Annotated in this window: 56 protein-coding genes (2 of these 56 cut by a window edge); 29 read left to right on the plus strand and 27 right to left on the minus strand. The window is 54.0% G+C overall.

Features of this window, described 5'->3' with window-relative positions:
- On the minus strand, window positions 1-143 hold the 5' portion of the coding sequence (locus M0D42_RS15135) for a TSUP family transporter (RefSeq protein WP_265019435.1). 616 nt of this gene lie to the left of the window's left edge; 143 of the gene's 759 nt are visible here — the first part of the coding sequence; its start codon is at window positions 141-143; the stop codon falls past the left edge of the window.
- Complete coding sequence (gene serB, locus M0D42_RS15140; RefSeq protein WP_265019436.1) at window positions 144-1022, minus strand: phosphoserine phosphatase SerB; 879 nt, start codon at window positions 1020-1022, stop codon at window positions 144-146. It lies immediately after the preceding gene.
- 225 nt (window positions 1023-1247) lie between these two features.
- On the opposite strand from serB, the gene M0D42_RS15145 reads away from it, so the two are divergent.
- Together M0D42_RS15145 and serA are read left to right on the plus strand one after the other, a co-directional pair.
- Window positions 1248-2393, plus strand: a complete 1146-nt coding sequence (locus M0D42_RS15145) for a phosphoserine transaminase (RefSeq protein ID WP_265019437.1) — start codon at window positions 1248-1250, stop codon at window positions 2391-2393.
- A gap of 85 nt (window positions 2394-2478) precedes the next feature.
- A complete protein-coding gene (gene serA, locus M0D42_RS15150) occupies window positions 2479-4074 on the plus strand; it encodes a phosphoglycerate dehydrogenase (protein ID WP_265019438.1) in 1596 nt (531 codons plus the stop codon).
- A 378-nt stretch (window positions 4075-4452) separates the two neighbouring features.
- On the opposite strand, the gene tdh is transcribed toward serA, so the two are convergent.
- The 6 genes from tdh to M0D42_RS15180 form a co-directional block, all read right to left on the minus strand.
- The gene (tdh, locus tag M0D42_RS15155) at window positions 4453-5481 is read right to left on the minus strand and encodes an L-threonine 3-dehydrogenase (RefSeq protein WP_265021178.1); all 1029 of its coding nucleotides are present in this window, start codon (window positions 5479-5481) and stop codon (window positions 4453-4455) included.
- A gap of 14 nt (window positions 5482-5495) precedes the next feature.
- On the minus strand, window positions 5496-6683 hold the full coding sequence (locus M0D42_RS15160; protein WP_265019439.1) for a glycine C-acetyltransferase: 1188 nt from the start codon (window positions 6681-6683) through the stop codon (window positions 5496-5498).
- Between the two features lie 166 nt (window positions 6684-6849).
- Window positions 6850-7413 (minus strand): helix-turn-helix domain-containing protein, encoded by a 564-nt coding sequence (locus M0D42_RS15165; protein WP_265019440.1) that lies wholly within the window; start codon window positions 7411-7413, stop codon window positions 6850-6852.
- 31 nt (window positions 7414-7444) lie between these two features.
- Window positions 7445-8224 carry a peroxide stress protein YaaA gene (gene yaaA / locus M0D42_RS15170; protein ID WP_265019441.1) on the minus strand — a complete coding sequence of 260 codons (780 nt, stop codon included), beginning with the start codon at window positions 8222-8224 and terminating at the stop codon, window positions 7445-7447.
- Between the two features lie 31 nt (window positions 8225-8255).
- On the minus strand, window positions 8256-10292 hold the full coding sequence (recQ, locus tag M0D42_RS15175) for a DNA helicase RecQ (RefSeq protein WP_265019442.1): 2037 nt from the start codon (window positions 10290-10292) through the stop codon (window positions 8256-8258).
- 76 nt (window positions 10293-10368) lie between these two features.
- Complete coding sequence (locus M0D42_RS15180) at window positions 10369-10650, minus strand: YggT family protein (protein WP_265019443.1); 282 nt, start codon at window positions 10648-10650, stop codon at window positions 10369-10371.
- A 138-nt stretch (window positions 10651-10788) separates the two neighbouring features.
- Between M0D42_RS15180 and M0D42_RS15185 the strand changes: the two genes are divergently transcribed.
- From M0D42_RS15185 to arfB, 5 genes are all read left to right on the plus strand, one after another.
- Entirely contained in the window at window positions 10789-11352 is a 564-nt protein-coding gene (locus M0D42_RS15185; RefSeq protein WP_265019444.1) for an acyl-CoA thioesterase, read from the plus strand.
- A gap of 66 nt (window positions 11353-11418) precedes the next feature.
- Window positions 11419-12807: an MFS transporter gene (locus tag M0D42_RS15190; protein ID WP_265019445.1), complete on the plus strand. Its 1389-nt coding sequence runs from the start codon at window positions 11419-11421 to the stop codon at window positions 12805-12807.
- Window positions 12783-13694 carry a penicillin-insensitive murein endopeptidase gene (gene mepA, locus M0D42_RS15195; protein WP_265019446.1) on the plus strand — a complete coding sequence of 304 codons (912 nt, stop codon included), beginning with the start codon at window positions 12783-12785 and terminating at the stop codon, window positions 13692-13694. Before M0D42_RS15190 ends, mepA begins: the two co-directional genes overlap by 25 nt.
- Entirely contained in the window at window positions 13667-14554 is an 888-nt protein-coding gene (locus M0D42_RS15200) for an esterase-like activity of phytase family protein (RefSeq protein WP_265019447.1), read from the plus strand. The genes mepA and M0D42_RS15200 overlap by 28 nt, the downstream gene beginning before the upstream one ends.
- A 383-nt stretch (window positions 14555-14937) precedes the next feature.
- Window positions 14938-15357 (plus strand): alternative ribosome rescue aminoacyl-tRNA hydrolase ArfB, encoded by a 420-nt coding sequence (gene arfB, locus M0D42_RS15205; protein WP_265021179.1) that lies wholly within the window; start codon window positions 14938-14940, stop codon window positions 15355-15357.
- Window positions 15358-15362: 5 nt separating this feature from the next.
- Here arfB and M0D42_RS15210 read toward each other — a convergent pair whose 3' ends face one another.
- The 3 genes from M0D42_RS15210 to M0D42_RS15220 form a co-directional block, all read right to left on the minus strand.
- Window positions 15363-16103, minus strand: coding sequence for a sulfite exporter TauE/SafE family protein (locus tag M0D42_RS15210; protein WP_265019448.1), 741 nt, complete (start codon window positions 16101-16103; stop codon window positions 15363-15365).
- A gap of 79 nt (window positions 16104-16182) precedes the next feature.
- Window positions 16183-16887, minus strand: a complete 705-nt coding sequence (locus M0D42_RS15215) for a winged helix-turn-helix domain-containing protein (RefSeq protein ID WP_265019449.1) — start codon at window positions 16885-16887, stop codon at window positions 16183-16185.
- On the minus strand, window positions 16859-17161 hold the full coding sequence (locus M0D42_RS15220; RefSeq protein WP_265021180.1) for a hypothetical protein: 303 nt from the start codon (window positions 17159-17161) through the stop codon (window positions 16859-16861). The genes M0D42_RS15215 and M0D42_RS15220 overlap by 29 nt, the downstream gene beginning before the upstream one ends.
- A gap of 194 nt (window positions 17162-17355) precedes the next feature.
- On the opposite strand from M0D42_RS15220, the gene M0D42_RS15225 reads away from it, so the two are divergent.
- The 4 genes from M0D42_RS15225 to M0D42_RS15240 all read left to right on the plus strand — a co-directional run bounded on the left by M0D42_RS15225 (window position 17356) and on the right by M0D42_RS15240 (window position 21013).
- Window positions 17356-17784, plus strand: coding sequence for a hypothetical protein (locus M0D42_RS15225; protein WP_265019450.1), 429 nt, complete (start codon window positions 17356-17358; stop codon window positions 17782-17784).
- A 129-nt stretch (window positions 17785-17913) separates the two neighbouring features.
- Window positions 17914-18546: a ribonuclease HII gene (locus M0D42_RS15230; protein WP_265019451.1), complete on the plus strand. Its 633-nt coding sequence runs from the start codon at window positions 17914-17916 to the stop codon at window positions 18544-18546.
- Window positions 18547-18666: 120 nt separating this feature from the next.
- Window positions 18667-19776: a site-specific DNA-methyltransferase gene (locus M0D42_RS15235; RefSeq protein WP_265019452.1), complete on the plus strand. Its 1110-nt coding sequence runs from the start codon at window positions 18667-18669 to the stop codon at window positions 19774-19776.
- 244 nt (window positions 19777-20020) lie between these two features.
- Window positions 20021-21013, plus strand: a complete 993-nt coding sequence (locus M0D42_RS15240) for an LLM class flavin-dependent oxidoreductase (RefSeq protein ID WP_265019453.1) — start codon at window positions 20021-20023, stop codon at window positions 21011-21013.
- On the opposite strand, the gene M0D42_RS15245 is transcribed toward M0D42_RS15240, so the two are convergent.
- On the minus strand, window positions 21010-22143 hold the full coding sequence (locus M0D42_RS15245; protein WP_265019454.1) for an alkane 1-monooxygenase: 1134 nt from the start codon (window positions 22141-22143) through the stop codon (window positions 21010-21012). The genes M0D42_RS15240 and M0D42_RS15245 overlap by 4 nt on opposite strands.
- A gap of 63 nt (window positions 22144-22206) precedes the next feature.
- The gene (mutY, locus tag M0D42_RS15250; protein WP_265019455.1) at window positions 22207-23268 is read right to left on the minus strand and encodes an A/G-specific adenine glycosylase; all 1062 of its coding nucleotides are present in this window, start codon (window positions 23266-23268) and stop codon (window positions 22207-22209) included.
- Window positions 23269-23354: 86 nt separating this feature from the next.
- Between mutY and M0D42_RS15255 the strand changes: the two genes are divergently transcribed.
- Window positions 23355-23855, plus strand: coding sequence for a DUF721 domain-containing protein (locus M0D42_RS15255; RefSeq protein ID WP_265019456.1), 501 nt, complete (start codon window positions 23355-23357; stop codon window positions 23853-23855).
- Between the two features lie 12 nt (window positions 23856-23867).
- Entirely contained in the window at window positions 23868-24524 is a 657-nt protein-coding gene (locus M0D42_RS15260; RefSeq protein ID WP_265019457.1) for a DsbA family protein, read from the plus strand.
- A gap of 37 nt (window positions 24525-24561) precedes the next feature.
- Here the strand turns inward: M0D42_RS15260 and lpxK are convergent, their stop codons facing one another.
- Both lpxK and M0D42_RS15270 read right to left on the minus strand, forming a co-directional pair.
- The gene (gene lpxK, locus M0D42_RS15265; RefSeq protein ID WP_265019458.1) at window positions 24562-25569 is read right to left on the minus strand and encodes a tetraacyldisaccharide 4'-kinase; all 1008 of its coding nucleotides are present in this window, start codon (window positions 25567-25569) and stop codon (window positions 24562-24564) included.
- Entirely contained in the window at window positions 25569-26810 is a 1242-nt protein-coding gene (locus M0D42_RS15270; RefSeq protein ID WP_265019459.1) for a 3-deoxy-D-manno-octulosonic acid transferase, read from the minus strand. Before M0D42_RS15270 ends, lpxK begins: the two co-directional genes overlap by 1 nt.
- 119 nt (window positions 26811-26929) lie before the next feature.
- On the opposite strand from M0D42_RS15270, the gene M0D42_RS15275 reads away from it, so the two are divergent.
- Entirely contained in the window at window positions 26930-27673 is a 744-nt protein-coding gene (locus tag M0D42_RS15275) for a glutamine amidotransferase (protein WP_265019460.1), read from the plus strand.
- On the opposite strand, the gene M0D42_RS15280 is transcribed toward M0D42_RS15275, so the two are convergent.
- From M0D42_RS15280 to M0D42_RS15290, 3 genes are all read right to left on the minus strand, one after another.
- Window positions 27670-28452 carry a 3'(2'),5'-bisphosphate nucleotidase CysQ gene (locus tag M0D42_RS15280; RefSeq protein ID WP_265019461.1) on the minus strand — a complete coding sequence of 261 codons (783 nt, stop codon included), beginning with the start codon at window positions 28450-28452 and terminating at the stop codon, window positions 27670-27672. The two genes, M0D42_RS15275 and M0D42_RS15280, sit on opposite strands and share 4 nt — an antisense overlap.
- The gene (locus M0D42_RS15285; RefSeq protein WP_265019462.1) at window positions 28439-29785 is read right to left on the minus strand and encodes a TldD/PmbA family protein; all 1347 of its coding nucleotides are present in this window, start codon (window positions 29783-29785) and stop codon (window positions 28439-28441) included. Before M0D42_RS15285 ends, M0D42_RS15280 begins: the two co-directional genes overlap by 14 nt.
- 128 nt (window positions 29786-29913) lie before the next feature.
- Window positions 29914-31425, minus strand: coding sequence for a DUF2125 domain-containing protein (locus M0D42_RS15290; RefSeq protein WP_265019463.1), 1512 nt, complete (start codon window positions 31423-31425; stop codon window positions 29914-29916).
- A 117-nt stretch (window positions 31426-31542) separates the two neighbouring features.
- Between M0D42_RS15290 and M0D42_RS15295 the strand changes: the two genes are divergently transcribed.
- Together M0D42_RS15295 and M0D42_RS15300 are read left to right on the plus strand one after the other, a co-directional pair.
- Complete coding sequence (locus M0D42_RS15295; protein WP_419195973.1) at window positions 31543-32307, plus strand: SDR family oxidoreductase; 765 nt, start codon at window positions 31543-31545, stop codon at window positions 32305-32307.
- Window positions 32304-32915: an enoyl-CoA hydratase/isomerase family protein gene (locus tag M0D42_RS15300; RefSeq protein ID WP_265019464.1), complete on the plus strand. Its 612-nt coding sequence runs from the start codon at window positions 32304-32306 to the stop codon at window positions 32913-32915. The genes M0D42_RS15295 and M0D42_RS15300 overlap by 4 nt, the downstream gene beginning before the upstream one ends.
- Before the next feature lie 2 nt (window positions 32916-32917).
- Here M0D42_RS15300 and M0D42_RS15305 read toward each other — a convergent pair whose 3' ends face one another.
- Entirely contained in the window at window positions 32918-33211 is a 294-nt protein-coding gene (locus M0D42_RS15305) for an HNH endonuclease (protein ID WP_265019465.1), read from the minus strand.
- 75 nt (window positions 33212-33286) lie between these two features.
- Between M0D42_RS15305 and M0D42_RS15310 the strand changes: the two genes are divergently transcribed.
- Together M0D42_RS15310 and M0D42_RS15315 are read left to right on the plus strand one after the other, a co-directional pair.
- Window positions 33287-34624 carry a mechanosensitive ion channel family protein gene (locus M0D42_RS15310; protein ID WP_419195948.1) on the plus strand — a complete coding sequence of 446 codons (1338 nt, stop codon included), beginning with the start codon at window positions 33287-33289 and terminating at the stop codon, window positions 34622-34624.
- Window positions 34621-35778, plus strand: coding sequence for a TIGR03862 family flavoprotein (locus M0D42_RS15315; RefSeq protein WP_265019466.1), 1158 nt, complete (start codon window positions 34621-34623; stop codon window positions 35776-35778). Before M0D42_RS15310 ends, M0D42_RS15315 begins: the two co-directional genes overlap by 4 nt.
- A gap of 6 nt (window positions 35779-35784) precedes the next feature.
- On the opposite strand, the gene M0D42_RS15320 is transcribed toward M0D42_RS15315, so the two are convergent.
- From M0D42_RS15320 to leuS, 4 genes are all read right to left on the minus strand, one after another.
- The gene (locus M0D42_RS15320) at window positions 35785-36669 is read right to left on the minus strand and encodes an SRPBCC family protein (RefSeq protein ID WP_265019467.1); all 885 of its coding nucleotides are present in this window, start codon (window positions 36667-36669) and stop codon (window positions 35785-35787) included.
- 89 nt (window positions 36670-36758) lie between these two features.
- Window positions 36759-37784 (minus strand): DNA polymerase III subunit delta, encoded by a 1026-nt coding sequence (holA, locus tag M0D42_RS15325; RefSeq protein WP_265019468.1) that lies wholly within the window; start codon window positions 37782-37784, stop codon window positions 36759-36761.
- On the minus strand, window positions 37781-38278 hold the full coding sequence (lptE, locus tag M0D42_RS15330; RefSeq protein ID WP_265019469.1) for an LPS assembly lipoprotein LptE: 498 nt from the start codon (window positions 38276-38278) through the stop codon (window positions 37781-37783). Before lptE ends, holA begins: the two co-directional genes overlap by 4 nt.
- A complete protein-coding gene (gene leuS / locus M0D42_RS15335) occupies window positions 38265-40835 on the minus strand; it encodes a leucine--tRNA ligase (protein WP_265019470.1) in 2571 nt (856 codons plus the stop codon). The genes lptE and leuS overlap by 14 nt, the downstream gene beginning before the upstream one ends.
- Window positions 40836-41013: 178 nt before the next feature.
- Between leuS and M0D42_RS15340 the strand changes: the two genes are divergently transcribed.
- Entirely contained in the window at window positions 41014-42273 is a 1260-nt protein-coding gene (locus M0D42_RS15340) for a glycosyltransferase family 4 protein (RefSeq protein WP_265019471.1), read from the plus strand.
- A gap of 6 nt (window positions 42274-42279) precedes the next feature.
- On the opposite strand, the gene M0D42_RS15345 is transcribed toward M0D42_RS15340, so the two are convergent.
- Window positions 42280-42783 (minus strand): DUF3576 domain-containing protein, encoded by a 504-nt coding sequence (locus tag M0D42_RS15345; protein ID WP_265019472.1) that lies wholly within the window; start codon window positions 42781-42783, stop codon window positions 42280-42282.
- A gap of 301 nt (window positions 42784-43084) precedes the next feature.
- Between M0D42_RS15345 and M0D42_RS15350 the strand changes: the two genes are divergently transcribed.
- Together M0D42_RS15350 and M0D42_RS15355 are read left to right on the plus strand one after the other, a co-directional pair.
- Window positions 43085-43912, plus strand: coding sequence for a porin (locus tag M0D42_RS15350; RefSeq protein WP_265019473.1), 828 nt, complete (start codon window positions 43085-43087; stop codon window positions 43910-43912).
- Between the two features lie 108 nt (window positions 43913-44020).
- Window positions 44021-44674: a YggS family pyridoxal phosphate-dependent enzyme gene (locus M0D42_RS15355; RefSeq protein ID WP_265019474.1), complete on the plus strand. Its 654-nt coding sequence runs from the start codon at window positions 44021-44023 to the stop codon at window positions 44672-44674.
- On the opposite strand, the gene M0D42_RS15360 is transcribed toward M0D42_RS15355, so the two are convergent.
- Both M0D42_RS15360 and ribA read right to left on the minus strand, forming a co-directional pair.
- The gene (locus tag M0D42_RS15360) at window positions 44671-45165 is read right to left on the minus strand and encodes a L,D-transpeptidase family protein (protein ID WP_265021183.1); all 495 of its coding nucleotides are present in this window, start codon (window positions 45163-45165) and stop codon (window positions 44671-44673) included. The genes M0D42_RS15355 and M0D42_RS15360 overlap by 4 nt on opposite strands.
- Window positions 45166-45170: 5 nt before the next feature.
- Window positions 45171-46262: a GTP cyclohydrolase II gene (ribA, locus tag M0D42_RS15365; protein ID WP_265019475.1), complete on the minus strand. Its 1092-nt coding sequence runs from the start codon at window positions 46260-46262 to the stop codon at window positions 45171-45173.
- A 160-nt stretch (window positions 46263-46422) separates the two neighbouring features.
- On the opposite strand from ribA, the gene M0D42_RS15370 reads away from it, so the two are divergent.
- The 5 genes from M0D42_RS15370 (at window position 46423) to M0D42_RS15390 (ending at window position 50014) form a co-directional block, all read left to right on the plus strand.
- Window positions 46423-47109 (plus strand): response regulator transcription factor, encoded by a 687-nt coding sequence (locus tag M0D42_RS15370; protein WP_265019476.1) that lies wholly within the window; start codon window positions 46423-46425, stop codon window positions 47107-47109.
- Between the two features lie 255 nt (window positions 47110-47364).
- Window positions 47365-48153 (plus strand): exodeoxyribonuclease III, encoded by a 789-nt coding sequence (locus M0D42_RS15375; RefSeq protein WP_265019477.1) that lies wholly within the window; start codon window positions 47365-47367, stop codon window positions 48151-48153.
- A 104-nt stretch (window positions 48154-48257) separates the two neighbouring features.
- The gene (locus M0D42_RS15380; protein WP_265019478.1) at window positions 48258-49172 is read left to right on the plus strand and encodes a thioredoxin family protein; all 915 of its coding nucleotides are present in this window, start codon (window positions 48258-48260) and stop codon (window positions 49170-49172) included.
- 27 nt (window positions 49173-49199) lie between these two features.
- Entirely contained in the window at window positions 49200-49835 is a 636-nt protein-coding gene (locus M0D42_RS15385; RefSeq protein ID WP_265019479.1) for an LON peptidase substrate-binding domain-containing protein, read from the plus strand.
- The gene (locus M0D42_RS15390; RefSeq protein ID WP_265019480.1) at window positions 49832-50014 is read left to right on the plus strand and encodes a Trm112 family protein; all 183 of its coding nucleotides are present in this window, start codon (window positions 49832-49834) and stop codon (window positions 50012-50014) included. The genes M0D42_RS15385 and M0D42_RS15390 overlap by 4 nt, the downstream gene beginning before the upstream one ends.
- A 3-nt stretch (window positions 50015-50017) precedes the next feature.
- Here the strand turns inward: M0D42_RS15390 and M0D42_RS15395 are convergent, their stop codons facing one another.
- Window positions 50018-51232 (minus strand): UbiH/UbiF/VisC/COQ6 family ubiquinone biosynthesis hydroxylase, encoded by a 1215-nt coding sequence (locus M0D42_RS15395; protein ID WP_265021184.1) that lies wholly within the window; start codon window positions 51230-51232, stop codon window positions 50018-50020.
- A 79-nt stretch (window positions 51233-51311) separates the two neighbouring features.
- Between M0D42_RS15395 and M0D42_RS15400 the strand changes: the two genes are divergently transcribed.
- The 3 genes from M0D42_RS15400 to M0D42_RS15410 form a co-directional block, all read left to right on the plus strand.
- Window positions 51312-52640: an amidase gene (locus M0D42_RS15400; RefSeq protein ID WP_265019481.1), complete on the plus strand. Its 1329-nt coding sequence runs from the start codon at window positions 51312-51314 to the stop codon at window positions 52638-52640.
- Between the two features lie 121 nt (window positions 52641-52761).
- On the plus strand, window positions 52762-53940 hold the full coding sequence (locus M0D42_RS15405) for an aminotransferase class I/II-fold pyridoxal phosphate-dependent enzyme (protein WP_265019482.1): 1179 nt from the start codon (window positions 52762-52764) through the stop codon (window positions 53938-53940).
- A 15-nt stretch (window positions 53941-53955) separates the two neighbouring features.
- A protein-coding gene (locus M0D42_RS15410) for a DNA translocase FtsK (protein ID WP_265019483.1) crosses the window boundary here: on the plus strand, window positions 53956-56502 show its 5' portion. 300 nt of this gene lie beyond the right edge of the window; 2547 of the gene's 2847 nt are visible here — the first part of the coding sequence; it begins with the start codon at window positions 53956-53958; its stop codon lies beyond the right edge, outside the window.

Below are 56502 nucleotides of genomic sequence, written 5' to 3' on the forward strand. Positions count from 1 at the left end.
AGTGCGGTGAGTGGTGGGACACCTGACAGCAGCATTGCGGGCAGAGCGATCAAACCGCCACCGCCTGCAATGGAGTCGACAAAGCCTGCAACAAATCCCGCTGCAATCAAAATGAGCAAGACTTCTGTGCCGACCTCGAACATTTATCCCGCCGCAAATTCGGACTTAGCGTAGCCCTGAATATAGAGAAGCGCAGTTAGGTCGCCGTGATTGATTTTCACTTTACACTCAGCTTGCAGGGCAGGTTTACCGTGCAACGCAACACCGGTACCCGCATTCTGGAGCATTAAGAGATCGTTCATTCCATCGCCAACGGCCATCACGTCTTCAGGCGAAATTTCAAGACTACTGGTGATCTCATTTAGGGCTTCAAGCTTAGCCTCACGGCCAAGTATTGGGCGAACAACACGGCCTGTGAGGGCACCGCTTTCAACTTCCAATGTGTTGGCTCGGTTCTCATCAAAGCCGAGCTCGGCTGCAACTTTCGCAGTGAATGCCGTGAAACCTCCAGAGACCAAGGCAGCGTAACCGCCATTGGATTTCATGGTTTGGACAAGCGCCTTGCCTCCGGGCATCAAATCTATGCGTGTTTGCAGAACGTGATCGATAATGCTTTCTGGCAGATCTTTCAGGAGCCCCACACGTTCATCGATCGCGCCTTCAAAATCCAGTTCGCCATTCATAGCCTTCGCAGTGATCTCAGCAACACGCTCTCCAACACCAGCTTCTGCAGCCAGCTCGTCGATGCATTCCTGTTGGATCATGGTGCTGTCCATATCGGCCAAGAGCATCTTTTTGCGACGGCCCTCTGCGGGCTGAATGATCAGATCGATTTGTTCAGCCTGAAGTGCGGTCCACACGTCTTCTGCATTACCTGGTACCTGCGCAATGGAGAATTCTGCAGCCTCACCGGTTGCCAGCCATTGTGCCTCGCCACCGCCCCAGGCATTGCGAAGATTCTCCACCGTTGCGGCATCCAGCGTAGGCGCAGCGGGGTTCGTCAAAAGCGTCGCGATATACATCGATATGTCCTTTTTAGGCGGTCTCGATCGCCCCTTACCGCAGCGGGAATGCAATTACCACCCGGCTGGATCGTGTTTCCGATCATAGACATTTTCTATTCAAAAACGTCGGTGTAGCCACGTGAACCGACATTTTAGCGGTTGCCCGGATGAGATTCGCTCTCTATTTCCGGCTGCGGGACACCTCTCCCCAACGAGAGGCAGATATCTGTAAGGATAGCATCAATGGCTACTCAGCAACCGGCAGCGCGTCCGGCAAACCCGCGCTTTTCTTCTGGCCCATGTGCCAAACCTCCTGTTTTTGAACTGTCTAAACTTGCGGACGCCGCTTTGGGCCGCAGCCACCGTGCAGCTGTTGGTAAAGCAAAGCTGAAAGATGCCATCGAAGGCACCCGCGAAGTTCTGGGCATTCCTGCTGATTACAAGATCGGCATCGTTCCTGCGTCGGACACTGGCGCGGTTGAGATGGCTCTGTGGTCCCTGCTGGGTGAACGCAAGGTCGAGATGCTGGCTTGGGAATCTTTCGGCGCTGGCTGGGTGACGGATGTTGTCAAACAGCTGAAAATCGACGCGGAAGCCAAGGTGGCTGACTATGGTCAGATCGTTGATCTGGCGTCGGTTGATTTCGTGAATGACGTTGTTTTCACCTGGAACGGCACCACCTCTGGTGTGCGTGTTCCAAACGGTGACTGGATTGCAGATGATCGCGTTGGCCTGACCATCTGTGATGCGACCTCCGCGGCCTTCGCGATGGACCTGCCTTGGGACAAACTCGACGTGACCACCTTCTCCTGGCAGAAGGTTCTGGGCGGCGAAGCGGCGCACGGCATGATCGTTCTGTCCCCACGCGCTGTCGCGCGTCTGGAAAGCTACACACCCGCTTGGCCTCTTCCAAAGATCTTCCGCATGACCAAAGGCGGCAAGCTGATCGAAGGCATCTTTACTGGCGCAACGATCAACACACCGTCCATGCTGGCGGTTGAAGACTATCTGCTGGCGCTCGATTGGGCGCGCTCTGTCGGTGGTCTGGAAGGTCTGCAAGCGCGCGCGAATGCCAACGCTCAAGCAGTGTTTGATTTCTGCGACGCAAACGACTGGATCGCGAATCTCGCGGAAGATGATGCGACACGCTCCAACACTTCTGTTTGCCTGAAGTTCACTGATGACCGCATCCAAGACGGCGCAGTTTTTGCGAAAGCCGTTGCGAAGCGTCTGGAAGCAGAAAACATCGCGCTGGACATCGGAGCTTACCGTGACGCGCCAGCAGGTCTGCGCATCTGGTGTGGTGGTACAGTTGAGACTGCCGACATCGAAGCCATGCTGCCTTGGCTTGCATGGGCGTTTGAAGCTGAAATCGAAGCACAAGCTTAAACAAGTGCCGGGCTGAAGCCCGGCCTACTTTCCCAATTTTGTTTGCTGGTTAATTCCGGCACCCCGACAACAAAGGACCAAAACCATGGCCCCTAAAGTACTTGTATCTGACAAACTGTCTGAAACCGCCGTTCAAATCTTCCGCGACCGCGGCATTGATGTTGATTTCATGCCAGACCTTGGCAAAGACAAAGAGAAGCTGGCTGAACTCGTTGGCCAATACGACGGTCTCGCGATCCGCTCTGCGACCAAAGTCACACCGACCATCTTGGAAGCCGCTACCAACCTGAAAGTGGTTGGCCGTGCAGGTATCGGGACCGACAACGTCGACAAAGAAGCCGCGTCCAAAAAAGGTGTGATCGTCATGAACACACCATTTGGCAACATGATCACCACCGCGGAACATGCGATTGCGATGATGTTCGCTGTGGCGCGTCAAATCCCAGAGGCGTCTGAGTCAACTCACGCCGGCAAATGGGAAAAATCCAAGTTCATGGGTGTTGAGCTGACCAACAAGACCCTCGGCGTCATTGGCGCAGGCAACATCGGTGGCATCGTGTGTGACCGTGCGCGTGGCCTTAAGATGAAAGTCATCGCGTTTGACCCGTTCCTGTCTGAAGAAAAAGCGGACAAAATGGGCGTCGAAAAAGTTGAACTCGACGAACTGTTGGGTCGCGCTGACTTCATCACTCTGCACGTGCCATTCATTGCAGGCGTGACCGAAAACATTCTGTCTGCAGAAAACCTTGCGAAAACCAAAAAAGGTGTGCGCATCATCAACTGTGCGCGTGGCGGTCTGGTCGACGAGGCGGCTCTGGCGGAACTGCTGAAATCCGGCCATGTCGCAGGTGCTGCGTTTGACGTATTTGCCGAAGAGCCTGCGAAAGAGAACCCACTCTTCAACTTGCCAAACGTTGTCTGCACACCGCACCTCGGCGCGGCAACAACCGAAGCGCAGGAAAACGTGGCGCTGCAAGTGGCTGAACAGATGTCCAACTACCTGCTGACCGGCGCGGTAGAGAACGCATTGAACATGCCATCCGTTACCGCTGAAGAAGCGAAGGTCATGGGTCCATGGATCAAACTTGCTGATCACCTGGGTGCCTTCGCAGGTCAAATGACCGACGAGCCAATCAAAGCGATCAACATCCTATACGATGGTGTCGTTTCAGAAATGAACCTGGAAGCCCTGAACTGTTCCGTGATCGCTGGGATATTGAAGAAGGCCAACCCCGACGTGAACATGGTGTCTGCGCCTGTTGTCGCGAAAGAACGCGGCATGAAGATCTCCACAACCAATCAGGATAAGTCTGGCACTTTCGACGGCTACATCAAAGTGACCGTAGTTACCGAAAAGCGTGAGCGTTCTGTTGCTGGTACTGTCTTCTCTGATGGCAAACCACGTTTCATCCAGATCAAAGGCATCACTGTGGATGCTGAGATCGGTGCGCATATGCTTTACACCACCAACCGCGACGAACCTGGCATCATCGGTGCTCTGGGTCAGACCATGGGTGCGAACGGCGTAAACATCGCGAACTTCACATTGGGTCGTGCTGACGTCGGTGGCGAAGCGATTGCGTTGCTCTACGTGGATGAACCGGTACCAGCTGAGGCCCGCGCGGCGCTGGCGGAGACTGATCTCTTCACACAGATCAAACCGCTTCAGTTCGACGTTTGATCGCTGAAAAATCTAATTGAAAGAGTCGTCCCTTTGGGGCGGCTCTTTTGTTTAGAGCGCGAGTTTCTGAACAGAAGCCTTTAACTCCCCTTTAACCAAACATCCTGCTTTGCGCCGCAATTGGCGCATGGTTTTGCTCCACCCAAAGCTGCACGGTCAGGTTGTGGGGGCGTGTAAATGTATAGGTGACACATGCAGAAAGCACGTCAAATGCAGACAGCAACACAGGCTTCCGGCGCATTCGAGAAGTTTGTGAGCGCTCAGAAAGAGCAAACTCCAAGCGTGATCCGTTTGATTAATGGGATCGGAGATTCGACGTTGTTTAACAAGTTCAAATACTGAACGAAAATACGGCGGGCTTGGCCCGCCGCATTTCTTTTAGCGCCAATTCAGAACCACTTTGCCCGATCGGCCGGATTGCATAGCCGCGAACCCATCCCGGAAATCATCCACGTCAAAGTTGTGCGTAATCACACGGCTAACATCCAGTCCATTTTGAAGCATGGCAATCATCTTGTACCAGGTCTCAAACATCTCTCGGCCATAGACGCCCTTGATAGTGATGGCCTTGAAAACAATGCGCCCCCAGTTCACAGGGGATTCACCTGGTGGGATGCCAAGCAGCGCAATTTTGCCGCCCATCACCAGTGCCTCAACCATTTGATCCAGAGCTTTCTGGTTTCCCGACATTTCGAGACCAACGTCAAATCCCTGCGTCAAACCAAGTTCGGCGATCACATCATTGAGGTCTTCCTTGGTGACATTCACTGGACGCACAGTTGGCACGACATGTTCGGCAAGCTCCAAGCGATCCTGATTGATATCGGTGATTACCACATTGCGCGCGCCTGCATGGCGTGCGACGGCCGCTGCCATGATGCCAATTGGTCCGGCACCTGTGATCAATACATCTTCGCCAAGCAATTCAAAACTGAGCGCGGTGTGCACAGCATTACCCAGCGGATCAAGGATCGCTCCGATTTCATCCGGAATGTCATCGGGCAGCGGGACCACGTTGAATGCTGGCAACTTCAGATACTGGGCAAAGGCCCCTTGGACATTCACACCAATTCCACGTGTGCCAGGGTCGAGATGAAATTTGCCAGCGCGGCTTTGGCGGCTGTCGGTCTCGATCAGGTGGCCTTCTCCTGAACATCTCTGTCCTACTTTCAGGACATTTACATCGCGACCGACTTCGACGATTTCGCCTGCGAATTCGTGACCGGTAATCATGGGAACTGGCACAGTATGACTGGCCCAATCATCCCAGTTCCAGATGTGAATGTCGGTCCCGCAGATGCCGGTTTTGTTGATCCGGATTAAAACCTCGTCGTCGCCGATTTCCGGCACAGGCGCCTGCACCATCCACAAGCCTTCTTCCGGGCGGGACTTTTCAAGTGCTTTCATTGTGTTTGGCAGGGTCATGATATCACGCCAATGGCTCTGCCGACGTTGCCAAAGGCAGCGAGGGCACGGTCGAGCTCATCCTTGGTTAGGGATGCATTCATCTGAGTACGAATGCGGGCCTGTCCACGCGGAACCACCGGGAAAAAGAAGCCTGACACATAGACGCCTTCGTCAAACAATTGTCGCGCCATTTCCTGCGCGAGCTTCGCATCTCCGAGCATTACCGGAATGATCGCATGTTCACCTTCCAGCAGGTCGAACCCAAGTTTGGTCAGACCTTCGCGCCAGTAACGGGCATTTTCAAACAGTTGCGCCCGTAGATCTTCGCCTTCTTCGACAAGTCGAATGGCTTCGATTCCAGCAGCAACAATGCTTGGCGGCAGCGAGTTGGAGAACAGATAGGGCCGCGCGCGCTGCCGCAGAAGGTCAATCACTGGCTGCGGCCCAGCGATATAACCGCCGATGGCCCCCCCAAGTGCTTTGCCCAACGTCCCTGTCAGAATGTCGACGTCCACGCCGAAGTGATCCGGAGTGCCCGCGCCGCGTGGCCCCATAAAGCCGGTGGCGTGGCAGTCATCGACCATGACGATAGCGTCGTACTCTTTCGCCAATCGCGTGATCTCTGGCAGGTTTGCCAAATATCCGTCCATGGAAAACACACCATCAGTTGCGATCATGATATGGCGCGCGCCTTCATTACGGGCGTGTTTCAGTGTCTCTTCCAGATCGGTCATGTCGCTGTTCATGTAGCGATAGCGTTTCGCCTTGCAGAGACGAATGCCGTCGATGATGGACGCATGGTTCAGGCTGTCAGAGACAATTGCATCTTCCGGCCCGAGTAAGGGTTCAAACAAGCCGCCGTTGGCGTCAAAGCAGGCGGCAAAGAGGATGCTGTCGTCTTTGTTCAGGAACTTGGCGATCCGCTGTTCCAGCTCGCGGTGGATATCCTGCGTGCCACAGATGAAGCGCACCGAGGCCATGCCGAAGCCCTTCGGATCCATCGTATCCTTGGCCGCTTTGATCAGGTCGGGGTGATCCGCCAGTCCGAGGTAGTTGTTGGCACAGAGGTTGATGACCTTGTGATCTCCCACCTCAATCTCTCCCCCCTGAGGGGAGGTGATCATTCGCTCGCGCTTCATCAGACCTTCGGCTTCGATCTGTTCGAGAGTGGCGTTGATATGCGCGATGAATTGATCAGACATGTGCGTGACTCCTTGATTACGGATGCACCTCTACCATAGCGGAAAAAATTCCGGAATAGGGGAATTTCGATATGGCGGAAAACATCCGTAATACTGGAAACTTCATTAGAGCGAAAAAAACCCGCCGGGTCAGGGCGGGTCGATCTCAGCGCTGGTAGGCTTTAGATTAGGCGTTTTGCACAACCAACAATGCACGGGCTGGGCCGTTCATGGCCTCAATCCGATGCGGCACGTCCGCCGCATAACGCGCTGTGTCACCGGCATGCACCTCTTCGGTCGCATTACCCGAGACAACACGGACTCGGCCTTCGATCACGGTCAGATGCTCTCTGGTGCCACGTGCGTGGGCTTTGCTGTCAAGCTGTCCATGGCGCGTAAATCGCAGGTCATAGAGCTCGTGATGACCCGCGTCTTCAGGTGGAGAGAGGATGCGAATGTTGCAGCCTTCGCCACGGTTTTCGATAGAAGGCGTATTAGCGGCGCGCAGAACCTCGACGCGATCAACGGCTTCGCCATCTTCTAGGAGCCCCGCGAAATCCACCTGCAATGCACGCGTCAGATTCCAGAGTGTCGCAATCGTTGGGCTGCTTTCACCGCGTTCAATCTGGCTGACCATGGAACGTGAGACGCCAGACAGTTTCGCAACAGCGTCCAGTGATAGTCCTTGCGCGCGGCGGGCATCCTTCAGGCGGGCAGGAAGGAGGTTGAGAATTTCGCTATCGGTATTCATGCCTATGACCTGCCCGCTTGGCGCGTATGTGTCAACTCGCGGTTTCAGGATAGTCTCGCAGGAAAACCCACTTATCACCTTCGCTCATCTCAGGCTGGTATGCATAGCCGCCAAGATCGAAGTCTTTGATACCTTCGGCCTCGGTCAAACGGTTCTGGATGATGAAGCGCGCCATGCTGCCACGGGCCTTTTTGGCAAAAAAGCTGACGATCTTTGGTTGCCCGTTTTTGAGTTCCATGAAAACCGGGGTGATCACTCGCAACTTCAGGCGTTTCAGGTCAACAGCGCCGAAATATTCCTGAGAGGCGCAGTTGATCAATGTCTCGGTGCCGATCTCCTCGGCCTGAGCATTCAGGTTCTTGGAGAGTGTGTCGCGCCAGAATTCATAGAGGTTCTTACCGCGGCGGGTTTTTAAACGGCTTCCCATTTCAAGACGGTAAGGCTGAATCGCATCAAGCGGACGCAAAACGCCATATAGGCCTGACAGAATACGTAGGTGGTCCTGCGCCCAGGTCATTTCATCCTGATCAAGCGACTTGGCTTCCAGACCAATGTAAGTGTCCCCCGCAAACGCATAAGCCGCTGGACGGGTTGCATAGGTATCAGGCTCCATCTCGAAGGCTTTGAACCGGTCCCGGTTCAGCTTTGCCAAATCCGGGCTGAGGTCCATCAGTTTTTGCAGATTGCCGAGCGTTAAATTGCGCGCTGTTTTCACGAGCTTTTCGGCCTCGTCGTGCAGGGCCGGCGTGGTTGTCTCGGTTGCGACGGGATCCCAATCCAGGCGCTTGGCCGGGGAAACGACGACTAACATGGCTGCTCCTTCACCTCTGGTTTCATGAGACTTAGTCCGCGTTGTGCAGGACGTCCAGAAATGCTGTTGCAAATCGTTGTGAACGTTTGTCGCCCAGCAGGCGTTGCATGGCGCTTTCGTCCGATGGACGCATCTCGGCGACTTTTGCGAGCAGTGATGCAGAACAGGTCAGAGGCTTGTCGATACCCTCTGGTCCGCGCGCCAGATCGGCTTGGGCTTCCAGCAGGCGGTCATAGACATCGCCCGCCTGACGACCGGCCAGTTTGCGACGGCTTGGATGCACAGCTTCGGCTTCACCATTGATGACTTCCAGAAAGGCATCGCCATAGCGGTCGAGTTTCTTTGCGCCGACGCCACCGACCCGCGCCATGTCGTCAAGCGACGAGGGGCGGGTTTCGGCCATTTCAATCAGCGTGCGATCGTTGAAGATAACGTAAGCCGGGACCTTAGCGGCCTCAGCCAGCGCACGGCGTTTGGCTTTCAGGGCGGAAAGCAACGGCGCATCTTCTTCGTTCACCAGTGCTTTTACAGCCGGGCGACGAGTGGCCTTGCGGATACTGTCTTTGCGCAGCTGGATCGAGGCTTCGCCCCGCAGGATCGGTAGCGCATCATCGGTCATACGCAGGGCGCCGTGGCGTTCCGGATCGGGCCGGATCAGGTCATGTCCCATCATCTGGCGGAACACGGCTTGCCACTGCCGTTTGTCAAATTCCTTGCCGACGCCGAATGTCGGCAGTGCATCGTGGCCCTTCTGGCGCATACGGTCGGTTTCATTGCCCAAGAGCACATCAATGAGGTGTCCAGAGCCAAACCATTCCCCGGTGCGCAGGATGGCTGAAAGCGCTTTGCGTACACCTTCGGTGCCGTCAAAGACTTCGGCGGGCGTGTCGCAGAGATCACATTTCCCGCAGGTGACCTGGGTTTCTCCGAAATACCGCAGCAAAGTGGAGCGGCGGCAATGCAGTGCTTCTGCCAGACCCAAAAGCGCGTTTAGGCGTGCATGATCTGCGGCACGGCGTTCGGGTGGGGCGAGGCCTTCGTCGATTTGCGAGCGGCGCAGGCGGATGTCTTCAGGACCAAACAATGTGAGTGTTTCCGCAGGCGCGCCATCCCGGCCCGCACGGCCGATTTCCTGATAATAGGATTCGATGGATTTCGGCAGATCCGCATGCGCGACCCAGCGGATGTCGGGCTTGTCGATGCCCATGCCAAAAGCAACCGTTGCCACGACGATCAGCCCGTCTTCGCGCTGGAATCGGGTCTCGACCCAGCGGCGGTCGTCAGGGTCCATGCCGCCATGATAGTGGTCTGCGGAATGACCTGCATCGCGTAGCGCTTTCGCCAGGGCTTCGGTTTTAGCGCGTGTACCACAGTAGACGATGCCTGATTGGCCTTTGCGCGCATCGGCGAAATCTAGAATCTGTTTGCGCGGGCTGTCTTTGGCCGCGAAAGCCAGATGAATGTTGGGCCGGTCAAACCCGTGCAGGAAGGTTTCCGGTGCTTCGCCGTCAAACAAACGATGCACGATTTCTTCACGGGTCTCTTTGTCAGCGGTCGCAGTGAACGCCGCCACCGGCACGTCGAGCGTGCGGCGCAGCTCTCCAATACGTAGATAATCCGGGCGGAAATCATGACCCCATTGGCTGACGCAATGGGCTTCGTCGACAGCAATCATCGAGACGCCAATCCGACGTAACATGCCAAGAGCAGCACCAGACGCCAGTCGCTCTGGCGCGATGTATAGGAGTTTCAGGCGGCCTGTTTCGATGGCCTCCCAGACTTCGGCGGTTTCTTCTTCGGTGTTCCCTGAGGTCAAAGCGCCTGCTTCAACGCCAGCCTCCCGCAGGGCGCGGACTTGATCACGCATCAAGGCGATCAGAGGCGAGATCACAACAGTGATCCCGTCTCGCATCAAAGCTGGCAGTTGGAAACAGAGTGACTTACCGCCACCTGTGGGCATGATCGCAAGAACGTTTTGTCCGGCGGCGACGGCATCCACGATCTCTTCCTGGCCGGGTCGAAACCCGTCAAACCCAAAGATGTCGCGCAAAAGCGATGCGGCGGCCATGATGTTTCCTGCGATGAAGTCTGCTCGTTCGCAGGAAATGAATCACATACCGCGGGTTGCAGCAAGGTTAATGGGCTTAGAAAAAGACCTGCGGCACCACAAAGTCACGTAGCCAGATCACCAGAATGAAAACCACCAGCGGCGCGAGGTCCAGCGGGTTGGTATTTGGCAGAACGTTGCGGACAGGGCGATAGACCGGCTCTAGCAGGCGGTTCAATCCATACCAGATTTGGGCAACCAGCTGCTGGTGCAGATTCAGAACATTAAAGTTGATCAGCCAGCTCATGATGATGTGGATCAGCATGATGAAGAACATGGCGTTCAGCACGAGCATAAAAAGGGCACCAATTGCGGCCACGACGATCACTCCTTTGATTTCCTGAGCACACAGTTAAGCGTCGTGACGTCAAATCACAAGATGCCGCGAGGTCAACGGAGCTCATCGGTTGACGTGCAACACGAGCGTGTCGATGTGTGGGAGCGAAGGAGTGTATCCGTGTATCCGTATTTGCGTATGATTTGGGGCTGGCAGCGTGCAAAGAGTCAGCCGAAGTTGGCGGTAAATGCCATGCATGTGTCAAGCCACCGGTGCTGGCCGCAGGACATCGACATGTGGATGGAACTCAACAACGGCCGTACCCTGACGATATATGATCTTGGCCGCATCCCGATGGGCGTTCGGGTGGGGCTCATGGACGCCTTGAAACGAGAGCGTTGGGGGCTGACTGTTGCGGGAAGTGTTGTTCGCTATCGCCGGCGGATTCTGCCGTTTGAGAAATTCGAAATGCGCAGCCGTGGACTATTTTGGGACGACAAGTTTTTCTACGTTGAACAGTCAATTTGGAAAAAGAGCGGCGAATGCGCCAATCACGCGGTGTTCCGGACTGCGATAACGGACAAGTCTGGTATTGTTCCCCCAGATCGTGTGCTAGCCGCTTTGGGGCATGAAGGCCCGTCCCCCCTCGCACCAGAGTGGGTACAGCAATGGTTGAAAGCCGAAGAAATGCGACCTTGGCCACCAATGCAGGATTTGCCGATGCAGCAAGAGAAAGCCGCTTAAGACAAGGAATTGCTTGCGCAGACTGCGTTACCCTGCGTAAGTCGGTTCAGACATTTGGGGATTGTCATGACCGCGATTTCGACGCGCCGGCGTATTTGGGGCTGGTTCTTTTTTGACTGGGCGAGCCAGCCTTATCACACACTTCTTCTGACCTTTATCTTTGGCCCCTATATCGCTGGTGTTGCCGCAGAAACCTTCATCGCTGATGGCGCATCAGAAGAGGCGGCGAAGGCTCAGGCCCAGACGCTTTGGTCCACCATGCTGACAATTGCCGGTTTGATCATCGGACTTTCTGCCCCAATTCTTGGAGCACTCGCTGATACCACTGGTCGCCGCAGGCCTTGGATCTCGACCTTTTCACTGATGTATGTTGTCGGCGCGGCATCGCTTTGGTTTGCTGTGCCTGATGGATCTAATCTCATCCAGATGTTGGTGCTTTTTGCGGTGGGCTTTATAGGTGCCGAGTTTGTTCTGATATTCATAAATGCCCAGCTGCCCAGCCTTGGGAGTGATCAGGAAGTTGGAAAGATCTCTGGGTCTGGCTTTGCTTTTGGATACTTGGGCGGCTTCCTTGCTCTGCTGATCTTACTCGCATTCTTTGCGGAACAGGGAAATGGCAAGACGTTGCTTGGGATGGATCCTGCCTTTGGGTTGGATGCAAATGCCAAGGAAGGCACACGCGCGGTTGGGCCCATTGTCGCGATTTGGTTTGCGGTTTTCATGGTGCCTTATTTCCTTTGGGTCAAAGATGATGCGCCAAAGGCTGATCGGATTAATTTTGCAAAGGCTATGAGCCAGCTTTCAGGCTCCATTCGGGCTTTGCGCAAGCGCGTTTCACTCGCGTCCTACCTCGGCTCTTCCATGTTTTACCGGGATGCCCTTGGCGGCCTTTACGGATTTGGTGGCACTTATGCGCGGTTGGTGCTGGACTGGAGCATCGTGCAGATCGGGGTTTTCGGTATCATCAGCATTATCGCGGCAGCCATCTTTAGCTGGCTCGGAGGCAAGGCAGATTTCAAACGCGGTCCGAAGCCCGTCATCAAGTTTTGTATCTGGATGCTGATCGCCGTCTGTATTGTCGTAGTCAGCATGGATCGGACGCAAATCTTCGGGATGGCCTTGGCTGAGGGCTCGTCTATCCCTGATCTGGTCTTCTATGGCTGCGGTATCTTGATCGGCGGCATGGGCGGTATTTTGCAATCAGCAAGCCGCTCGTTGATGGTGCGCCATTCTGATCCTGACAATCCGACCGAGAGCTTTGGCCTTTTTGGGTTGTCTGGCCGCGCAACCGCATTCTTGGCGCCTGCATCCATCGGTGCTGTGACAGCGATGACCGAAAGCGCACGGATCGGCATATCGCCGCTTATCGTTCTCTTTCTTTTAGGACTGTTTCTGCTACGCTGGGTGAAACCAGAGGGGGACCGAGCAGAATGGGACGCATCCTCGCAATCATAGGCCTATTGGCGACACTTTCGGCTTGCAAGACTGAAACGGAAACGACCCGCGTGTCGACGCGTCAGGCGATTCCGGCATCTATGCAGGGTGTCGAAGCCAAGCAATTATTTGGTGCACATCAACAGGGATCGGCTCAGTCAGCGTTGCCCTTTGGGAGCTACGCCAAGGGCTGTATGGCAGGCGGTGCCATGTTGCCTGAGACCGGGCCAACTTGGCAGGCCATGCGATTGTCGCGCAACCGCAACTGGGGGCATCCTGAAACCATAGATTTCATCAAGAAGCTCTCCGCCAAAGCTGCGCGCCAATCAGGCTGGGAAGGGCTTTATATCGGAGACATCAGCCAACCACGTGGCGGGCCGATGCTGACGGGGCATCGCAGCCACCAGATAGGTATGGATGTCGATATCTGGATGTTGCCACCCAAACGTCTAGACCTGACGCGCGCAGAGCGTGAAGCAATCAGCTCGATCAGCATGCGTCGCGCCAATGGGGCATATGTAAATAGCAGCTGGACCAAGCAGCACCATGCGATCTTGAAAGCTGCGGCTGAAGACCCGCGCACGGCACGGATTTTTGTCTTCCCCGGTGCAAAGGTTCAGATGTGCAAAGATGAAAAAGGCGATCGGACTTATCTGCGCAAAATTCGCCCTTGGTGGGGGCACCACTATCACTTCCATGTACGACTGAGTTGCCCGGCAGGCGCAGTCGATTGCGTGAACCAAGCCGCTCCGCCAGCAGGTGACGGATGTGATGACGCGCAGGTTTGGGTGAACAACATCTTGAATCCGCCACCACCGGACCCAAATGCACCTAAGCCCAAACCAAGAAAAGAACTCACAGTCGCGGATCTACCAAACCAATGCGTAAACGTCTTGCAATCGCGCTAGGCACAGCCCTTTTGATCGGCTGGCAAGTGAGCGCCACACCACAGGGTGTGGCGCAACTCGTATCTGCTGTGAAATGGGATCAACCAGAAGACTGGTTCGGTGGATTTTCCGGTATCGAAGTGGCTGCTGATGGCGTGAGTTTCACAGCTCTCAGCGATAGCGGCACTTTGGTGAGAGGCGTCTTTGAGCGTGTGTCCGGGGCCATACAATCTGTGCAGATTTTGCGATCGGATGACGTTCAGGACCGACAGGGCAAAATCGTAAAGCACTATAGAAGGGACACGGAAGGGTTGGCGATTCAACCGGATGGGCGCCTTTTTATTTCATTTGAAGGGCGCCATCAGGTTTTCTCTTATGATCGTCCAGGTGGGCGTGGGACCGGGCTTAACCGCCACGCTGACTTCACGAAAATGGAGAATAATGGCTCATTAGAAGCTCTGGCGATCGATCAGGATAACCGTCTTTATACCATGGCGGAGACCCCCCTTTCTGAATGGGATGGCCTGCCGGTTTATCGTTTCTCCATGGAAAATTGGGTGCACGCTTTCACGCTTCCTGAACGAAATGGCTTTAAACCCGTTGGCGCTGATTTCGGGCCCGATGGGAAATTCTATGTGCTTGAACGGAAGTTCAATGTGATTGGATTTAGCTCGCGCGTTAGGCGGTTTGATATTTCCGGAAATGAGGTTTCTGGTGAAGAGACGTTATTACGAACAACGACTGGGACGCATGACAATCTCGAAGGTCTCGCAGTCTGGGAAGATGAAGATGGGCAAGTGCGCCTGACAATGATCTCTGACGACAATTTCATGTTCTATCAACGAACAGAAATCGTCGAATATTTGGTGCCTGCTTCCTGAAGTGCGCCGGAAAGTGGTTAGAAAGTAACCGATTTGTTAAGGTCTGCTTAAGGCCCGGTTAATCTTGTGGTCTCCCTCAGCATTTTGCGAAAGCTTCACAAAAAACCACATGATTTTGTTTTGACATATGAGAAATCTATGGCAGGCTGAAGGTACGCGAAATCATTGAAAGGAGGTGCCCATTGTCTAGAGAAGGAATGGAGAAAGGTGTCGGAACAGTTTGGGAGGACTGCAGCTAGGGCAGCCCTTAGCTAGCAAAAAACCTAAATTGGTGCCCGCCTAACCGGCGCACCTCCTCAAATCTCGAAGGGCTGTTCCCGCGCGTGGAACAGCCCTTTTCGTTTGCGCTTTTCGTTCAACAAGAAATCCACCATTCTGCCACCATGTTAGAGATCAACGAAACCATCACCATTCAGGATTGGGAACTGACGGAACAGTTCGTGCGGGCCTCTGGGCCGGGTGGTCAGAATGTGAATAAGGTTTCGACAGCTGTTGAGCTGCGGTTTGAAGCAGAGAGATCTCCGAATATCCCTGGACCGGTGAAGAACCGGCTGAAGAGATTAGCTGGGCGGCGCTGGACCAAAGAGGGCGCGTTGATCATTCAATGTGATGAGACCCGTAGCCAAGCGCGGAACCGCGAATTAGCGCGTGAACGTCTGGTGGAGCTGGTCCGAAAAGCCCTCGTAAAGCCAAAGCGCAGGATTGCTACAAAGCCCACTTACGGCAGCAAACAGCGGCGGCTTAAAGCCAAGAAGGAGCGCGGCGAGGTGAAGGCGCTACGTGGAAAAGTGCGGGATGATTAGGCTGGTTAGCCGAAGAATACATCGTAGAAGAGCTTGAGTGATACAATGCCGAGCGCGATCTCGATGATCAGATAGAAGAGCCGTTCGGAGATTGATTTAATCACGACAGAACCGCTCCAGGCTCCCAATAAAGCGAACGGTGCCAGCCATAAGGCATCAAGAAAACTGGTCCATGTGATTTGACCCGCCAGAATATAAGGCGGAACTTTCATCAGATTGATGGCTGTAAAGAGAATGGTTGTGGTGCCCAGGTAGACCATTTTGTCGAGCTTTTGGGGCAATACATAGGTCTGATAGGGCGGACCGCCGGCATGTGAGATGTAGCTGGTCAGCCCAGCGAGCGCCCCCCAGAAAACACCCCGAGGTACATCGGCTTCACGTTTGGGGGGCTCGTTTTTGGTCAGGCGCTTATACAGCAAATTGGCCAGATAAGAGGCGCCGATAATAGCCACCAGCAATTTCACGAGGTTTTCAGGCAAGATCGAAACGGAGTTGTATCCGATCAAAATGCCACCTGCCGCAGCCGGCAGTAGGATTTTCAGATTTCGAACCGAGAAGGCTTTGCGGAACAGATAAATCGCGTAGCAATCTGACAGCACATATAGCGGCAGCAACAATCCTGCAGCCAATGCTGGGTCCATGAACAATGACATCAGCGGAACGGAAAGGATGGCAATCACTGGGACGCCGCCTTTGGAAAGACCAAGCAAATAGGCGGCCAGAGCCGCTGCAATCCAAAATTCCAAAGGATGCCCCTCGTTTAATACATGAAATCCTTATGACCTCAGGTCGTGACCGGCAAGTGTGGAAGTGATCAGGTTTATGTCACAGCACCCGAATGACGTCTTTGTCGATCCCAAGCATGTAGCCGCGACGGGCAATGTTTTTCACGAGAAGCTCGCTGACCATCTGATTGCCGAGGCTGTCCCGCAGGCGCTTGATCCGGGTCGCACCTGCGGCCTCTTCGCAATCTGCCTCGATTTTTCCAGAGATGATGGCTTCGATCGCAACACCGCTCAGAACTTCATCGTCCATCCGAGCCTCCGCCAAGATGGAGAGTGTCTCCATGGCGGCATCGGTTAGCTTGAAGCCCATATTGTTGAGGTAGACCTTTTTTTCATCTCGGCTGATCAGTAGCGAATTCACCTGAATGCCTGAACGCTCAATTTGCGCCATACGACGGTTCATGGTGATCAGCATCACTAGAAAGATCAGCGCAGCGATCATCATGCCGGTGGCAAAGATCAAAAGCACAAAGATGACCATGCGGTAGCTGGATAGAATTTCTGCAAAGCTGGTACCGGACTGAGCCAGGATCTCCAGAAGCTTCAATTCAGCTTGCGTGGTGAGATCATCATTTTCGATGAACAGTCGCTCGACACGGGAATTGAAGGCATTGGCGTCTGGTAATGTCAGAAGCAAGACAACCCCGGCCCCAAGCAAAATGGCCACGATGGCGATGATGCCAAACGTGACCACGCGGCTGCCAATCTGGCGAGCCTCAATAGCGGAGGTAGAACTGTCCTGCATCTGCTTTCCTTCCTTCAAGTCCGGATGAGTCAAAGACTGACAGAACATTTAGCAAAACCCAACCATTGGCACTGAGACGCCCAGCAAGTTGCTGTTGCGCATTCGCCTTTTGGCAGGCTCCGCTGACGGTCGCGACACCGTAGTGTAAACGCAAGGGATTATTCTGTTTGGCTTTGTAATCCGCAAAACAATCCTGGGCCGCAACGGGTGTCGTCAGAGCTAAGCTCCATCCAAGAATAAGCGCGGAAAGCGTTTTGATCACAGGTTTTCTCATAGTGTTCACTCTGCTGTGAAGTGGCGAGATATTCAATAACAACAAGCATTTCCGGGCGTGATATCCAATAACAATGCCGCGTTATTGCCTGACTTTTGCAGGCTGGCCCAGTGTGAACCCATCACATTCGCAACACCAGCGAAACACGGAATCACACCTGTCCGTCGTTGGACTTGAAAGAAAGGCTCGCTGCCATGTCACGTACATTCATAAAAACTGTCCTGATCGCCGCTGTCACGGTGACAGGTATCTCCCTTGCAACTGCGTCCCCTGCGAAAGCGGGTAACGATGATCTCGCGAAATTCCTCTTTGGGGCCACCGCGCTCATTATCATTGGCAAAGCGATAAGTGATAACGAGGCAAAAGCCGCACCTGTTTACAAATCCAAACCAAAACCGCGTCCACGTTTTACGAAAGCGCTGCCTGGAAAGTGTCTGCGCCGCTATAACACTTGGGATGGCCGGGTGCGTATGATGGGCAACCGCTGCCTCGAAAACAATTATCGCTTCACACACCGTTTGCCGAACAGCTGCCGCACACGTGTGCGTACCGACAATGGTATGCGCCGCGGATATCAAATGCGCTGCCTGCGTAACAACGGCTTCTACATCGCAAACCGGTAATACGGTCGAGCACAGGAGCAGGCTACACGCATCCCCAGACTGTTCCGAAGAACCGGCGCCTCACGGCGTCGGTTTTTTCTGCGCCTATTTATCTTGCATGCATTGGGTACATGCGCTTTGTGAAAGATTATGACCAAACCTGATTATGAATTGGAAAAGCTCGCCATTTTTCGAGGTGCAACCTCGGTGGCAGGTGTTGACGAAGTGGGAAGGGGGCCATTGGCTGGTCCTGTTATGGCGGCGGCGGTGGTCTTGCGGCCTGATCGCATTCCAGAGGGGCTCAATGATTCTAAGAAATTGGGCATTAGGAAACGTGAGTTGCTCTATGAGCAGATACTAGAGGTGGCAGATGTTGGGTTTGGCGAAGCCTCAGTTGAGGAGATCGATGAGATCAACATCCTGCAAGCCAGCCTGCTTGCCATGCAGCGCGCGGTGCACAATCTGACATCACCGCCCGATTATGCGCTTGTTGATGGGAAATTCATTCCCAAGGGTCTGAACATTCCGGCCGAAGGAATTGTGAAGGGAGACGCAAAAAGTGTTTCAATTTCAGCGGCTTCGATTGTGGCGAAAATAAGGCGCGACCGCGAAATGGAGTCTTTGGCGCAACAGTTTCCCGGATATGGGTGGGAACGAAATGCCGGATATCCGACAAAAGAGCATCGCGAAGCTATCCACAGGCTGGGGATAACACCACATCATCGCCGTTCATTTAAGCCGATACACAACATATTGTATCAAGGAAAAAACATAACTTCCTGATTCAAAATATAAATTGACCTCGAATCCAGTTTCGTCGATCCTGTGGATAACCAAGAGCACAAAAGTGCCGGTTATTAAAAATTGAGCCGAAAAATCGGCCTACGCTACTGAGGCAGTAAAATGACGAAATCCAAGAAAAAGGGCGCGGCTGCGCTCCCTTTAAACACGATCCTTGATGGTGACTGCATCGAAGTGATGAACAGTCTGCCAGAAAACTCGGTCGACCTGATCTTTGCGGATCCTCCCTACAACTTGCAGCTCAAAGGTGACCTGCACCGTCCGGACAATTCCAAAGTGGATGCCGTAGATGATGAGTGGGATCAGTTTTCGTCCTTCGCAGCCTATGACAAATTTACCAAGGAATGGCTGGCCGCAGCGCGTCGTCTGCTGAAGCCAACCGGCGCGATCTGGGTGATCGGCAGCTACCATAATGTCTTCCGCATGGGCGCGGAATTGCAGAACCAAGGTTTCTGGATTTTGAACGACGTTGTTTGGCGCAAGTCGAACCCAATGCCGAACTTCCGGGGCAAGCGTTTCACCAATGCGCATGAAACCATGATTTGGGCGTCCAAATCCGAAGGCTCCAAGTACACCTTCAACTACGAAGCGCTGAAGGCGCTGAACGAAGGCGTGCAAATGCGTTCGGACTGGGTGCTTCCGATCTGCACCGGTCATGAACGCCTGAAGAACGAAAACGGCGAAAAAGCCCATCCGACGCAAAAGCCAGAGAGCCTTTTGCATCGCGTTCTGATTGGTTCGACCAACGAGGGTGATGTGGTTCTGGACCCATTCTTTGGTACGGGCACCACAGGTGCTGTCGCGAAGATGTTGGGTCGGAACTTCATCGGCATTGAGCGTGAAGAAGAATACCGCAAGGTGGCCGGTGCACGCATCAAATCCGTCAAGAAATACGACAAGGAAGCTCTGGAAGTTTCCACATCCAAAAGGGCGCAACCGCGTGTCCCTTTTGGTCAGCTCGTCGAGCGCGGCATGCTGCGTCCTGGCGAAGAACTGACCTCGATGAACGGACGTTACAAAGCGAAAGTGCGCGCCGACGGCACGCTCGTTGGCAAAGACGTTAAAGGCTCTATCCACCAGGTCGGCGCAGCCTATGAAGGCGCCCCAAGCTGCAACGGCTGGACCTACTGGACCTACAAGAAAGAAGGAAAGAAGGTTCCGATTGACCTTCTGCGTCAGGAAATCCGCGAGGAAATGGCGCGACCGAACTAGCCGTCAGATCACAGGAAAACCTTGGCAGGGCGAAACCGCCCTGACCATTGACCGAGGTACCGCCGGTGCCTGTGGACTGACTTACACAAGGCACCACAACTTGCCCTGCCGATTAGGCAGGGTTTTTTCTGTACTGGCCCAAAATGAATTCCAATTATAAATTGGTTGAATTTTGGGTGGACCAGACCTTGAAATTACTCTCCTAGATTGGGAAAAGCTGCGCTAACACGACATGGAGTGTCACTTGCAGAATTTTTCAATTCTTGATCTTTCGCCAATCTGTGAAGGGGAAACAGCGTCCGAAGCAGTCCGCGCAACAGCCGCATTGGCCCGATCGGCAGAAAATAGTGGCTACCACCGCTTTTGGCTTGCGGAACACCACAATGCTCCGGGTATCGCCAGCGCCGCTACAGCCGTCATGATTGGTCACGTCGCAGGGGCGACCTCAACGATCCGTATCGGGGCCGGTGGGATCATGTTACCCAACCATTCGCCTTTGGTGATTGCAGAGCAATTTGGGACGCTCGCGTCGCTTTATCCGGGTCGCGTTGATTTGGGGCTAGGTCGGGCGCCGGGCACGGATATGGCAACTGCCCGTGCTCTTCGCCGGCATATGGAAACGGCTGATAACTTCCCTCAAGATGTGCTCGAATTGCTGAGCTATTTCGGGGACCCGAAACCAGAAGATCGAGTGCGAGCCTATCCTGGTGTCGGCACTCATGTTCCGATTTGGATATTGGGTTCCAGCCTCTACGGCGCACAATTGGCGGCGCAATTGGGCCTACCCTACGCGTTTGCCTCCCATTTTGCGCCGGCGATGTTGGAACAAGCCCTTCAGATTTATCGCTCTCAGTTCCAGCCTTCACCCTATCTCGACAAACCCTACGTGATGATCGGCACGGCGGTGTGGGCAGCCGACAGCCTTGCAGAAGCTGAATTCCTGCGGTCATCTCATATGATGGCGGTTGCAAACCTACGTTCTGGTATATCTCACCCGCTTCCACGGCCAGTGAAAGATGTAGAGATGCTCGTTTCGCCCCGGTTACAATCAGTTCTGGCAGATCATCTGGCGTTTTCGGCTATCGGTACTAAAGAAACTCTGCGAACTCGGTTTTCGCAGATGATTGAGATGTTCGAACCTGATGAGTTGATTGTAACCGGCATGATTTACGACGCAGGTGCGAGAATACGGTCCTTTGAGGCTGTAGCGGATGTTCTGAAAAGCTTGAAAGACTAGCGTGGCAGGGGATTGGTTGCGTTTTTGTAAGGTAGCCAATCTGTGATGCCTGGATAGTATTGTTTGCGCCATGCACGGACTTTGGGGTTCATCACTCGCCGCCAAATCGGCGGCACCATCGCCGCCATCGTCATGATCGGGTAGCCATAGGGCAGTTGCGGCGCATCTTCGGTGTCATAATTCTGCAAAAGCGGAAAGCGCCGGTCCGGCTTGAAGTGGTGATCAGAGTGCCTTTGCAGGTTGATGAGCAACCAGTTTGACGCTTTGTGCGCCGCGTTCCAGCTGTGGTGTGGCTTCACGTGCTCATATTTTCCGTCTCCCAAATGCTCACGTGTCAAACCGTAGTGTTCGACGTAGTTCACAAGTTCCAACTGCCAGATGGCGACGCCTGCCTGCAGAAGGAAAAGGCCCAAGCCAGCCCAGCTGCCGACGGCAAAAGCGATGCAGAGCATCAGCGCCTGCAGCACCCAGTAGCGCAAAAACGGGTTTTTGCGGTGAAGCCAATGCTGGTCTTTGCGGGCAAGCAAGGCTTTTTCAGCTTCAAAGGAGCTGATCAATGATTGGCGCAAGACCCGCGGAAAAAAGCGGTGGAAGCCTTCGTTATAGCGTGCTGTGACAGGATCGCGTGGGGTCGCTACATAGCGGTGGTGCACCAAGAGATGCTCGCTGCGGAAGTGGGAATAGAGCACCATACTGAGCAAAATGTCCCCCAACCAACGCTCGAAGTTGTTTCGTTGATGCATCAGCTCATGGCTGAAATTTATGCCGACCGTACCGGTCATAACGCCGACGCCAAAGAAAAGAACGATGGTCTCAAGCGTGCCAAGATGCGGGGCGTTCAGCGCATAGTTCATCACTCCGAACAGGGTAATAAATTGGACAGGAGCCCAGATGATTGTCACCATTCGGTGCCAAATCAATTCATCGTCTGGCGTGTTGGGATCTAGATTCTCAAGATTAAGACCCGTGGCGGCATCCAGAATGGAAAACAGATACCAAGTTGCCAGCGGAACTGCGATGACCCACCAGCCGCCCAGAAATGCACTAAGCCAGACCAAAGGAGGCAAGATCATAGGCAGCCAAAATGGGAGTGCCTGCGACAGGGAGGCTTTCGAACTGGTTTTTGTCATGGCGGCTCCGATCTGCTCGACCTGGCACGTTTGAGCACATATTGCTGTGCAATAGAGAGCGGATCAATCGCCTGCCTTGATTAACGTCAAGTCAAATGCTTTTCGCATCACAGTTGGCAAATCGCTGGCCCGAAAGTCGGCAGGGTCAAGAAAATCGCCAGACTTTGGCGAGCGATCCATCGGCACCAACGCGGTTTTCACAGTCAGTCGCAAATGGAAATGCGTGAACGTGTGTCTGGCCTCTGTGTTCAGCGTCTTCCATTCTGCGCGAATGGGTTGCTTGTGATCGGGTACTTCAGTTTCTTGCCAATCTGAGCCTGGCCAGCCGAGCATACCGCCCAGCAATCCTTTGTCGGGGCGACGTTCCAATAGAAAAGCTCCGTCCACGCGTCGTGCAACATAGACGGTTCCAAATCTTGTGGGTTTTGGTTTCTTAGGTGTCTTTTTGGGCAGTTCAGCGGCAGTGCCGTTCTTCCTCGCAGTGCAAGGGGAGCGCCAAGGGCAAATTCCGCAGGCCGGGTTTTTCGGAGAGCAAATGGTTGCGCCGAGATCCATAACAGCCTGAGCATAGTCCCCTGGTCGTTGTTGGGGAGTAAGGTTTTCGGCGTAGTTTGTCAGTTCGGGTTTTGACGCGGGAAGCGGTGTATGCACGTCAAATATCCGGGCCATGACACGCTCTACGTTTCCATCCACAACGGTGGAGGGCTGATCAAAGGCAATCGCACTGACTGCCCCTGCTGTATAAGGGCCGATACCCGGCAATTTCAGCAGCGCCTCATAGCTGGTTGGGAAAACTCCGTCGAAGTCATTTGCAATGACGCGCGCGCATTTCAACAGGTTTCGTGCACGGGCGTAGTAGCCCAAGCCTGCCCATTCTCCCATCACATCGGCATCTTTGGCTGCGGCGAGATCGTTCACTGTTGGCCAACGAGATGTGAAGCGCAGAAAGTAATCTTTGACTGCGGCTACTGTAGTCTGTTGCAGCATGATTTCAGAAAGCCAGACCCGGTACGGGTCCGGTGTAACACCACGTTTGCGATCATCGGGGCCAATACGCCATGGCATCTTGCGGGCATGATGATCATACCATTCCAGCAAATCAGCGGCTTTCGGCTGGTCACGCAACTGTTATATCCTCTGTTACAAACTGGCTCTGGTCATGGCGGCGTTGCGCTTTAAAATAGCGTTGAATGAAAGGATGCAAGCCTCTGATGCGCAAATCCTCCTACAAAGGCTTTCAAAGGACGTCTACCCTGCTGCGTGATCGTATTCGCAAGGCAGGTGAAACGCGTGGTTTTGCCGTGACCAAGGTATTGACCCACTGGTCGGAAATTGTAGGGCAAGAAACCGCGGCGATCTGCAAACCAGTCGATATTAAGTACGGCCGGCAGGGATTTGGTGCGACGCTTACCTTGCTGACAACGGGTGCGCAGGCTCCGATGCTAGAAATGCAGAAAGAGCAACTGCGTCAGCGTGTGAACAGCGCCTATGGTTATAACGCCATTACCCGGATGCGGATCACACAGACAGCGCCTACTGGGTTTTCGGAGGGTCAGGCGCGGTTTGCACCAGAACCCAAGCAGATCAAACCGGAACCAAGTGCAGAAGTGAAACGCGAGGCCCATGAGATGGCAGCACCTGTGCAAGACACAGGATTGCGTGATGCGCTTGAACAGCTGGCCTCTAACGTCTTATCAAAATCAAAAACCTAAGGAAAAATCGTAATGAACCGTTTGATCCCAATCATCGTCGCGGGCCTCGTCGTCATTGCGGGCGGGGCATATTATCTTGCCCAGACAAGTGAGCCAGCTGTGGCGCAAACTTCGGTGGAGACACCAACTGAATCTGATCTTGATACCTCTGGCATTCAAGAAATGGTTCTTGGAGATGCCAATGCGCCGATCACCATGATCGAATATGCGTCCTTCACTTGCCCGCACTGTGCGACCTTCCATGAAAACACATATCCGCAGCTCAAAGCTGACTACATTGATACCGGTAAAGTGAAGTTTGTTTTCCGTGAAGTTTACTTTGATCGCTACGGCCTTTGGGCTTCGATGATCGCGCGCTGCGGTGGGCAGGAACGCTTCTTTGGTCTGACAGACCTCTTGATGAAGAGCCAATCTGACTGGGCTCGTGCTGGCGACCCAGTGGCGATTGCTGACGCCATTCGAAAAATTGGCCGCTTGGCTGGCTTGCAGGATGCAGAGCTGCAGTCTTGCCTGCAGGATGAAGAATACGCAAAGACCTTGGTGGCTTGGTATCAGACCAACGCGGCTAAAGACGATGTGTCCGGTACGCCATCATTCGTCATCAATGGCACCAAATACAGCAACATGTCTTATTCTGATATGAAAAGCGTGTTGGACGGTCTGCTGTAAGACCCGACGCAAGCTTCTGATGAAACGCCCTCTGAAGTCAGGGGGCGTTCTTTTTTGCCAGTAGGCGATCTAGCAGGGAGTCAATCTCTGACCAGTCCTGAAGCTCCAGCCGAACCGGCAGCGTCAGGACACGATAGCGATAATCTCTCGGTAGTCTCACCGCGTCTTTCTCGGTTGTCACCAATTGCGCCCCAAGACGATTTGCATCCGCATCCAAACGCGCCAAGAGGCTTGTGGTGAGCGGTTGGTGATCGTCTAAAGCATGGGTTTGAAGCAGGGTTGCACCCAGTCCGCGCAATGTATTGAAGAATTTCTCAGGATAGCCAATCCCGGCAAAGGCGAGGAAAGAAGTACCCGTCCAGTCCATGCCCGTTTCCAAGGGTTTCAACTGCCCTTTGGCATGTGGGGAGGCGATTTTGGCACCCCAGGCATTTGAGAACTGAGCCTGTGCGCTCTCCCCCCCGATAGACAGAACTAGACCAGCGCGCTTCAATCCAACGTCTACCGGTTCTCTGAGTGGCCCTGCCGGAATGCAACGTCCGTTTCCGAAGCCGCGGCGCGCGTCTACAACTACGATAGAGGCGTCTTTGGTAAGATCCGGGTTCTGAAACCCGTCATCCATCAATATGATCTCTGCTCCGGCTTGCTGAGCCGCCTTGGCTCCTTCGGCGCGATCTTTGGCGACCCAGGTGGGTCCAAAGGCTGCGAGGAGCAGAGGTTCATCTCCGGTTTCGCTTGCTTTGTGTTCGCGCTCATCAACTTGGATCGGCCCCTCGATCGAACCTCCATAGCCGCGTGTCACGACATGGGCATCGATACCTCTGGTTTGTAACCGTTGCAGAAGCGCAATTGTTGTGGGGGTTTTGCCCGTGCCTCCGGCATTGATGTTTCCGATACAAAGGACGGGAACATCAGCTGTAAAGCGTGCTGGTTTTTTCAGACGTTTCGCTGTCGCCGATGCATAGAGCGCGCCGATGGGGGCCAGTAGCCGCGCTTGCCACCCCGGCTTTTCAGCCGCGTTATTCCAAAAGGATAGTGGGCGCATCAGCTTGCCTCTCTCTGGTCCATGGCGTCATTCACACGATCGATAATGCGATCAGCCACCATGGCCCCTTCAGATACGATTTCCCAACCTGCATGCACCATTTTAGCGACTTTGTCTGGAGCCATGAGGCTTGCCACCGCAGCGGAAAGAGAATCTGCGTCCTTTACAATGCGCGCAGCCCCGGCCTTGGCCAGACGTGAGTAGGCTTCCAAATGCAGACGCACACCGGGACCGTAAAGGATTGCAGATCCTAAGGCCGCGGGTTCATAGGGATTGCGACCGCCTTTTCCTGACACCAAAGAACTTCCGATGAAGCTCATCGGGGCAATGCGATAAAAAAGGCCGAGTTCTCGCGGGTTTTCAGCGAGCAAGATTTGGGTTTTCTCATCTGGCATTTCGCCGTTGTCCCAAAGGCTCACACGCCAGCCACCTTCTTCACAATCATTCAGCACAGCGCCAGCATCCTGAGGATTGTCTGGAACGATGATCAGGAGCATTCGGGGCGAAAGCCGCATACTAAACTTATGCGCTGCCAAAACGGGAGCGAGCTCTTCAACCTGAACGCGCGCGGCAAGCCAAACTGGGCGGCCACGTAATACCTCGCCGAGGTCCTCCAAATCAGTGTCAGAACATGTGAGTGCTGGGCTCTCTTCCAGCAACGGACCGCTGTCTTCAATCGGCGCATCCAGGCCCAGCATGCGTCTTAAGCGGTAAGCGCTTGCAGCATTTATTGCATAGATGCAGGTGAACATCTGCAGCGTGGCGCGCAGCGAATCTGGGAGCCATAGCCAGCTTTTGTGTTCGACGCCAAGTTCGCCTGCATCCACCAATACCATGGGCATATTTGCCTTGTGAGCCCCGTGAATGAGAGCAGGGCGCAGCCAAGGCCCAGAGCAAATCAGTGCCTCAGGCTTCCAGAACTTCAGAAACTTTTCGACATCTGCCGGGTTTTCGGAGGGCGCTGGGCAGAAAATCACATCTTCGGGAAGCTCTTTAGGGGGGGCACAGTTAGGTGCCAATGTGATCAACACCCGCGTTTCCCCGCGCTGTGCGGCCAGTCGGTATCCCAGTTGAGCAAGCACATGAATGCGGTCTGGATCAGCGCAGTGCAGCCATAACAAAGTCCCTTCCGGACGCACCAGGGTCCCCGCGTCCCATGAAAGGGCCTCGCGACGTGCGAGCGTCAGATAGGTTGTCAGAGAAAGCGAAGGTGCCATGGCGTCTCGGGTGATGCGGCTCAAGGCCGCTTTTGATTTCAAACTATTTGCTCACTTCAGGAGCCACAAGGGCTAACCTAGGCTGGTTGACCTTCGCGATGGGATCGGGCACCAGATTTGAACCAAATTATAAGAGTGTCTTTATGAAGCCTTTCCTGATCTTGCAATTGCGCCCCGAGCCAGAAGCCAGCGACAATGAGTTCGAGGCTATTTTGACGAAATCAGGACTGTCTCGCGAGGCGACCCATCGGGTGCAACTTAATCAGGAAGACCTTCCAGACGATCTCAATTTGGACAGCTACTCCGGCATCATTGTTGGCGGCGGTCCGGGATGCGTTAGCGATGCCCCTGAAGATAAAACAGAGATCGAAGCCCGGATTGAATCCGCCATTCTGTCTTTGATGCCTGAGGTGACGGAACGAGACTACCCGTTTTTGGGCTGTTGCTATGGCATCGGAGTTCTTGGACATCACCTCGGAAAAGTCGTCAACAAAGACAACTATTCTGAACCTGTTGGGACAGCAGATTGTAGCCTCACCGAAGACGGCAAGACCGATCCTTTGTTGTCGGGTGTGCCCGATCGGTTTGAAGCCTTTGTGGGTCACAAGGAAGCGATGCAGCGTTTGCCGGAAGGCTGCACACATTTGGTCTCTGCACCAACCTGCCCCTTTCAGATGGTGCGGTTTGGTTCAAACGTCTACGCCACGCAATTCCATCCGGAAGCAGATGCTGATGGGTTTGAATTTCGGATCGGCATTTACAAACACAATGGCTATTTCGATCCTGAGGCGGCTGACGAGTTGATCGAAATGTGCCGCGCTGCGGACGTGTATGCGCCAGAACTTATCCTACGGAATTTTGTCGAGACTTACGCGCGTGCGATCTAACGCAGAGCCTGCGTAACTTGCTCGTGAAGTTTGGCATTTCCTGCCACGACTCCAGCGAGCCTTGGGTCTTGGTTGTTGTAACGCAGAGGGTTTCCTGACTTATCGGAAACTGTTGCTCCTGCTTCCTCGAGGATGATGGTCCCCGCTGCAACATCCCATTCCCAAGTAGGGCGCAGGGTCAGCATTCCATCAAACGATCCATCCGCAACGAGTGATAGGCGATACGCCAAAGAAGGGCGGTGGCTGCGATTGAACTTGGGAACATTCTTCCAATGTTTGGCGTCCATTGTTGGTTTAGCGGCCAAGATTTCAGAAGCATCTAGGTTCGAAGCATAGCTGGGTGAAATGGGTGTCGCATTTAAGGTCGCGCCCAATCCATACGCAGCCGTATAGAGCTTGTTGCGCAAAGGCAGAAAGACAACACCCGCTACGATCCGACCTTTTTCAGCTATTGCAAGTGAATGGGCCCAAGTGTTGCTGCCTTCGATAAAGCTGCGCGTGCCGTCGATAGGATCGATGATGAATGTACGGTCGCGATTAATTCGCTCATTATTTGGCGGTGTTTCTTCACTCAACCAGCCATAGTCGTGGCGCGCTGCTTGGAGCTCCGCTTCCAACATCCGGTTTACCGCCAGATCCGCTTCGGTGACCGGACCCGCGCCGTCAGGTTTATTCCAGACTTCCGGATTCGCATTGGCATAACCCGATGCGATGCGCCCAGATTCACGGGCGGCATCAATCAGCAAATCGAGATCGGCTTGGAGATCACTGCCCTGCAAGTGTCATCCCTTCGACAAGCAAGGAAGGGACGATCCGTGACAGATAAGTACGGGCGTCATTTGCGGGAACTATGCTTTTTAGCATGTCGCGCAAATTTCCTGCGATGGTGCACTCATTTACGGCATGTGTGATTTCACCGTTTTCGATCCAAAGCCCTGCGGCGCCGCGAGAATAGTCACCTGTATTCGGATTGATCGTCGAACCAATCAATGACGTCACCAGAAGGCCGGTGCCCATTTCACGAATAAGATCATCGCGGCTCTTTTCACCCTGCGTCAGCGCAACATTCCACGTGCTTGGTGAAGGCGGGCCGCCTACGCCGCGTGCGGCATTGGCAGTGCTTTCCAATCCCAGCTTTCGCGCATTCGCAAGGTCTAGGGTCCAGCCAGACAAAGTGCCATTATCAACGATGGCGCGTTTTTTTGTTGCGAGGCCTTCGGCGTCAAACGGACGTGATCCCGAGACACGCGGGCGATGCGGATCTTCAATGAGGGAAATTCCCTTGGGCAGAACATCTTCGCCAAGCGCGTTGAGCAACCATGAAGAGCCCCTTGCAATGGCCGCCCCGTTGGATGCGCCCAGCAAGTGCCCGATGAGAGAGCTTGAAATACGTTCATCAAACAGCACAGGGAAAGCCCCTGTTGGTGGCTGTTTTGCATTCAGTCGCGCAAGCGCACGATGAGCGGCAGATTGCCCGATATCTTCTGGGGAGCGCAGATCAGCCTGAAATATCCGCCCGTCTCCATCATAGTCTCGCTCCATTGCAGCACCGGTGCCCGCAATGGCAACACAGGATGTGCCGCGATCAGACCGTGCATAGTGTCCTGAGAACCCATTGCTTGCAGCGAGCTGCACCTCTGTTTGCCCATAGCCCGCAGAGGCTGACTGAACTTGAGAGATTCCCTCAATCGCGAGTGCAGCTGCTTCGGCTTCTGCGGCATCTGACTGCAGATCAGATGGATCAGGTTCTGCGGTTGGATCGCATAACTCAAGCGCATCTAAATCCCAGGCGGTTGCGATTTGATCAGAGCTTGCGAGACCTATGTAAGGATCTTCCGGAGCTTCTTTCGCCATGGCGATGGCGCGTTCAGCCATCACTCGAATTGTTTCAGGTTTAGTATCTGATGCAGAAACATTTGCCTGGCGTTGGCCAACAAGGACGCGCAGCCCGATGTCGACGGCCTCTGACCGCTCTGCGTGCTCCAGCTTACCTTGTCGAACGTCGATGGAAACCGATGTGCCCTTGAGAGCCATTGCATCCGCGGCATCGGCCCCCGCTTTTTGCGCGGCCTCAAGCAGTTGATTGGTCAGATCTTCAAGATTGGTTGTCATCCTGCCTCCGCAAATTCGTTGCTATTGAGGTAGACCTCAGGCGCGGTCAAAGCAAGAGGTGCAGCCCGTAGCAAAGAAAAAGGACCGCCTGTTTGCGACAAGCGGTCCCTTTCAGATGTTAGTGACTGTTATTTGATGCGTTGTCCGTTTGCCAGAACATGGCCGGATTCATTGACCTCGATGCGAGAATTCAACTCATCCTCGGATGGGCCTGGGGTTGCAAAGATACCCATCATCATACGGGCGCCCATGGCGTCGTCTTCGCCGACAAAGCCCATCTGGATGAGTTTATCGAGCAGACCGTTGCCACCCAGCAGACGGAATTCAGCAGCGCCCAATGGGCGTGGCATGCCGTCAAAGCTATCCATGTCGGTATTGTCAAATGTGAAGTCACCTTCGCCTGTGAGCTCTGCGCCTGCGATTTCAACAACGAAATCGGAAAGTGTCAGGGCGGTCAGTTCGCCGGGGAACTCATCGCTGTCTTCAATGGATGGATCCAACAGGCTGGTGAATATGCGGGTCTTGCCGTCCAAAGTGAAGCTCAAAGTGGCTGGATCACGAGGTAGAATTGCAGAAGGATCAAAGATGTTCCAAAGCATTTCTGGAACAGACAGACCTCCGAAAGTCAGGCCAAGCGCAAAGTCCTGTTCCTCTTCAGAAGCGGCCAGAGGCATTTCAAACTCGTAACCGATTTCCTCCAGTGTGAAGGCAATGGGGAAAGGAACGTCGCCCCCCACTAGGTTGATCGACAGGTCGCTTCCTGAACCGAGGTAACCGATACCCTCGCTAGAAAACGCAACTTCGACTTCGCTTCCTCCAGAGGTCATATCAACGTTCACGGGTTGATCATCTTCGACCGCGGTCAGTTGGAATTCAGAACCGTTTTGACGGAAGGAACCATCCATCGCAAATCCAGCTTCAAATAAGGCTTCGGGGTCTTCCATATCGATACCAATTGGAACAAGCCCACCACCTTCAAAGCTCAGGCCATCAACAGCGCCTGTAATGACGACATTGGCATCTTCTGAGGAATCCACAATGCGTACTTCATATGTGACACCGGCCGCAGACATGTTTTGCTCGATCTCGCGCATGTCCCCAATCTTCATCGAAGACTGGCCAATCAGATTATCCATGGTCATTACAAACTGCAGATCATCTGGTGCATCTTCGCCGACGACTTCAAAATCTGCCAGTTCGACGACCAGGGACGCTGCGGTGTAGCTGTAGGTCATGTCATTAGGCTCACCGGACACAACGGTGGACATGCCAGTCATGTCGATGGCGACATCAATTGCGACGGCGTCCCCTTCAGGAGATTCTGCGTCGATTTTAAAGGAGGACTTCTGCGGCATGCCGACAAGAACGGTACCGTCACCTTGATCGGTGAAGGTGAGTTCGGGCATTGTCATCACCACGTTACCCTCGTCCTGAGGGATATCGAAGGACATTGTCAGATCGGAGATAGTGAGAGTATCGCCAGATCGACTTTCGGTACCTTCGACGGAGTAGCCGAAGTCCTCCATGTAGGATTTCCAATCTGACCAAACTTCTTGACCAGTTACATCAGCCTGAACGGCTGAAGCTGCAAAAATGCCGGCCAGCGCGGTGGCCCCACTTAATTGAGTCCAACGTGACATCACGAACCCTTCCCAAATGAAATTCTCTATCAACTTCGGGACTCTAGTCGCTGGGGTCAAGGGGCAGGGGTGGACCAATTGAGATACCAGGGCTACGAATGGCCAAAATCTCATCCGATGGAGGGTGTCATGGCGAATATGCGGGGCAAAACAGTCTTAATCACAGGTGCGAGCCGCGGGATCGGTGCCTCTGCCGCGCGGGTTTTTGCCGATGCAGGCGCAAACGTCGCTTTGTTGGCAAGAACCGAAGACGCAATTGCAGATCTCACAAAGGAAGTTGGTTCCCAAGCCATGGCCATCCCCTGCGATGTCAGTCGTTTCTGGGAGGTGCAAAAGGCCGTGGATGCTTGTGTCGCAACCTTCGGCCAAATCGATGTACTGATCAATTGCGCTGGATTAATTGAACCCATCGCACATTTGTCAGAAGCGGATCCTGAAGACTGGGGACACTTGATAGATGTAAATGTCAAAGGTGTCTTCAACGCAATGCGCGCCACGCTGCCGGTCATGATTGAAAACGACGGTGGAACAATCTTAACAATTGGGTCCGGCGCAGCTCGAACACCTTACGAAGGTTGGAGCGCCTATTCAGCGTCGAAAGCAGCAGCACTGATGTTGACACGAACAGTTCACAATGAAACCTCAGCCCAGGGCATTCGCGCTATGAGTTTGGCGCCCGGATCCGTGGCCACCGACATGCAGGTGATTGTGAAAGATAGCGGCATTAACCCAGCCTCTCAGAGGGGGTGGGATGAGCATGTTCCCCCAGAATGGCCTGCAAAAGCGCTCTTGTGGATGTGTGGTTCTGAGGCCGATCCTTGGTGTGGAGAGGAAATCTCACTCCGTGACAATGAGATTCGTCAGAAAGTGGGGCTGGTGTGATTCAACTCTGCAAAGAAGACAACGGGCTTTGGATCGTCACCATCAATCGTCCAGAGAAGGCCAACTCTCTCACCGAAGCTATGCTGACCGAGCTTGCGGACATTGCCGAAAGCGCAGGATCGGCCAAGGTGATAATCTTTACCGGTGCCGGTAAAGTTTTTAGCGCAGGGGCTGATCTGGATGAAGCTCGCGCTGGGCTTGCCACAAGCCCGGTTTGGGAGCGTCTGTCCTCTGCTGTAGCCCAACTTCCTTGCCTTACAATCGCTGCTTTGAATGGCACTCTGGCCGGTGGCGCAAATGGTCTCGCGTTGGCTTGCGATCTTCGCATCGCCGTGCCTACAGCCAAGTTCTTTTATCCGGTCATGAAGCTCGGCTTTCTGCCGCAACCTTCAGACCCAAAGCGCATGACAGCACTCATTGGTCCATCACGGACGAAACTGATTTTGATGGGCGGTCAAAAGATTTTGGCAGATGAAGCTCTGCAATTCGGTTTGATAGACCGGGTTGTTGAACCGGATGACTTGATGTCCACCGCGCGTGCGATAGCCGGAGATACACTAGCCGCCTCAACTGAAATTGCGCAGGGCATCAAGTCTCTCTGTCAGTAAGTTCACCGCTTGCGTCTTGGCCCGGGTGTTCGTGAGTGAAATGTCGCCGGGCGTTTGGTTATCCATGCGATGAATTTGGCGATGCGTTCATGGGATCGCAGTGCCTCTATCGTATTGAATTCCCGTGCCAGTTCCGTTTCCGTGAAAGTGGCGTGTATCTCATTGTGGCAAATCTGATGGAGCAAGACTGTTGGACCACCTTTTCCGCCCTTCAGCCGGGGGATCAGGTGATGGTGGCTTTGTTTTGCATCCGCAGGAATGGGGCGCAAACACAATGGGCAGATCGGATCTTGCATCGTTTTTCTTGAGCTTTCGCGAGGGATTGGGCAAGAGAATGCGACAGGTTGGGTAAAAGTCAAAGGGGTTGCGCAGTGGAAAATCTATCGGTGGATCAACAACCGGAAATCCTTGTCCAAGCGCTGTCTTATTGGGATCAGGGTCTAGCGATTGCCAAAGAATGGGTGCTGAGCCCTGCGGCTTGGTCACAGTTTGCGCTGCTCGTCGCTGCGTTTTTAGTCGCGCTGTGGATCAGTCGACGTTTGCGACCCATTCTGACCAAGCTGTTAACACCTGAAGCTGAAAACAACTCGGTTTTTGCGAAAGCGCGCCGATTTGTGCTGCAGTTTGTCCCGCTGCTCCTGCCGCTCTTAGCGTTTGCCCTGACTGGTGTTGGTGAAAACATCACCCGCAGCGTTTTTGGGTCCGGGGCCGTCATCGCTTTTGGTAAGCGTGTCTTTCTTTTCCTTGCGGTGCGTATCTTGGTCAAAGAGGTGATCCAAGATCCATTTATGAAAGTGCTTGGGAAGTATCTGCTCATACCATTGGCTGGTATCTATGCGCTTGGATTGTTGGGGCCAGTCATGGCGAAGCTGGATTCGACGGTGATCCCACTGGGCAATCTGAGCTTCTCACTCCTGTTCCTCGCAAGGTTTGCGATTGTTGGCGGGGTGATATTCTGGCTCGGTCGCTGGTCGAATACACAGTCGACCGCATTCATCAAAAACCAATCAGAGATGCGCCCAGCGATGCGCGAATTGGCTCTTAAGGCCAGCGAGATCGCTATTTTCGGCATCGCGTTCCTGCTGCTGATGAACATCATGGGCATCTCTCTAACATCCCTTGCAGTGCTTGGGGGTGCTATTGGTGTTGGTCTCGGTTTTGGCCTGCAAAAGATTGCCAGTAACTTTATCTCCGGCGTGATCCTACTTCTGGAAGGGCAGGCAACAGTTGGCGATTATGTAGAACTTGATGGCGGCGAGGCTGGCACCATTGTGAAAATGACTGCCCGCGCAGCCATTCTTGAGACCTTCGATGGCCGATGGATTGTGGTGCCGAATGAGGATTTCATTACCACTCGCGTAGTGAACTTCTCTGACAGTGGGTCGGCCAACCGCTATGAGGCACCTTTCTCAGTCAGTTATGACACGGACATCAACAAAGTGCCTGAGATCATCGAAGCTGCCGTCGCCAAACTTGAATTTGTGCTCGATGATCCAGATGGTCCCGATTGTGAACTACGCGGGTTTGGTGACTCCGGCATAGATTTCGCAGTTGAGTTCTGGGTAAACGGTATTGATGATGGCAAAAACAAGTTCACACCAAAAGTGCTGTTCGCCGTTTGGAACGCGCTGAAAGACAATGGCATAGAAATCCCATACCCACACCGTGTGGTCGAGTTCAAAGGCCAAATACCAGACATCGCAAAATGAAGACTGCGCTGATCATTGGAGCCGGTCCGGCAGGGTTAATGGCGGCAGATGCTCTGTCATTGGCTGGCCATAAAGTGACCGTTGCAGAAGCGAAACCGAGCGTTGCGCGCAAATTTCTGATGGCCGGGAAATCGGGGTTAAACCTAACGAAGGACGAGCCGCTAGAGGAATTTCTGAACGCCTTTGAGGAAGCTAAAGAAGCGCTCCGCCCTATGATCTCTACCTTTGGTCCTAAGGAAGCAGTGGCTTGGGCTGAAGCCCATCAGCAGGAGATGTTCAGGGGATCAACGGGGCGCGTTTTTCCCAAGGCGATGAAGGCGTCTCCGCTGCTTCGAAACTGGCTGACTAAGCTGTCGGGCCAAGGTGTTGAAATCAAAACCCGTCATCGCTGGATTGCGATGGATGATGGATATGTCTTTGAGACACCTGATGGCAAGGTCACTTTGACTGCAGATGTGATCGTGCTGGCCTGCGGAGGGTCTAGCTGGGCCCGACTTGGGTCAGATGGTGCTTGGGCCGACATTGTCGATCTTCCAATTTCACCAATCAAACCGGCGAATATGGGCTTTGAAATTTCCTGGTCCGCTCATATGGAAAAACACTTCGGACAACCTGTGAAAGGTGTTTGCTTGATTGCGGGGGCGCACAAAAGCCGCGGTGAATTTGTGATCTCGGAGACCGGGATAGAAGGCGGGGGCATCTACGCGTTATCGCGTTATATCCGGGAGGGAAACGAGCTTTGGATTGATCTTTTGCCAGACCAGAGTGAAGCCGACATACGCAGGCGTATGGGTGTTGCGCGTGGTAAAAACAGCTTTGCTAACCATCTGCGCAAGCAGCTTAAGTTAGGTCCTGTCAAGCAGGCGCTGTTGATGGAATTCGGGCGACCACTACCAGAGGATATTGCACCCGCAGTTAAATCTTTGCCGATCAATTTGAAGGGCTCTCGGCCGATGGATCAAGCGATTTCCACGGCGGGTGGACTGTCATTTGAGGCATTAGACGAGACGTTGATGGTCAAATCCCAACCCGGCGTTTTCGCTGCTGGCGAGATGCTGGATTGGGAGGCCCCCACAGGGGGTTATTTGTTGACGGCCTGCCTTGCAACAGGCCTGTGGGCGGGCCAGCGTGCCGCCGAGTGGTTGGCGCGCTAAGTACGCCTAAGTTGTGCTTTCCATGCGCTCGGCCCAACGATCTCCAAGGCGTTCCAGCAATCCGCTGAACTTATATGGGGCGATTTTGTTGAACATCATACGCGCGAAAGCATTGCCTTTGGCCTTCACAAAAATCTCGATCAAAAATTCACTCTCGATTCCTTTAGTGTCGACCGACCATCGGCCTTGCACCGTGTCGAAAGGATACGGGTAGCCCTCGGCTTCAGTGTGGACGTTGAACCCGTAAATACGGCCTTCCTCATAAAGATCGCAGGTCTCAGTCCAATTCTCGCCATCCGGTCCGTAGCAGCGCCGCTGCATGCCCAGGGAATCGCCTTCGATGACTTCGACCTTCGAAATATTGTCAGCTACATCCGCATAAGCTGGATGATCGTTTATGATCTTCCACACCACGTCTTTAGGAGCTTTGACCTTGCGCCGTGTGGTCGCGACCAGAGTGCCGTCCTGCGTCGAGAATGAAACGTCGGTTATGGCAGGTTTGATGCCCTTCGCACCGCGGTATTGGCCTATTGCAAACATTGCTACGAAACCTGCCACGGCCCATAAGATTACAAGTCCTGAGATGGTGAAGTGCGTGCCATAAAACCATGTTAAAGCTGCGGTGCCTGCAATCCAGCCAAGGTCTGCCTGGACAACCTGCAACGTCCAAAACCGAGAAACTCGGTGGTTCATTGCGATGCTGGCAACGATCAGAGCAAAGCTCAAAAGGCCGATGCCAAGTAGGCGCAAGACCAGTGGCATCCAGTCTGGAGGAGCGTTTAGCATAAGCTTGGCAAATGGCCCAGCGGCGGCAATACAGGCGATGCCCGTCAGAACCGAAAAAGATGCATTGGCGAGCAGGGCTTTGCGCGCGGTGGATTGGTCAGACATGGATGTCTCCTCTTGCAGAATTGCTGCAAGAGTGGCGCATTGCAGGGAATGTTCTCAATTACCTAGCGGGTAAGCGAATTACCGATCCGTCAGCGCCGCGCGAGCATTGCAAGGCGTAGAAGCGCGCGCTCGACCAGAGCCATCGCGGGTGCGTTTTGGCCTGCACTGCGCAGTTGCAGATCGGTATCCGTCAGGATCGTCAGGGCCTGTTCCAACTTCGGTGCGCCCCAGCCAGAAGCTTGGCGAACCATACGGTCGCGTCTGGGTCCGAAGATGGGGGGGCGCATACGAGAAATGCCTTGCGAGGCTCCGCCGGGATCGGAGGCAGCCGTATAAAGAGCGCGAAAGTGACGGGTTGCGCCGATGCAAAGGCCAACGGGCTGCGTGCCTTGGGCATGCAGTTTTGACATCACCGGCCCGATTTCCTGAGCGCGACCCTCTGCGACAATGTTCAATACATCATCAAGCGCAGCTTCGGTTGAGGTTGGCGCGCAGGCGGCCACGTCATCTGAAGTTGCTGGTGATGGATCACAGTGCTTATAAAGCGCGAGTTTTTCCACCGTCTGTCGGAAGTCGCCCGGATCAAGCTCTTTTGACAGGTTGAACAGGTCTGTCATCGCCTCGCGATCGATCTCATTCAAACCTGCTTTGGCAAGTTCTGCTTCGATCTCTTCCCGGCTTGGCGGGTCGTTGTAGATGCCGACGGCATAGGCGTTGTTGTGGCCCTCGAAGGCTTTGCGGATTTTGGACGAGGCTTTGAGTTGCCCTGCTGTGACGATAATCTGAGCATCCCCGGGTGCCCAGTCTTCCAGCGCCGCCAGAATCGCAGGCGCCGCAGTGTCGGTCGCGTCTTCCACGAAAGCCACGCGTGGACCGGGGAAGAAGGACACCGATTTGATGGCATCCACCAATTGCGCGGGGTCTTTTCGTAGATCGCCACCCGGAATGCGCGTCAGGCGCATTTCTTCTTCGCCCTGCGGGCCAATGAGCGCAGCGATGACTTCTTGGCGTTTTAGCGCCACGCGCATCGCATCCGGGCCGTAGATCAATAACCCGGTTTTATCCGGATCCGGTTTGCCGAAGTAGCGGCTGGCATCGCGGGCGTTCAGCTTCATACGGGCAGGGTGTCTGCTTTGGCGATGATCTCGGTTGTGATGCGGTCCGCCAAGATGATCATCAGGCGTCGGCGCGCGTCACGGCGTGCAGCGAGTTCGGACACAGTAGAGCCTGTGGTTGAATAGCCAGTGAAACTGTCGACTTTGCCTGACAGCAAAACTTCTTTGCTGCTCAGATCGCGTAAAGCATAGGTCCCGGCACCGATCACTTCTTTACGTGTGGTGCGGTTGTCTGTCGTCAAGGCGACGCCAGCCTCGTTAATGTCCAGGGCAACCGAAAGTCCGAAGCGGGCATTGTCCGCTACTCCCAGACGATGCTCCAGCTGGCGAACCAACTCGAACTGATCTTCATTGCTGGGTTCATCCACCAGAATGGCGCTGCGCAGCCGGGTGGCTGCGCTGTCCGGTCCATAGACCGGTTCAAAGCTGCAGCCCGCCACAAGCGGCAGGCCTGCGGCCATCAATAAGAAAGAGCGGCGATTAAATGACGACATTCACAATCCGACCGGGGACAACGATCAACTTCTTTGGCTGGGCCCCATCCAGCGCTCTGACCACAGCTTCGTGGGACAGCGCCAGTTTTTCAACCTCTTCCTTCGGCATATCCTTCGGAACGCTAATTTCCGCACGGCGTTTGCCGTTGATCTGAATTGGCAGCGTGACGTTGGCTTCAACCAACATCGCTTCGTCCGCCACTGGCCACGGCGCGTCCACAATCAGACCTTCGCCACCTTGGTGCGCCCAGATGTCTTCCGCGAGGTGCGGTGTCATAGGGGACATCAATTGCGCGAGCGTCATGATCGCTTGCTTTTGTGCTGCAGCACCCGCTTTGGATTTGTTCAACGTTGCAGTGAAGCCATAGAGCTTCGCGATGGCTGCGTTAAAGCCAAAGCTTTCCACGCCCAAAGTCACATCGCGGATTGCTTTGTGCATTTCGCGCAGCAGATCTTCGTCGCCTTGGCCCTTTGCTTCTGGGTCCATCGCGCCGATCTTGTCGCACAGGTTCCAAACGCGGTTCAGGTGTTTGTGTGCAGCCTCTGCGCCGGACGCGGTCCATTCTACGTCGCGTTCTGGAGGGCTGTCAGACAGAACAAACCAACGCGCTGTATCAGCGCCGTAAGACGAGATGATCGCCAGCGGGTCCACAACGTTGTTCTTGGACTTGGACATTTTCGCGGACGGAATCACGGTGATTTTCTCACCGGTTTCCTTAACGAAAGTGCCGCCTTCGCGTTCTTCGACTTCGCTTGGGTAGTGGTAGATCGCGCGGCCGTTGTCGTCTGTGCGTTCTGCATTCTTATAGATCGCGTGAGTTACCATGCCTTGGGTAAAGAGCGCATCAAACGGCTCTTTTGATTTCTCAGGCAGATGCCCTGTGATGTTCATCGCGCGGGCGAAGAAGCGGGAATAAAGCAGGTGCAGAATCGCGTGCTCGATGCCGCCGATGTATTGGTCGACGTTCATCCAGTATTCTGCGTCGGCCATGTCGGTTGGCGTTTCCGCGCGCGGCGCTGTGAAACGTGCAAAATACCAGGAGCTATCCACGAAGGTGTCCATGGTGTCGGTTTCGCGTTTCGCTGGCTTGCCGCAGTTCGGGCAAGAGCAGTCGCGCCATGTTGGGTGGCGGTCCAATGGGTTGCCAGGTACCGAGAAGTCGATGGCTTTGCCGTCTTCATCGTAAGGCAGTTCAACCGGCAGGTTCTCTTTCTTTTCAGGCACCACGCCACAGTCATCACAATGGACAACCGGGATCGGACAGCCCCAATAACGTTGGCGGGACAGGCCCCAGTCGCGCAGGCGGAACTTAGTCACGCCTTCGCCCCAGCCGGCTTGTTCGGCGGCGTCTACGGCTGCATTCACGGCTTCTTCGCCTGTGGTCTCGCCTTCTGCGCTGAAGCCTTTGATGTAGTTCACCTTGTCGGTTTTGCCCGGCACATAGGCACCTTCAACGGCGTCGCCATTGGCCGGCTCAAAGACCGGAATGATCGGCAGGTCGTATTTGGTCGCAAATTCAAAGTCGCGATCATCATGGGCCGGGCAGGCGAAGATTGCGCCGGTGCCGTAGTCCATCAGAATGAAGTTCGCGATCCAGACCGGTAGTTCCCAATTTGGATCCAGAGGGTGTTTGACGCGAATGCCGGTGTCGTAGCCGAGCTTTTCGCCGGTCTCGATGGCTTCTTCGGTGGTGCCACCTTTGCGGCATTCCGCTACGAAAGCCGCGACCTCTGGATTGTCCTTTTCCAACTGCTTGGCGATTGGGTGATCTGGCGAGATGCCCACAAAAGACGCACCCATCAAGGTATCTGGACGAGTTGTATAGACATCGATCGGGGCTTTACCGTCTGTGCGTTCAAAGCCAAATTGCAGACCGCGAGATTTACCGATCCAGTTTTCCTGCATCAGCCGTACTTTGGCTGGCCAGTTTTCCAATGTGTCCAGAGCCGACAGCAGCTCGTCAGACATGTCAGAGATCTTAAAGAACCATTGGGTCAGCTCGCGGCGTTCCACCAAAGCACCAGAGCGCCATCCGCGGCCGTTTTCCACCTGCTCGTTCGCCAGAACAGTCATATCGACCGGGTCCCAGTTCACGACAGCGTTCTTACGATAAACGAGACCTTTCTCGAGCATGTCGAGGAACAAGGCCTGTTGCTGGCCGTAGTATTCAACATCACAAGTCGCAAACATGCGCGACCAATCAAGCGACAGGCCCAGAGGCCTCATCTGCTCAACCATCGTGTCGATGTTGGAATAAGTCCAATCCTTCGGATGACCACCAGAGGCCATGGCCGCGTTTTCCGCAGGCATGCCGAACGCGTCAAAGCCCATTGGGTGCAGTACGTTATGGCCAGTGGACATCTTATAGCGCGAGATCACGTCACCCATAGTGTAGTTGCGCACGTGGCCCATGTGCAGCTTGCCGGACGGGTAGGGGAACATCTCGAGCACGTAGTATTTCGGCTTGCTCTCATCGCGCACGGCTTTGAATGTGTCAGCCTTGTCCCAAGCTGCCTGCCACTTCGCTTCGATCTCTGCGGGGGTGTAGCGCGTCATGCGGATTTACCCTTATCTTGCTATCTATGGCCCGGAATTCAGATAGACCCGGAGCCTTGGTCGCGAAGGTGATAGGCTTCGACGGCGCTTTGGTCCAGAGCTTGTGGGAAAAAATGCAGTTTCAAGCATAATTAAGACGTGTCTATAACGGTTCAGACCCGATTTCAGGCCAATCTCAATGAACATCCTTTTCATTCATCAAAATTTTCCCGGACAATTTAAAAATCTGGCGCCCGCCTTGGCACGACAAGGACACCAATGTGTTGCGCTGACACTGCGAGTGAAAGAACCCGCCAGATGGCAGGGCGTGCAAATTCTGCCCTATGCTATTCAACGAGCGCAAGGGAGCGGTACGCATCCTTGGCTCAAGGATCTTGATACCAAAGTGATCAGGGCTGAAGCGTGTATGCTGGCTGCACAAAAACTGAAAGCGCAGGGATTTCAACCAGATGTGATTGTAGCTCATCCGGGGTGGGGTGAGCCGATGTTTCTTCGAGATGTCTGGCCATCAGCGAGGATCGGGCTTTATTATGAGTTATTCTATCAGTCGAATTCCGGTGACATTGGTTTTGATCCAGAATTCCCGAACCCGGCCGGAGCACTTGATACGCTTCGTTTAAGGCTGAAGAATCTCAACAATACGCTTCATTATCCGCTTGGAGATATGGCGATCAGCCCAACTCACTACCAAGCGAGCACTTACCCGGAAAAATTCCGAGAACGCATTTCGGTCATCCATGATGGCATCGACACCAATCAAGCTGCTCCCAATCCTGAAGCGAGATTTGAACTTACGGAAACCCAAACATTATCTCGTGATGATGAGGTTGTGACCTTTGTGAATCGCAACCTCGAACCCTACCGGGGATATCACGTGTTTATGCGGTCCCTTCCAATGTTATTAAAAGCGCGACCGAACGCTCGAATTGTGATTGTCGGGGGCGACAGCCATTCTTATGGGCCCGCAGCTCCAAAGGGGCAGACTTGGAAACAAATCTTCATAGATGAGGTGAGGAGCGAGATTTCTGACTCCGATTGGCAGCGTGTGCACTTTGTGGGGAAATTGCCATACGATCGTTTCCTTTCGCTGCTCCAAATTGCGCGGGTTCATGTCTATTTGACTTACCCGTTTGTCTTGTCTTGGTCCTTGCTTGAAACAATGAGCGTAGGTGGTGCAATTGTCGCCAGTGATACGGTACCTGTGAAAGAAGTCATCGAGCAAAACAAAACAGGACGGCTCGTTGATTTCTTCGATCGCGATGCCTTGGTTCGAAATGTGAGTGACCTTTTGGAAGATGAGGCCGCTCGAACAAGACTCGGACAGGCTGCGCGAGATCTCATACTGTCAGAATATGATTTGCAAACAGTTTGCCTTCCCAAGCAATTGGCTTGGATTGAAGAACTCGCAAAGAAAAAGCCCGGCGGGACCGAGCTTTAAATCTTCTTAGAAGCGGCCATCGCGAATGCGCAGCTGGCGTGCCCTTGCGAGAATCGCGTCTTCCACTGCGCGAACCGTGCTGTCAGATACCGCCCGGCCCCCGCGTGTCTGTAAAGCCACGTGAAGCGAGCGTGCATCCAATGCCGGATCACGTACTAGAATTGTAGCGCGATAAGAGCGCCCACCGCCCGGAGGTGTGCCAAAGCCCGTGACAATAACACCAGAGAAAGGATCTACAGATTCGACGGGGAGGAAATCCAGAACTTCCAACGAGGCCGCCCAGATATACTTGTTCACCTTAACGGTGACGTCGCTGTTGTCCTTCCTAAAGATGTCCCAAATCGTCGTTTCACGTTCTTGGACTGGAATCGCTCGGTTTGTTGGATCAGCACCAGAGCCGCCTTGGCCATAGGAATCGGCGTCACTTCCGCGCCTTAATCCGCCACAAGAGACAAGCGCACCCAGCGCAACGCCAAGAATCGTCAGTTTCACAACGGATTTGAATGTCATGGTGTCGCCCAATCTGCCCAGTTCTGTACCGTCCTAGCTAAGCAAGGTGAGCAGGGCAAGGTTTTTTGGGTATTTATAAAGGGTGCCTATAGTCTTGTGAGAACAGAGAAACTGGGCGGATTGTGGCCGAACGTGGGGGCTGAGCCGGGTAAGTGTGACAAACATGCATCAACTTTCCTGTGCAATATCATCGACCGGTTTGCCATGCTTGCAATGTGCCCCCGAAAAAAGCGAAACCCTCGTCATACCCTTTCCGGATTCTCCGGCTGGGGCTGAATTTTGAAAATCCGAGGGAAAAACTATGAAAAAAGTTCTCTTCGCTTCTACCGCGCTCGTAATGACCGCAGGTGTTGCATCCGCAGATCTCGCACTGACCGGTAGCGCAAACTTTGGTCTGGACTACGGTGTGACCACAGTTGACACAACCACAGTCAAAAACGAAATCGACTTCAACATCGTTGGTTCCGGCGAAACTGATGGCGGCCTGTCATTTGGTGCATCCATGGACATCGACGGCGCGCACGTGAACTCTGCTACTACTCAAGCAGTTTCCAACGACCCAGAAGTGTTCATCTCCTACAATGGCCTGACACTGACAGTTGGCGCAGTTGATTCCGCTGCTGACCGTGGTGGTCTGGCAGACATCGGTTTTGACGGTATCGGCATCGACGACATCGCAGAAAAAGCTGGCGGTGCAGGCCGTGGCTTTGGCGGCGACGACGTTCGTGTAGACTACGCATTCGGTGATGTTTCCGTTGCACTGTCCATGGATTCTTCCAACGATGACTGGGCTGTAGGTGCATCTGCATCCTTCGACGCCGTTTCTGTTGATGTAGGCGCAGGCGACACCGGTGGCACAGACTTCTGGCACCTGACTGTTGGTTACTCCGCAGGTGCATTTGGTGTTAAAGCGACTTACGCTGACGTAGGCGCAGGCGACTCCTATGGTCTGGAAGGTTCCTACACAACTGGCGACGTAACTGTAACTGCAGTTTACGGCGACAACGGCACAAATGATGCGTACGGCATCGGTGTTGCATACGACCTGGGTGGCGCAACTCTCGCAGGTGGTATCGGTGAAGCGGCTGGCAACACTGTTGCAGACCTGGGTATCTCCTTCTCCTTCTAATATTAGAAGCTGAAGTTACCAAATTAGGGCGGGTCCTCGGACCTGCCCTTTTCTTTTGCCTGTATTTGATGTTTTGTGCCGATCAACTGCAATCTAGGGCCCAGGCATATGTCACTTTCAGAAATTCAATCTCGCATACACAAGGCGGAAGCATCCGCTGGACGCGAAGTTGGCGGCACTCAGTTGATAGCTGTATCCAAAATGCAGCCCAACGAGCGCGTGCAATCCGTTCTGGAAGAAGGTCATCGCTTGTTTGGTGAAAACAAAGTGCAAGAAGCTGCTGGTAAGTGGCCGAAATTCCGAGAAGACTTTCCAGATACCAAAGTCCACCTTTTGGGTCCGCTGCAAACAAACAAAGCCCGACAGGCCATGCAGCTATTCGAAGCTATCCATTCCCTTGATCGCCCGAAGCTTGCAAACACGCTTGCGCGTTTGGCTCAGGAAGTTGGAAGTTGCCCCGATTTGTTTATTCAGGTGAACACCGGCGAAGAAGAGCAAAAAGCAGGTGTCTTTCCTGCGGAAGCTGATGCTTTTATTTCGGATTGCAAATCCATGGACCTGCCAATCGTCGGCCTCATGTGCATCCCTCCCGTGAATGAAGAGCCAAGCCTGCATTTCGCTCTTCTCAAAAAGATCGCAGAGAGAAACGGCCTTTCGGGACTCTCGATGGGGATGAGCGAAGACTTTGAGCGCGCGGTGGCCTTGGGCGCGACACATGTCCGAGTTGGATCAGCGATCTTCGGAGCAAGAGACTACCGCTAGTCAGACATCGCCTCAGGAACAATCACCCGCGTTCCGGGCTCAATCCGTTCAGCGATCCATCGCAGATGGTCCCGCTGAAAGGCAATGCAGCCTTCGGTCGGCCACCCAGGACGCCGCCATTGGTGAATGAAGATCGCTGAGCCCTTTCCGGCAACGGCGTTTGGCCAGTTGTAATCGGTGACCAAAATAAGATCATAGAGCGGATCAGAACGCCTAAGCACCTCATGACTTTTGTCATAGGGTCGTCTGACGTGAAGGTTATATTGCTGATCGCCACTGGCGTCAGACCAGAGATCCATATTGCCGATGGGGGTAGCCCAATCCTGAAGAGCGCGGATTCTGTCGGGTCGATAATACATCCCTACAATCTTATGTATCCCCGCTGGTGTTGCGCCATCTCCTTCACGTTTGTCTGCTTTAACGCCACCTTTTCCAATGGAGCAGGGAAGTTTTCTCCCGTGAAAACGCAGCCCTGTGGGTGTTAGGATCATGTCGCTCAAAGCAAATGTCCGGATTTGGCGGCTTTGGTCGCTAGGTAGGCTGTATTATGGGCGTTCTCGCCAACCTTCAGCTCAACCCGCTCGTCGACCTGGATGCCAGTGCTCTCCATCATATCTATCTTGCGCGGATTGTTTGTCAGAAGCCTCACGGAGGAGAAGCCGAGTTCTTTCAGGATGTTCGCCCCGATACGGAAATCTCGTTCGTCGTCTTCAAAGCCCAGGCGATGATTGGCTTCGACTGTATCAAAACCCTGATCTTGCAATGAGTAAGCGCGCATCTTGTTGGCGAGGCCAATGCCTCGACCTTCCTGGTTGAGGTAAAGCAACACGCCTTCGCCTTCTTCGCCCATCTGAGCTAAGGCAGCGTTCAGCTGTGGTCCGCAGTCGCATTTCAAAGATCCCAGAACATCGCCCGTAAAACACGCGGAATGCAGGCGCGCCAACACGGGTTTGCTGCGGCATGGTTTGCCAATCTCAATTGCGTAGTGTTCTTCCCCGCCATCTTCTGGGCGGTAGATATGCAGCCTGCCAGCTTCCGCCGCCTGCATCGGTAAGCGCGCATTTACGACAGAGTTCATGGGGCTTGAAGAGAGTAAATAAGGTTTGGCGAGATTTTCAGGAATCGTCGTCAGGCCATTCTCCAAGGCGAAATAGGCGGGATTTTCCACCGGCAACATCACCACAGACGGTAACAATTGGGCTGACTTCACCAGACTCAGGGCCAACAAATGTAATGAAGCGCTGCCTTCTCGCTGCGATTTGAAGGGGCCTTTGATGGGCATTTTCAGATCATCCGCGGGATCTGCAACGCAGCGCACCCACTCCGTGGTCGCGTTGGATGTCATGATGATCCGGGCAAGATCAACATCATAGGCCCGTGCTTTTAGAGTTTCCGCGCGACGCGCAGTCAGCACTAGAACCAGATCGTCAGATAGAGACTTGGCAGAGGCAAGTCTATGATCTTGAAGCGTTTCTGCCGCCAGGACCATATAGGATTCGGTTTCATTCAGCACCAGAATGGGGACACCCATGCGCAAATCAGCGCGTGCGCGTGCCAGACGTTGCAGAATGTCAGGAGCAAAACTCATGCGATCCCCTTGTGCGTTAGCGTGCCAGATGTAGCCTCTTTTGTAGGAATGTGAAACATTTCCACACGCAAATACACGACGGCGTGAAAATATTGCAGCATACCTTGAGAAAGCCCAACACGACGCGCAAGTGTTAGGAAACAAAACACGGAGACGCCCAATGGGACAGCTCAAGAGAATTCTACTGGTAGACGATGACGATGACCTGCGCGAGGCATTGTCAGAACAGCTAGTGATGACTGAAGATTTCGATGTTTTCGAGGCAGGCAACGGCAGCGAAGCCATGGCGCGCGCTAAAGAAGGTCTGTTTGACCTCGTGATCTTGGATGTGGGCCTACCAGACACTGATGGCAGAGAGCTTTGCCGCTTGATGCGCAAGCAAGGGGTAAAGAGCCCGATCTTGATGCTTACAGGTCATGACACTGATGCAGACACCATTCTGGGTCTTGATGCCGGTGCAAATGATTATGTCTCTAAGCCCTTCAAATTCCCTGTGCTTTTGGCCCGTATCCGTGCGCAGCTGCGTCAGCACGAGCAAAGCGAAGACGCCGTATTTACGCTTGGGCCATACACTTTCAAACCTGCGATGAAGATGCTGGTGACCGAAGAAGATCGCAAAATTCGCCTTACTGAGAAAGAGACGAATATCCTGAAATTCCTCTATCGCAGTACCGACGGTGTCGTGGCGCGCGATGTGCTGCTGCATGAAGTTTGGGGCTACAATGCCGGTGTTACAACCCACACATTGGAAACCCATATCTATCGACTACGCCAGAAAATCGAGCCTGATCCCTCCAATGCTCGGTTGCTGGTCACTGAAAGCGGCGGCTACAGATTGGTGTCGTGACAACTATTAGATGAGTTCCCCTTGCAACAGGTTACGTAAAAATTTCTGCATACGTTGACTTGGCAAGGGGCCTCGTGGCACCCATGTAGGTAACACAAGAGATCCCGTGCATATCCGGGTTATGATATGTACCTCCCTGTTGGACTGGTCCGGACATGTTCCGGACCTCTTTTTTTGAGCAGCTTCCGGATTGTTGTAGCGCTGCTGATCGGCTTTGGTTAGTTTGGCACAAAACGTGAACTTTCGGAGCGCGACATGTCTTTTACCTTAGCCACTTGGAACATCAATTCCGTGCGTTTGCGCGAGCCGATCGTGCTTAAACTCATGGAAGAAGAGACCCCAGATGTGCTTTGCCTTCAAGAGTGCAAAAGCCCTGTAGATCTCATTCCATTGGAAGGTTTCAAAGCGCTTGGTTACCAACACATGGTCGCGCGTGGGCAGAAGGGATACAACGGTGTCGCGATTTTATCCAAGATCCCAATGGTTGAAGCTGGCAGTGAAGATTTCGCCCAGCTGGGTCATGCACGTCACATTGCGGGCAAGCTTGAGAACGGTGTGACCATCCACAACTTTTACGTGCCCGCTGGTGGCGACAAGCCGGACCGTGAGATCAACGAGAAGTTTGGCCAAAAGCTCGACTACCTCACCGAAATGCGCGACTGGTTCAAGGCTGAGAAACCTAAAAAGTCTATTCTTGTCGGTGACTTGAATATTGCTCCGCGTGAAGACGATGTTTGGGATCACAAGAAACTTCTGAAGATTGTTAGCCATACGCCGATCGAGGTTGAGCATCTTGCCGAAACCCAGGATGCGGGTGACTGGGTTGACGTGACCCGCCAAGATATCCCGGAAGGGTTGCTCTATAGCTGGTGGAGTTATCGCGCGAGGGATTGGGATGCAGCTGACAAAGGGCGCCGCCTGGATCATGTTTGGGCGACCAGTGACATCTCAAACGCCGGTCACGGCAGCCGTATCCTGCGTGATGCACGTGGATGGGAAAAGCCGAGCGATCATGCCCCTGTCTTTGCGACATTTGATCTCTAAGCAGTTCTAACGACGCGTCTTTTGCAATCTGAGGCGACTGTCGCCTTGGCACATGGCTGATTAAGGGCCATATAGAGCGCAATGATTATATGGGGATTAAGACCATGTTCGAACTAGGACAGGGCGCCGAAGCGCCGGTAGGTGATCTGATCAAAGATGTTACAGAAGCCACTTTCATGCAGGATGTGGTGGAAGCCTCTCAGGAAGTCCCTGTGATCGTTGACTTCTGGGCGCCATGGTGTGGTCCATGCAAGACGCTTGGCCCCGCGCTTGAAGCGGCTGTGACCAAAGCCAAAGGCGCGGTGAAAATGGCCAAAGTCAATGTCGATGAGAATCAGATGATTGCGGGTCAAATGCGTGTGCAGTCGATCCCGACAGTCTTTGCGTTTTTCAAAGGCCAACCTATTGATGGCTTCCAGGGTGCTATCCCTCCGAGTGAGATCGAAGAATTTGTTGGGCGCGTTGTCGCTCAAGGTGGCGGTTCTGCAGACGGCGGCCTTGGCGAAGCACTAGAAGCGGCAGAAGAGATGCTAGAGCAAGGCGCTGTCGCGGACGCTGCGCAAACCTTTGCAGCTATCATCGGTGAAGATCCAAATAATGCCGTTGCTTTCGCTGGTCTCGCCCGCTGCCATCTGGCGATGGATAATGCGGATGAAGCCGAGGCTGTGTTGAACGGTGTTCCTGCTGAGATTGCAGAAGCTGCCGAGATCGAAGCTGTGCGTGCGCAGATCGAACTGGCGCGCCAGGCAGAAAACGCAGGCCCAGTGGCTGAATTGCGTTCAGCAGTAGAAGCTGATGGTGATAATCATCAGGCGCGATTTGATCTTGCACAGGCTTTGCATGCAGCGGGTGAAACCGAGGCAGCGGTCGACGAACTGCTTGAATTGTTCCGCCGTGATCGCGAATGGAATGACGCAGCCGCCAAGACTCAACTGTTCACGATTTTTGACGCATTGAAGCCTGAAGATACGATTGTTCTGAACGGTCGTCGTCGCCTTAGCTCGATGATATTTGCCTAATCGGCACATCGCGCTAGACTTTCCGGCATGTTCAAAGCCGCAGATCTGCCAGACACGCTTCCGGTATTCCCATTGCCGGGGGCATTACTGCTGCCGCGCGCACGCTTGCCCTTACACATCTTTGAGCCGCGTTATCTGGCGATGCTCGATGACTGTTTGAAGTCGCGCAATCGCTTGATCGGGATGGTGCAGCCCTTGCCTCATGCCGATAAAGAATTGCACAACATTGGCTGCGCTGGTCGTGTAACGCAGTTTTCGGAAACCGAAGACGGTCGCTATATGATCACCCTTTCAGGAGTGTCGCGTTTCCGTATTTTGAAAGAGGAAAACGGCTTTCAGAGCTATCGGAAATGTCTTGTTGAATGGCGGGATTTTGATCGTGACCTAGGGCTTCACGAAGAGGACGCTGGTTTCAATCGGCCTGATTTCCTAACTCTTCTGAAAAAGTATTTTGACGCGCAGTCCCTTTCGACCGATTGGGACGCCCTCAAGGAAGCCGACAATGAAATGCTGATCAATTCGCTTGCCATGTTGCTGGAACTGCAGGTTGAAGATAAGCAGGCGTTGTTGGAAGCAAAGGCGCTCTCGGATCGGCGGAAAATTCTGACGACGCTATTGGAATTCTCACTGCTAAGCGGTGATGCAGAGGATCGGATGCAATGAGTGAAACCGGTAAATTTGACCGCAAGATGCTTGAGTCTTTAGTGTGCCCACAGACTCAAACCCGTCTTGAGTATGATGCCGACAACCAGGTTCTGGTGTCCAAGGCTGCATCTTTGGCCTATCCGATCCGCAATGGCATTCCGATTATGTTGATCGACGAAGCCAAAGAGCTCGAATAAGCGTCATCGCATCAAAGTCGGAAGATCACCGCTAAGGCCCGCGGCTTCGCGGATGAAGCTGCGACGTACACCGGGTAGCCTGTTGATCACGCCCAAACCGACATCACGTCCAAGTCGCAATAGTGGATTGTCGTTTGAGAAGAGTTTGTTGGTCAGGTCCGTCGCAGCCACCATGGCGTGGGTGTCGAAACGGCGCCACTGCTGATAGCGCTCTAGCACCAATGGAGAGGCAATGTCTTCGCCGCGTTGGCGTGCTTCAACAAGCACATCCACCATAGCAGCCACATCGCGCAGACCCGCGTTCAGGCCTTGGCCGGCAATTGGGTGCATGCCGTGGGCAGCGTCCCCGACGAGTGCGACACGCTCCGCCACAAATTCGTTTGCGACGGTCAGGTTCAATGGGTAGGTGAAGCGCGCACCTGCAAGAGAGATTTCGCCCAGGAAGTTGCCAAAGCGTGGGCGTAGCACTTCCATATAATCGTCATCACTGAGTGAATTGATGGCCTGTGCATTTTCATCGGTTTCTGTCCAGACGATGGAACTGCGGTTGCCTGGCAAAGGAAGGATCGCTAGGGGGCCGGGCGGCATGAAGAACTGATGTGCGACACCGTTATGAGGCAATTCATGATCAATCGCGCAGACCAGAGCGGTTTGGCCATAGCTCCAGCCTGTACGCTTGATGCCTGCGCGTTTTGCGACGCCGCTTTGACGGCCGTCACAGCCAATTAGCACGCGTGCCTTCAATGCTTTGCCCGACTGCAGGCTAATGGTCACACCATCATCATAAATGTCCTGCGCTACGACGCTGTCTTCGTTGATTGTGGTAATCCGTTCTTCGGCTTCAACCGCCGCAAGGAAGGCGCGGTAAAGAAAACGATCTTCGACCATGAAACCCATTGGGCCTTCTTCAAGTTCCGTATGGTCGAAATGCAAGAAGAATGGGGAGGGGCCTTCGCCCGCCCGACCATCGCTGACCTTGATGTCCTTCATTGGTTGCGCATCTTTGGAGACTGCGTCCCACACTCCGATTGCTTCAAGTAGTCGCTTTGAGGCGAGTGCCAGAGCATAGCCACGCCCGTCAAAATTGCTATCTGCCCGCGCGCGTTTCGGGCGCGCATCGATCATTGTGACGGTAAAGCCTTTCTGGGCCAGACCCAGAGCAAGGGCAGGGCCATTCAAACCGCCGCCCGCGATGATGATGTCGCTATCATATTCCATAAGGCTCAATATGTGCATGACTTCGGGATTGTCCATGCGCCTTAGGGCCGCTACCGTCCGAAAAGAGGGTGGAGCGCTTATGTTTGACTGGTTGAAAATGAGTGCCGCGCAGCTTGGACGCGGAATTGGGGAAGGATCCATCGATCCCGTCGCACTGTCCCAGGCCTTTTTGGGTGCCATTGAGAGCCACAATTTAAAAGATAAAATATATTCCCGCGTCACCCATGAGCGTGCTTTGGCAGAGGCGGAAGCTGCAGCCGAACGTGCGCGCGCTGGGCAGCGTCTTTCGCCGCTGGATGGGGTGCCTGTCAGTTGGAAAGACCTTTTCGACACCGCAGGTACCGAGACAGAAGCGGGGTCCATGTTGCTCAAAGGGCGCGTGCCAAGTGAAGATGCGCGTGTTCTGAAAACAGCATCTCAGTTGGGTCTCGTATGTTTGGGCAAAACCCATATGTCTGAATTGGCATTTTCAGGGTTGGGCTTAAATCCAATGACTGCAACGCCGCCCTGCGTAAATGATGTTGAAGCGGTGCCTGGTGGTTCTAGCTCTGGCGCCGCAGCCTCAGTCGCATTCGGATTGGCTCCGATGGCCATCGGTTCGGATACTGGTGGGTCTGTTCGCGTTCCTTCGGCCTGGAACGACCTTGTTGGTTTGAAGACCACTTGGGGTCTCGTGCCCAATGAAGGTTCTGTTCCTCTTTGTCCAAAGTTTGATACGGTTGGGCCGCTTTGCCGAACGGTTGAAGATGCAGCATTGGCTTTGTCTGCGCTCACAGGAGCGCCTGCTGTAGATTTGCAAAACACATCCCTCGAAGGCTCGTCATTTGCAGTCTTAGAAACAGCTGCACTTGAGGATGTTCGCGATACACCTTTGCAAGCCTTTAACCAGTCTGTTCAAAAGCTTAGAGATGCGGGCGCGCGTGTGGACCGCATCACAGCACCTGAGGTCGCACGGGCGCTGCCTTTGTCAGGGACGCTTTTCACCGCTGAGGCCTATGGGACGTGGAAAGATGTGATCGAGGCGAGCCCCGATTCAATGTTTGCGGAAATTCTGGAGCGTTTTCGGTCCGGTGCGCAGATTTTGGCAGCGGACTATGTAGATGCCTGGCAGGGACTTGAGTTCCTGCGCAAAGAATGGTCAGCGCGTGTTGCTGGCTATGATGGTGTTCTTTGTCCAACAACGCCGATCATGCCGCCAAATCTGCGGCGTCTGCAAACGGACCACGACTATTACATTCGTGAGAACCTACTTGCGCTTCGTAATACGCGGATTGGAAATCTCTTTGGCCTGAGCGCAATTTCCCTGCCGACGGGTATACCAAGTTGTGGATTAATGATCCTCGGCCAACCCTTTGGCGAAGCTCGACTTTTGCGGGCCGCAGCTGCAGTCGAACGCCGCCTTATCTAAGGCAGGGCTAAAAAGCCACAACTGATGGGAAGCTCAGGGTTTTTCTGGACGAATTGACCTTGTTTGGGTAACTTATCCCCAAACGGGGCGCTAATGATCCCGACAACTGAGGCAGTATTGGATGTTTCCCGAGCGGTTTTCGAACCTTCCGGCATATGCGTTTCCGCGCTTGCGGAGTCTTCTGGATTCTCATGAACCAGGTGGTCCAGTGGTCCATATGACCATTGGTGAACCTAAACACGCGTTCCCTGCGTGGGTTACAGATATCATCGCAGAAAATGCTGCTGGCTTTAACAACTACCCTCCGAATGACGGCACACCTGAGCTGCAAAAATCCATCGCCGATTGGTTGGATCGTCGTTTTGGCGCAAAAGTAGATGCGGCCTCACAGATCATGGCGCTGAATGGTACGCGCGAGGGTCTCTACAATGCCGCGATGGCGTTGTGTCCTGAGACGAAGAACGATCAAAAGCCCGTCGTTCTGATGCCGAACCCATTTTATCAGGTCTATATGATCGGGACGATTTCGGTGAATGCTGAGCCACATTTCTGCGCGGCAACTGCTGAAAATGGGTTCATGCCGGATTACACCCAGCTGCCTGAAAAAGTTCTACAGCGTGTCGCGATTGCCTTTGTGTGCTCACCTTCCAATCCTCAAGGCGCAATCGCCAGCCGGGACTACCTCGAAAAGCTGATCACACTGGCTGAGAAATACGATTTCAAAGTCTTCGCGGACGAATGCTATTCTGAGATTTATCGCGATCAGAAACCCGAAGGTGCTCTGAAAGTTGCGCAGGACCTAGGTGCGGACCCTGAACGTGTGGTGATTTTCCACAGCTTGAGCAAACGCAGCAATCTTCCTGGGTTGCGCTCTGGCTTTGTGGCGGGTGGGCCTGAAAGCTTGAAGCATATCAAGCGTCTGCGTGCTTATTCTGGTGCGCCGCTGCCATTGCCGTTGCAGCGTGCCTCCGAAAAGGTCTGGGCAGACGAAGCGCATGTCGAAGAAAACCGCCGTCTTTACGCGGAGAAGTTCGACATCGCTGACGAGATTTTCGCCGATATTCCGGGGTACACAAAACCTCAGGCCGGCTTCTTTTTATGGCTCCCTGTAGAAGACGGGGAGGCCGCGGCTTTGAAGCTCTGGAAAGAGACGGGCGTACGTGTTCTGCCAGGCGCGTACCTCAGCCGCGACGTAGACGGGGAGAACCCCGGAAAACCATATATTCGGGTCGCTCTTGTGGCCCCAAAAAACGATGTGAAGGCCGCGCTGACTACCCTGCGCGAATGCCTTTACCAATAAGTACGAGGTTTAACGATGGCATATCAGGCACGTGGACGCGATCCTCTGTTGGACAGCAACACCCAAGCCATTTTAGAAAAGCGCGGTAAAGAGTTGATCGGCATCGGCCTGATCCTCGTCGGTCTGGTGGCAGCAGCCATGATCGGTTCTTACACGCCTGACGATCCAAACTGGATGTCTGCGACTGACGCGCCCGTTCAGAACTGGATGGGCCGCTTGGGCGCGTCGATTTCTGCACCTCTCTTTATGATAATCGGCTGGGGCAGTTGGGGTGTCGCCTTGGTCGCACTCGCTTGGGGTTTGCGATTTGCATTCCACCGTGGTGAAGAGCGCGCCATCAGTCGTGCTGTTTTCGCGCCAATCGTACTCGCTCTGTGTTCGGTTTACGCAGCGACTTTGGTTCCAAATGAGAGCTGGACGCATTCTTTTGGTCTTGGTGGCCTGTTCGGCGATACCGTTCTAGGTGCTTTGCTGACAATCCTTCCGGTTGGTGCATCGATCGGCCTGAAAATTATGTCTTTCCTGATGGGGCTCGGTGTACTGGCTTTGATGCTATTTGTGATGGGATTCACCCGCCCTGAGCTGAATTGGGTAGGGCGTTTCCTGCTGATCGGTATCATCGTCACCTACGCAAATCTGATGAACCTTCTGGGCCGTGGAGCAACCGGTGCAGTTGGCGCGGCGCAAGCTTTGCAGGAACGTCGCAATGAGCGCAAAGCGCAGGCGGCTGCTGTGCAGGACAGTTGGGCCGATAGCGTTGATGCTGATCCGGTCTATAGCGAACCTTTGGTTGAGGCCGCGCCGGAAGTTGAGGAAGCCCCGAAACAGGGTCTCTTGGCCCGCGTTCCAAATCTGATCAAACGTCCTGAGCCCATGCCAGAACCTGAGCTGGTTGTGGAAGAGGCCGTTGTCGATGTGGAGAACATGCCAGGAGATGATCGCATCAAAGCCAAGATTAACGATGTGATCAAAAGCCGTATTCGCAGCAATAAACCGACCTACGCACCGGAAATTGCGCCTGTTACCAAAGGTATGGGCCGCGGTCCCGATCCATTGGTACTCCAGCCGGGAGCAGATGCAGGGCTGCGTCCTGAACCTCCATTGACAGCGCAGGGTGTGCAAAGTCACGCAGACATCGTTGCGCCTCACCCGGAAGAGGTTTTTGCCCCCTACATTGAAGCCGAAGAAGAAGTGGTTGAGGCACCTGTTGTGCCAATTCAGCGCTCGGCTCAACAGATCCCAACACCTGAACCACGCAAGGTGGTTCAGCACCCGCCACGTAAACCCGTTCAACAATCGGCGCGCGCCAAAGCTGAAGCGCAGCCCCAGCTGGCATTTGACGAGAAGGCGGCAGAGTTTGAACTGCCTCCGCTGAGCTTGCTTGCAAGCCCTGACACAATCGAGCGTCATGTGCTGAGCGACGAGGCGCTGGAAGAGAATGCGCGCATGCTTGAAGCGGTCCTTGATGATTATGGCGTCAAGGGTGAGATCGTCTCTGTCCGTCCTGGCCCGGTTGTAACCATGTATGAACTTGAGCCTGCACCGGGTCTTAAAGCGAGTCGTGTGATTGGCCTTTCCGATGACATTGCGCGCTCTATGAGTGCGCTGTCAGCGCGTGTTTCGACTGTACCCGGTCGTTCGGTGATTGGTATCGAATTGCCGAATGACAAACGCGAAATGGTGGCATTCCGTGAGATCCTGTCGTCTCGTGAATATGAATCTTCAAATCGCAAACTTCCCTTGGCTTTGGGTAAAGACATTGGCGGTGATCCGATTGTTGCGAACCTCGCTAAGATGCCTCACCTGCTGATCGCGGGTACCACGGGTTCAGGTAAGTCTGTTGCGATCAACACCATGATTTTGTCGCTTCTATCTAAGCTGACACCGGAAGAGTGCCGCTTGATCATGATCGACCCTAAGATGCTGGAACTCTCTGTTTATGACGGCATTCCACACCTCCTGTCCCCCGTGGTCACAGACCCAAAAAAGGCAGTTGTGGCCCTGAAATGGACAGTGGGCGAGATGGAAGATCGCTATCGTAAGATGTCCAAAATGGGTGTGCGCAACATCGATGGATATAACAGCCGCGTCGAAGATGCGTTGGCGAAAGGCGAGACCTTCAGCCGAACCGTCCAAACTGGCTTTGATGACGAGACCGGCGAGCCAGTCTTTGAAACCGAAGAGATCATTCCAGAGAAAATGCCTTACATCGTCGTTGTCGTCGATGAGATGGCTGACCTGATGATGGTGGCTGGTAAAGAGATTGAAGCCTGCATTCAGCGCCTCGCGCAGATGGCGCGTGCCTCTGGTATCCACATTATCATGGCGACCCAGCGCCCATCCGTGGACGTCATTACAGGTACGATCAAGGCGAACTTCCCAACCCGGATTTCCTTCCAGGTGACATCCAAAGTGGACAGCCGCACCATCCTTGGTGAAATGGGTGCCGAACAACTCTTGGGCATGGGCGACATGCTTTATATGGCGGGCGGTGCAAAGATCACCCGTTGCCACGGCCCATTTGTGAGCGATGAGGAAGTCGAAGAAATCGTGAACCACCTC

Source organism: Cognatishimia activa (genome assembly GCF_026016445.1).
Classification (GTDB): Bacteria; Pseudomonadota; Alphaproteobacteria; order Rhodobacterales; family Rhodobacteraceae; genus Cognatishimia; species Cognatishimia activa_B.

Excerpts from the sequence above, each read along its gene's own strand:
- holA (WP_265019468.1), bottom strand. The coding sequence starts at position 37,784 with ATGAAGCTGAACGCCCGCGATGCCAGCCGCTACTTCGGCAAACCGGAT.
- M0D42_RS15345 (WP_265019472.1), bottom strand. The coding sequence starts at position 42,783 with ATGACATTCAAATCCGTTGTGAAACTGACGATTCTTGGCGTTGCGCTG.
- M0D42_RS15290 (WP_265019463.1), bottom strand. The coding sequence starts at position 31,425 with ATGTCACGTTGGACTCAATTAAGTGGGGCCACCGCGCTGGCCGGCATT.
- M0D42_RS15220 (WP_265021180.1), bottom strand. The coding sequence starts at position 17,161 with ATGAGAAAACCTGTGATCAAAACGCTTTCCGCGCTTATTCTTGGATGG.
- M0D42_RS15145 (WP_265019437.1), top strand. The coding sequence starts at position 1,248 with ATGGCTACTCAGCAACCGGCAGCGCGTCCGGCAAACCCGCGCTTTTCT.
- arfB (WP_265021179.1), top strand. The coding sequence starts at position 14,938 with ATGTTAGAGATCAACGAAACCATCACCATTCAGGATTGGGAACTGACG.
- M0D42_RS15370 (WP_265019476.1), top strand. The coding sequence starts at position 46,423 with ATGGGACAGCTCAAGAGAATTCTACTGGTAGACGATGACGATGACCTG.
- M0D42_RS15255 (WP_265019456.1), top strand. The coding sequence starts at position 23,355 with ATGCGCAAATCCTCCTACAAAGGCTTTCAAAGGACGTCTACCCTGCTG.
- M0D42_RS15225 (WP_265019450.1), top strand. The coding sequence starts at position 17,356 with ATGTCACGTACATTCATAAAAACTGTCCTGATCGCCGCTGTCACGGTG.
- M0D42_RS15215 (WP_265019449.1), bottom strand. The coding sequence starts at position 16,887 with ATGCAGGACAGTTCTACCTCCGCTATTGAGGCTCGCCAGATTGGCAGC.
- M0D42_RS15285 (WP_265019462.1), bottom strand. The coding sequence starts at position 29,785 with ATGACAACCAATCTTGAAGATCTGACCAATCAACTGCTTGAGGCCGCG.
- M0D42_RS15315 (WP_265019466.1), top strand. The coding sequence starts at position 34,621 with ATGAAGACTGCGCTGATCATTGGAGCCGGTCCGGCAGGGTTAATGGCG.
- mepA (WP_265019446.1), top strand. The coding sequence starts at position 12,783 with ATGGGACGCATCCTCGCAATCATAGGCCTATTGGCGACACTTTCGGCT.
- M0D42_RS15160 (WP_265019439.1), bottom strand. The coding sequence starts at position 6,683 with ATGTCTGATCAATTCATCGCGCATATCAACGCCACTCTCGAACAGATC.
- M0D42_RS15200 (WP_265019447.1), top strand. The coding sequence starts at position 13,667 with ATGCGTAAACGTCTTGCAATCGCGCTAGGCACAGCCCTTTTGATCGGC.
- M0D42_RS15375 (WP_265019477.1), top strand. The coding sequence starts at position 47,365 with ATGTCTTTTACCTTAGCCACTTGGAACATCAATTCCGTGCGTTTGCGC.
- yaaA (WP_265019441.1), bottom strand. The coding sequence starts at position 8,224 with ATGTTAGTCGTCGTTTCCCCGGCCAAGCGCCTGGATTGGGATCCCGTC.
- serB (WP_265019436.1), bottom strand. The coding sequence starts at position 1,022 with ATGTATATCGCGACGCTTTTGACGAACCCCGCTGCGCCTACGCTGGAT.
- M0D42_RS15390 (WP_265019480.1), top strand. The coding sequence starts at position 49,832 with ATGAGTGAAACCGGTAAATTTGACCGCAAGATGCTTGAGTCTTTAGTG.
- M0D42_RS15235 (WP_265019452.1), top strand. The coding sequence starts at position 18,667 with ATGACGAAATCCAAGAAAAAGGGCGCGGCTGCGCTCCCTTTAAACACG.
- M0D42_RS15305 (WP_265019465.1), bottom strand. The coding sequence starts at position 33,211 with ATGCAAGATCCGATCTGCCCATTGTGTTTGCGCCCCATTCCTGCGGAT.
- serA (WP_265019438.1), top strand. The coding sequence starts at position 2,479 with ATGGCCCCTAAAGTACTTGTATCTGACAAACTGTCTGAAACCGCCGTT.
- M0D42_RS15230 (WP_265019451.1), top strand. The coding sequence starts at position 17,914 with ATGACCAAACCTGATTATGAATTGGAAAAGCTCGCCATTTTTCGAGGT.
- tdh (WP_265021178.1), bottom strand. The coding sequence starts at position 5,481 with ATGAAAGCACTTGAAAAGTCCCGCCCGGAAGAAGGCTTGTGGATGGTG.
- M0D42_RS15385 (WP_265019479.1), top strand. The coding sequence starts at position 49,200 with ATGTTCAAAGCCGCAGATCTGCCAGACACGCTTCCGGTATTCCCATTG.
- lpxK (WP_265019458.1), bottom strand. The coding sequence starts at position 25,569 with ATGCGCCCACTATCCTTTTGGAATAACGCGGCTGAAAAGCCGGGGTGG.
- lptE (WP_265019469.1), bottom strand. The coding sequence starts at position 38,278 with ATGTCGTCATTTAATCGCCGCTCTTTCTTATTGATGGCCGCAGGCCTG.
- M0D42_RS15295 (WP_419195973.1), top strand. The coding sequence starts at position 31,543 with ATGGAGGGTGTCATGGCGAATATGCGGGGCAAAACAGTCTTAATCACA.
- M0D42_RS15275 (WP_265019460.1), top strand. The coding sequence starts at position 26,930 with ATGAAGCCTTTCCTGATCTTGCAATTGCGCCCCGAGCCAGAAGCCAGC.
- M0D42_RS15405 (WP_265019482.1), top strand. The coding sequence starts at position 52,762 with ATGTTTCCCGAGCGGTTTTCGAACCTTCCGGCATATGCGTTTCCGCGC.
- M0D42_RS15350 (WP_265019473.1), top strand. The coding sequence starts at position 43,085 with ATGAAAAAAGTTCTCTTCGCTTCTACCGCGCTCGTAATGACCGCAGGT.
- M0D42_RS15395 (WP_265021184.1), bottom strand. The coding sequence starts at position 51,232 with ATGGAATATGATAGCGACATCATCATCGCGGGCGGCGGTTTGAATGGC.
- M0D42_RS15320 (WP_265019467.1), bottom strand. The coding sequence starts at position 36,669 with ATGTCTGACCAATCCACCGCGCGCAAAGCCCTGCTCGCCAATGCATCT.
- leuS (WP_265019470.1), bottom strand. The coding sequence starts at position 40,835 with ATGACGCGCTACACCCCCGCAGAGATCGAAGCGAAGTGGCAGGCAGCT.
- M0D42_RS15360 (WP_265021183.1), bottom strand. The coding sequence starts at position 45,165 with ATGATCCTAACACCCACAGGGCTGCGTTTTCACGGGAGAAAACTTCCC.
- M0D42_RS15245 (WP_265019454.1), bottom strand. The coding sequence starts at position 22,143 with ATGACAAAAACCAGTTCGAAAGCCTCCCTGTCGCAGGCACTCCCATTT.
- M0D42_RS15165 (WP_265019440.1), bottom strand. The coding sequence starts at position 7,413 with ATGAATACCGATAGCGAAATTCTCAACCTCCTTCCTGCCCGCCTGAAG.
- M0D42_RS15190 (WP_265019445.1), top strand. The coding sequence starts at position 11,419 with ATGACCGCGATTTCGACGCGCCGGCGTATTTGGGGCTGGTTCTTTTTT.
- M0D42_RS15400 (WP_265019481.1), top strand. The coding sequence starts at position 51,312 with ATGTTTGACTGGTTGAAAATGAGTGCCGCGCAGCTTGGACGCGGAATT.
- M0D42_RS15260 (WP_265019457.1), top strand. The coding sequence starts at position 23,868 with ATGAACCGTTTGATCCCAATCATCGTCGCGGGCCTCGTCGTCATTGCG.
- recQ (WP_265019442.1), bottom strand. The coding sequence starts at position 10,292 with ATGGCCGCCGCATCGCTTTTGCGCGACATCTTTGGGTTTGACGGGTTT.
- M0D42_RS15380 (WP_265019478.1), top strand. The coding sequence starts at position 48,258 with ATGTTCGAACTAGGACAGGGCGCCGAAGCGCCGGTAGGTGATCTGATC.
- ribA (WP_265019475.1), bottom strand. The coding sequence starts at position 46,262 with ATGAGTTTTGCTCCTGACATTCTGCAACGTCTGGCACGCGCACGCGCT.
- M0D42_RS15355 (WP_265019474.1), top strand. The coding sequence starts at position 44,021 with ATGTCACTTTCAGAAATTCAATCTCGCATACACAAGGCGGAAGCATCC.
- M0D42_RS15340 (WP_265019471.1), top strand. The coding sequence starts at position 41,014 with ATGAACATCCTTTTCATTCATCAAAATTTTCCCGGACAATTTAAAAAT.